Origin of the sequence: Selenomonas ruminantium subsp. ruminantium ATCC 12561, from assembly GCF_000424065.1 — a bacterium.
In the GTDB taxonomy this organism is placed as follows: Bacteria; Bacillota; Negativicutes; order Selenomonadales; family Selenomonadaceae; genus Selenomonas_A; species Selenomonas_A ruminantium.
Genome location: NZ_AUJE01000005.1, coordinates 1 through 57,671, shown reverse-complemented (window position 1 = coordinate 57,671; position 57,671 = coordinate 1). Strand labels below are relative to the sequence as shown.

The window sequence follows — 57,671 nt, the reverse complement described above, 5'->3', positions numbered from 1 at the left end:
TTTTCAGGTTTTAGTGTTTGCCCATATGCGAACGCTTCGTGGCATTGGATTTATTCCGGACTTTCGCGCGACGGCTGCGGTCATTGCGCCCCTTATGTGCCGCACCTTTGCGATTGGCATACTTCGAGAGCGGTTTGGCCTTGGCCTTTTTCTCCTGCCGTTCCTTCTTGATTTCGTCCATGATTTTGGCCTGCTTCTCCAGACGCTTGTGATGGCGTTCCGAGTGCTCCTTGCGGATACGGCTCTTGATGCCGGCTTCAATGCGGCGCAGCAAATCATACTGGCGGGCGTTGACAAAGGTCACGGCCTTGCCGTCCTGCCCGGCTCTGCCCGTACGGCCAATGCGGTGGATATAGCTTTCCGTATCATGGGGAATATCGTAGTTAAAGACATGGGTCACGCCTTCGATATCGAGCCCACGCGCCGCAATATCCGTCGCGCAGAGTATCTGCAGTTCTGCCTTGCGGAACCGCTTGAGTACCAATGCACGCTGTACCTGCGACAAATCACCATGCAGCTCGTCCACCAGATAGCCACGGGCGGCCAGTGCCATTGTGACCATATGGGCGCGCTGTTTGGTATGGCAGAAGACCATCGCCAGGTACGGATTGTCGCTGTTGATGCATTCGCAGAGGCGGTCAATCTTGTTTTCTTCCGTCGTATCGAGGATTACCTGCTCAATGGCATCGAGCGTGATATGCTCACTCTTGATTTGAATATTTTCCGGTGTTTTCATATACTGTGCGGCCAGAGCCTTTACCCTTGCCGGCATGGTCGCCGAAAAGAGCATAAACTGGCGGTCGCTGGCCGATGCCTTTAACAGCACTTCCACATCTTCAATAAAGCCCAATTTCATCATTTCATCGGCTTCATCGAGAACAACCTTGTTCACCTGACTCAGATTGATGGTCTGACGGCGCAGATGGTCCAAAAGACGCCCCGGCGTGCCGATGATAAGCTGGGGCTTACGGCGCAGTTTCTGTTTCTGCCGTTCAATATCCTGCCCGCCATAGATGACGAGAGAGGAAATGCCCGCAGCTTCCCCCACCACAGCAGCGACCCTTGCCACTTGAATGGCCAGTTCGCGAGTTGGTGTTACGACCAGTGCCTGTGCCACTTCGGCCTGCGGCTTGATTTTTTCTAAGATTGGCAACAAAAAGGCCAATGTCTTACCTGTGCCGGTCTGCGCCTGCACGATAATATCCCGTCCCGCCCGTGCCAGGGGAATCGCCTTCTCCTGCACCGGCGTAGCCTCGCGAATGCCGCGTTTGGCAAGTGTCTCACAAATATTTGGGGAGATTCCCAATTCCTTAAACATAGTCATTACGACGAAAGTACCTCCGCACCTGTTTCCGTAATCAAAATCGTCTTTTCCCACTGAGCCGACAGCGTCTTATCCTTCGTGCGCACCGTCCAGTTGTCCTTGGAATCCACGTACACATCTTTCCGGCCCTGATTGATCATCGGCTCAACCGTCAGCACCATGCCCGGCACCAAAAGCATCCCTGTGCCTGCATCGCCTTCATGGGCTACAAACGGCTCAAGATGGAAATCCTTGCCGACGCCATGACCGCCCAAATCCGTTACCACGGAATAACCGTTGGCATGCGCATAGTCACCGCAGGCCGCACTGATATCGCCCAGAAAATGCCAGGGGCGCGCTGCAGCAATGCCTCGTTCCATGCATTCTTTCGTCACCTTTACCAGACGCTCTGCTTCTGCCGAAACTTCGCCTACCATGAACATGCGGGAAGCATCGGCATAGTAGCCGTCCAAAGTCGTAGTGATATCCACATTGACGATATCCCCCTCTTTGAGAATGGTCTTTTTCGAGGGAATACCATGGCAGACCACATCATTGATGGAAATGCAGCAGCTCTTGGGGAAGCCTTCATAATGCAGGCAGGACGGATAACCGCCGTGGGATTCAATATAATCCTGAACGGCTTTATCAATCGTGGCCGTATCCATGCCGGGCTTAATCAGCGAAGCGGCCACATCGAGTGCGCCATCATTAATCACGCCTGCTGCCTTGATGCGGGCAATATCTTCCTTATTGTTGATGATTTTCTTCGGCGGGCGCACCTGTCCCTTAAACACATCAAACTTGATTTCCTTGATGCGTTCATCAAAATCTGCATGGCATTTTTTGTACTTTTTGCCGCTGCCACACCAGCAAAGTTCATTTCTCTGCATAAAATGCACAATCTCCTTTAATTCTTTTACCATTCTATTCACAATACGATCCTACTCATAAAATACACAATATCATATTATAACGCCATTATACATATTTTGCTACAGATATTTTTTTATGACCAATTTGACCTGTCAGCTGCTAATATGTTATACTAGCCCCAGTTGTGTTTTAAAGTTGTTGAGGGGGTTTTTTACTTTGCGACTATCTAAACCATGCAGTCTGTTGGCTGCAGCGGTACTTTTTCTAGGCACTGCAAGCGCAAACATTACAGAGGCAGCCAGCTTCCATCTTGGGGATACCGGAAGCGACATTGTTGAAATCCAGCAGGCTTTGGCCAGCCGTGGCTATGATGTCGTTGTGGACGGTGATTATGGTCCAGCGACCGAAGCTGCCGTATCTGAATTTCAGAAAGATAACCATTTGGATGTAGATGGCAAAATCGGCAATAATTCCTATCAGGCGCTTTTCCATCGCGCTATGCCTGCCATCACTCACCATCAATCCTACATTGCCGGTGCTAACGGCATCATTGACTTAGCCCAGCAGTTTTTGGGTGTTCCCTACGTTTGGGGTGGTTCTTCACCCAACGGTTTTGACTGCTCCGGTTTTGTCCAGTACGTCTTTGCCAAAAATGGCATTCAACTGCCCCGCACCGCGGACATTCAGGCTACTGCCGGCCGCCCGGTGAGCAAGTCCGAACTCATGCCCGGCGATTTGGTTTTCTTTGCCGGTGACTATGTAAACATCTCCCATGTCGGCATTTATGTAGGTAACGGCCAGATGATTCACGCCTCCAGTTCTCACGGCATCGCTTATGATTCGCTCTCCCGCGACTACCGCGTAGCACATTACGCCGGAGCCTGCCGGGTACTTTAATAAAAGACTTCGCCCTCCCGCATGGGAGGGCGTTTATATTGACAAGAACTTATCATTGTTATATAGTAGTCGGTATGCGACAAGCATAGAAAATCAAAGGATGTGTCCATTATGAATGTATGGATAAAGCGGCTGGCGCTAATCTTGCTGGCTGTGATACTTGCAGGCGCAGCAATTTGCACCTACATCATGTACAGTGCTAAAAATGCTGTACCGGTACTGAACTACCATCAGATAAACGACCGGGATGAAAACGCCCTCACCGTCCACACAGACCAATTTGAGGCGCAGATGAAGTATCTGGCAGACAACGACTATCATACCATCACCCCGGAAGATATGGTCGATGCCTGGGAAAACGGCAAGGAGCTCCCGGATAAACCGGTCATCATCACCTTTGATGATGGTTATGCCGATAACTACCGCAATGCTTATCCCATACTAAAAAAATACAACCTGCAGGGAACCATCTTCCTGATTTCCGACTACGTTGGCACCTATCCCAACTACCTGACCTGGACACAGGCCGAGGAAATGCAGGAAAGCGGGCTGATAAACTTTGAAAGCCATACCCTTTCCCATGAGCAGCTGGACAGCACCAGCCCCGAAGAAACCTGGAACCAGGTAGACGGCTCAAAAAAAGCTTTGGAATGGCGTCTGCGCAAGGAAATCAACTTCCTTGCCTACCCCTGCGCTCCTACGATGAAGAACTGCAGCGCATGGTCAAAGAGGCCGGTTACCAAGGCGCATTTACCGTAAATCATGGTCTGGCCGACAAACAGGATAACCGCTATCTGCTAGACCGCGTGCCCATCTTCGGCTGCACCAACCACACGCTCATGCGTTTCAAGATGCGCTTAAACTACACGCCCATCTTCGCGCCCTTGGCCCGTTTCCACAAGAACCTGCTGGAAAATGACCATACCTTTATTGCTAAATTCATTCCGACACCATAAAATCCATAAATACGAAAAAGACGGGACTGTTGCACCGAATCGTGCAGCAGTCCCGCTTTTTTTAACCGCAATCACCACACCCGCTTAAACTGCACAGATGCGGAAATATCCTTATCATGGGCGCCCTTTTGCAGCAAGGTTTCACCGCTTAGGAACCATCCCTTGGCAAATTCGGTTTCGCCCGATAGCGAGAAGATAAAATGCGTCTTATCCTGATTGTTCCGCAGGGTATAAGACTTGCCGCCATAACCCTCGTAACGGAAGGAAAGTTCCGGGTCGGCTCCGGCAAAAGCATGCTTTACGCCCAAGCGCATGCCGTAGCTGCCCTGCCCCAGGTAACGCTTGAATTCCATGCCAATCTGTCCCGCAAAGTAGGTATTGTGTTTCCCATCTACCTGCTGATTAAAAATCCCCGCGCCATTTTCCGTATAACCGTCCTGATTCAGCCAGGAAAGCTGGAAGCCTGCATAGGGGCTGACATGCCAGGTCTTGCCGTCAGTGGCATGAAGGTCGTATTTATACTCACCGCCAATTTCCATCAGATGGGAATTGTACTTCGCCTCTGCACCGAGTCCCAAAGTTCCGATACTGCGGCGCAATTTATTCTTTATCCAGCCATAGTCCGCATAGAGATAAGCGTCCGTCGCATTTTTATGATAACCAGCATAAACGCCAAATCGCGTATCATAAATATTGCCATTGCCGGACGATGCGCCAAAGCCTGTGGTCTGATAGCTCAGGAACAGACCGCCCCGCCAGTTTTCACTCAATTTGCGGTCATAGCCACCCGATATCGCGCTGCCATGATAATTTGCCCCGCCTTTGAGGTCGCCCCAATTCTTGGTAAACTTCACCCAGGCATTATTATCCTGGGCCACAGGGAGTTTCGTACTCAGTTTGAGTCCGTCCCCTTCTTCCCCATCGGACAAATGACTTACTGGAACATTCACATTCACCGGCTGCAGGGAAAATGCCGTACTCAACCGGTCGGAAATAACACGGCTTGCCAAAGTGCTCTGCTGCGTAAGTGCCACCGCCTGCGGGCCGGAGGACGCTCCAATTTCCGTAAGCGCATGTTTTGCACCGGAGGAATTCAAATTGTAGAGGGTGCGCATTTCTTCTCTGCGCGCATCCCCCACAAGATTTTTCTGCATGCCTTCCATGGCATCATAGACCTCTGCCTGTTCAGCTGTCATTTCGCCGAAATTGTTGGCCGTCTGTGTCGTAACCTTCAATGTTTTGCCGTCATTTGTGCCGGTTGTCGAAAGCAGCCCTGTGATGGCGTGGGGCTTTCCGTCCGGATTTGCCACCTTGCCGTTTATCGCGCCGGCGTTCAGTACGGTTAATGTCTCATCAGGCAGTGCATTTACAGCCGTCACGGTCGAGCCTTCTACATTGGCTGTACCGCTGACGGCAATATTGCCTTGAGAACCGCCGCCATAAGCCTGCAGAACACCATCTGACTCCAGATTCCCATTGATGGTCAGCACAGAATCCGGGCTGGCCGCGCCAATGGTACCATGATTGATGAATTTGTCTGTGGTGTCATCGGCATAACCATCGGCCAGTTTCGCCGTCATATCGTTGACGGTAAACGTGCCGCCAAACAAGGACGCGTCCTTAGCCACCTGGACATTGACCACATCAGCCGTACCACCAAAATTGAGCACACCGCGATTCACATTCATCTTCATGTTTTCCTTGCCGATAATATTGCCGTTATAGTCCATAGCAGCATTAAAATTCAGCTTGGTCACCAAATCCGGCACATATTTTTTATAGGGAATTAGCTTACCCTTGTACTGGAGCATCAGTCCCCCTGTATAAATCGTGTTTGTGTAAGCTGCATTTGGATGCGTACTTACCTCAGGCGTGCAGTTCTCAGTGTACGGCATATAGTCCGCAGTCTCAGAAAAATTTTTCCAGTCGTTTATGATATTGCCGTTAATTCTGGCACCTGCATTTAGATTGATATTATCCACAAAGGCATTCTTGGCCATATAGATAGCAGCCCTTTTGCCCGAAATCGTACCGCTCACGTTCAGCGTGCCCATTTTGCCGTTGAGGTCGCCGCCGACAGGGTCGGTGATGCTGAAATCGTCAAAAGAATCGTCAAAATCATTCAGACCTACATTGTACGATTTTGTGATTTGACCATTATCATCCGTGCTCCGCTTATAACGCATATAGGAACCACGATATTCAAATTTGGCACCGATGGCGTTAACGCCAAAGTCAAACCATACGCCGGAGCCGTTTTCCCCGTCACCCGTAACCGTGCCATCAATATTCACCACATGATTCTTGCCATAAGCTACCAGCACGCCGGCACCATTCATACCATCGCCATGAACCTCTGTACCTTTGGGAACGGTAATGGTATCATGCAGGCCATCCAGGCGAATACCCACGGCAGCATCACCTTTGGCAAAGATATTTCCCGCCTGGGTGATGTTGTTATTTGAGCCAAAAACGTGTAGTCCCACACCATAGGTGGCCGTGTTATAGCCATTTACATAAGACTTTCTATCGGCACTTCGCGCCGAAAATCCTTGTGTATTCGTGTAAGTCTGCCCATCTCTATACTCCGAGTGTCCAAAAAAATTCTTGCGGTCGATGTCATAGCCAATATCCTGCAAGACAGCCAGTTCCGCTTCGATAAAGCCATTATAACTGCGGTATTTCTGATGGCTCATATTGCTGCGCGGCAGGTCAATATGACCGAAATCAGCGGAATCACTGTTACTGCCCTCCCAGTTATTTACAGGAATACCAGAAACTTTTTTTCCACTGGCTATGGCAAAGGTCTTGCCATTCAATACCTCGGTGACATTTTCTCCCTGGAAGGTCATATTGGCTGCGCCGTTGCGTCCCGTCCAGGCGTTGTTATTGTTGACCACAAACACATCCGCTGTATCCAAAGCATCTTTGGTATAACCCGCCTTCTTCTTAAATTGGGCAAAAAGTGCGGCATCGTTTTGCAGCTGCCGAACCGTATTTGGGGTCATAACCAACATATTTCTGCCCGTAAGCGCCTTGTCGTATTGGTCATGAAAATGACGTGTAAAGGAACGGGGATTATCGGCGTAATTGTCAAACCTGAAAATTGTAGGGCTTATGCCCTCCACTTCAATGGTATCACTGGTATTGGCGGTAATCCCTATGCTATGCGCAATTTCGTGATACATGATGGCCGTAATATCGAGCTGTCCCATTTCCTGCGACACGGGGAAGGGAGCTCCTGCCGTCCAGCCATACTGACCGTCCCTTTTGTCTATGCCCATGTACTTACCGATAGAAATTCCGCCAAAGCCCCGCTTGCCATTTGGTTTGCTGTCATACGCTTCGACACCGGGCATCCATTCAATAGCAGTACCATTTTGCAGGGCATCGTGCAAATTGTTGGGGTTGTTGGCTAATTCTTCGCCCTGCCCTTCCGCGAAAGAAAATCCGGCGGCATTGGCATTGATAAGGTTGACTGTCCCGACGAAATATTGCACCGGCTTTTGGTTTTTGGCTCCCGGTCCCAATAGTTCAGCCCATTGTCTAAAGGCATTATCCAAACCTGTTTTGAGATTGTTGTTCAGTGTATAGCTTAGAGAACCCTTCCCCAAACCCAATTCATTGAAAAATTTTACAGCATCTGTATCCGCTTCTTCCTTACCGTAGTAGTACACATCAAATACAGGTTTACCGTTATAACCAATCTGACTGGTGGTCATGGCATCCACCTGACCGAAGCTGCCGCCGATAGCCAGCTGCAGCAGGATTGCCACTGCCAGTCTTTGCTTTTTTGATGGTTTTCTCATTCCGTTGCTCCTTCTAAATTTTTCTACCTCTTTACAGCTGAAAAATCATTTCCTTACCACACCCGCTTGAACTGCACAGATGCGGAAATATCCTTATCATGGGCGCCCTTCTGCAGCAAGGTTTCACCACTCAGGAACCATCCCTTGGCAAATTCGGTTTCACCCGATAGCGAGAAGATGAAATGCGTCTTATCCTGATTGTTCCGCAGGGTATAAGACTTGCCGCCATAACCCTCGTAACGGAAGGAAAGTTCCGGGTCGGCTCCGGCGAAAGCATGCTTTACGCCCAAGCGCATACCGTAGCTGCCCTGTCCCAGATAACGCTTGAATTCCATGCCAATCTGTCCGGCAAAGTAAGTATTGTGTTTTCCATCCACCTGCTGATTGAATATACCTGCACCATTTTCCGTATAACCGTCCTGATTCAGCCAGGAAAGCTGGAAGCCTGCATAGGGGCTGACATGCCAGGTCTTGCCGTCAGTGGCATGAAGGTCGTACTTATACTCGCCGCCAATTTCCATCAAATGAGAATTATATTTCGCTTCTGCGCCCAGACCCAATGTCCCGATGCTGCGGCGCAATTTGTTTTTTATCCAGCCATAGTCCGCATAGAGATAGGCGTCCGTCGCATTCTTATGGTAACCTGCATAAAAACCGAAACGCGTATCATAGATATTGCCATTGCCGGACGATGCGCCAAAGCCTGTGGTCTGGTAGCTCAGGAACAGACCGCCCCGCCAGTTTTCACTCAATTTGCGGTCATAGCCGCCCGATATCGCGCTGCCATGATAGTTTGCCCCGCCTTTAAGGTCGCCCCAGTTCTTGGTAAACTTCACCCAGGCATTATTATCCTGTTCCACAGGAAGTTGCGTGCTCAGCTTAAGGCCGTCCCCTTCTTCTCCATCTGCCAAACGACTTACCGGAACATTCACATTCACCGGCTGCAGGGAAAATGCCGTGCTCAAACGGTCGGAAATAACACGGCTTGCCAAAGTGCTCTGCTGCGTAAGTGCCACCGCCTGCGGGCCGGAGGACGCTCCAATTTCCGTAAGCGCATGTTTTGCACCGGAGGAATTCAAATTGTAGAGGGTGCGCATTTCTTCTCTGCGCGCATCACCCACAAGATTTTTCTGCATGCCTTCCATGGCATCATAGACCTCTGCCTGTTCAGCTGTCATTTCGCCGAGATTGTTGGCCGTCTGTGTCGTAACCTTCAATGTTTTGCCGTCATTTGTGCCGGTTGTCGAAAGCAGCCCTGTGATGGCGTGGGGCTTTCCGTCCGGATTTGCTACCTTGCCGTTTATCGCGCCGGCGTTCAGTACGGTTAATGTCTCATCAGGCAGTGCATTTACAGCCGTCACGGTCGAGCCTTCTACATTGGCTGTACCGCTGACGGCAATATTGCCTTGAGAACCGCCGCCATAGGCCTGCAGGACACCATCTGATTCCAGATTCCCGTTGACGGTCAGCACAGAATCCGGGCTGGCCGCGCCAATGGTACCATGATTGATGAATTTGCCTGTTGTGTCATCAGAAAAGCCCTTGCCCATACGTGCGGTCATATCGTTTACGGTATAAGTTCCGCCGTAAAGCCCAGCCCCTTTGGCCACGTTGATATTTACCACATCTGCCATTCCCGTATAGAGCAAATCACCGCTCTTCACGTTCATCTTCATATTGTCGGAGCCGCTGATATTGCCCTGATAGAGCATGGCTCCATCCTGCAGATTGAAGTTCAGGTTTGTCACCAGGTCGGGGATGTATTTGTTGTAAACATACTCGCCTCCGTTATATTGTATCTTCAAAGGCTTGATGATGCCGCTCTTTTTCTCGATTACATTGGTGTCATAATTTTTTTCCTCATAGGTGGTGCTCTTTTCCGTGGCGAAAATCCCCTGTTCCTCGGAAAAATGCTTCCAGTCGGATGTGATAGCGCCGCTTATTTCTGCCCCTTTGTTCACGTTGATATTTTTGACAAAGGCATTCCTGCCGATATAGATGGCGTTTTCGCCACCGGCAATTTTCCCGGACAAATTGCAGTCGGTAAGCAATTCCCCCTTCAATTCATCGGCAGAAGCGTTGTAAGTGTTACCGTCCATATCGTTCAAGACTTTATTTTCAGCCTTGGTGATTTCGCCGGTGTAAGCACTGACTCCACGACTGTAGCGAATGTAGGAGCCACGGTATTCATCAAGGGCTCCATTGGTGCTTGAGCCAAAGTTGAATTCCACCGCATTGCCGCCTGCCCCATTGGCCGTCACCTTTCCCGCCAGATTGAGATTTTGCTGGCGGCCATAGGCAAACAAGATGCCCTTGCCCCGATAGCCGTCTGCATGGATTTCGGTTGCTGCGGGAACGCTTATCGTATTTTTTTCGCCGTCCACCCGGATGCCAACTGCGCCCGTGCCTCGCGTCAAAATATCTGCTGACTGGGTGATATGGTTATTCGCTCCATAAACGTGCAGACCAAATCCCAGTGGAACTTGACTATAAATATTGGCAAGATACGCCGTGCCATCCTTATTTCTTGCAAAATATCCCTGTTTATTGTCGATGGTCAAACCATTTCCATAAACGGAATGCCCAAAATACGCCTTTCTGTCGATGTTATAGCCTAAATCCTGCAGAGCCGCCAGTTCCACCTCCATAAAGGAGGTATAGTTGCTGTAGGCACGATGGCTTTGCATGCCTGCTGTTTGGAAGTGGCTGCCTTCAAAGACGTCATTATAGCCACCGGCCCTTTTCCGTTCAAAAGCGTTGGTAGGTATGCCAGAAACGCCGTTAAAGGTTGCTCCTGCCAGGGCATCCGTTACATTGTCCCCTACAAAATAGGCAAAATTTCCCAGGTCGACAATAAAGCAATCCGATTTCTTCAGCGTGGGATTCTTTTCTTTTAAGCGGTTAAACCCTTCCGTAGTCACAATCATCATACCGGGCTTGCCGTGATTTCCATTCTGGTCTATCAGATGAAGATTCCAAAAATCCTTGTCTTCTGTATATGCAAATTTGGACAAGGTCAGCTTGTTTCCACCATCGAGATACGCAACTTTTTCTGTTACCGTATTTCCGTTCCAGTCACAATTCTCTATTATGGCAGACACCCCCAGAGCGTGTACCAGCTCATGGCGGAAGCAGCCGATAAAATCAGCAGCTTGCTCATTGGTGGGAAGCACGGTATCCGCATCCACCCACCACCCCTCAGGGGCACCGTCACGATTCGCACCGAAATGCTGTCCGATTTCGATTCTGGAAAAAGAATAAGTGCCCTCGTCAGCAACAAAGCCTGTTTTTAGTTTTTCAATATCCAGGTAATCCAGAGTTAATTTTCCCTGCAACATTTGGGCAACGTAGTTTTCATGGACCATTTTTCCATCTTTTACGGATAATGTGCTGCCATAGGCATTCTGGTGGTTGTCCTGTGTGACAATCACCATCTGCCATGGGGAGGTGAATTTGGACCTGGGGCCCAGCATCTCCGACCAGTAGGTAGCGGCAGATTTGATTGCCGCCCTGAGGACTGTCGGCAGTATGTACCCTGACTCTTTGCCTTGCAGTGTTTCACCTGTATTGAAGAAAGATAAGTCAATAAATTTTCGGCCATTGAAATCCACTCTATCGGCATCATGGGCTTCAACATGGCTGCCCAACTGGACCCCCATTGCAACTGCTGCCAAAATCGCCAGTTTTTTTGATCGTCGCATCCCTTTCGCTCCTTCTGAAAAAATCATAGGCATCTGCCGTGCCAGCATCCTCATAACCGCAGTAATACACCGCGAACAAGTTCTTGCATCCTGGTCAATCTGGCTGGTGGTCACGGCGTTTGCGACTTTACCAGATGGCTACCCTATCCTTGGGAGCCAGATACATGCCATCGCCTTCGGTGATGCCATAGAAATTCAGGAACTCATCAAACTGCTGCAAGGTGCAGTTGATGCGCAGGTAGTGCATGGGATGAACATCGTTTATCCGCCCATAAGCAGACTGGAGCGTGTCCTTTGTAAGAAAGCCGGCAGCATAGGCGCGATAGAATTTGTCATAGTCAAAGTCTTTTTTCGTCGCCGCAACGCGCAGGATGGCTTTCATTCCTGCCATATCCGCACCGGCTTCGCCGGTCATGATGCTGCCGTAGAAGTCCTGCCCAGCCCATGGGTGCATATTGTTGTAATAGGCGACCAGCTTATCGTTTCGCTTCTGGAAGGCGGCGTAGTCTTCTTTCGTCCACCAGTTTTTCATGTTTCCTTCTTTATCAAACTGCGCCCCCGTTGAGTCAAAAGCATGGGAAATCTCGTGACCGATGACGCGGCCTATCTTGCCCAGCATTTCTTCATCGCTCATATTGCTGTTATACATGGCTCCTTGGGCGTACCCCCCGGCGATGTGAATGGCATTGGTCATCGGGCTATAGGCGCAGTTCACCTCTTGAGGCGTCATGACCCATATCGTCTTGTCAATCGGCCGGACGGCTTTTCTGACATTCTTGGCCACTTCATATTCCTTGATAGCCACCAACGCTTGCCACAGGGTTCCGCCATTGTCCGGGGATGCGAAGTTCAGCTCCGGGCAGGCGACATTTTCCCAATTGTCCGGGTACAGCACTCTTTTGTCGATGGCCGCAAGTTTATCGAGTGCATTGGTGCGCGTGGCAGCAGACAGGAAATCGGCCTCATTTATTACGCCGCGATAGGCGTCCAAAATTTGGTCAACCAAAGCCGTTAGCCGCTCCTTGTCTGATTTTTTCAGATAGGTCGCACTGTAGAGCTGCGCCACCGGCCACTCCAAGGTATCCGCTGCCTGGGCGGCAGAAACATCCGCATCAGGCGGCATTCCCTTGGAGCCGGAGATGGCATTTTTGCGGTCAAAATTCCACTCATAGCACTCCCGGTCAAGAAACCCCGCAGTCTCAACTGCTTCATGGACAATCAGGTAATCTTTGAGCAGGGACAGATTTTCCTCGGTATACAGCTCGTTCAGCTTTTGTAAAAAGGCCGGCATCGTCACTAGGTATTCATCCGCATCCGGGTAACCGTTCTTCTTTAATTTTTCCAAGATAGGCAGCTTGCCCTGAGCCTCCTTTAATTTATCCCGAGAAAAACGATTATTCATACGGGCGATAGCGTCCGGGCTGTTTTGCTCCTCCTTGGTCAAAATAGTAGGGGCAAGCTGCGCTTCCAAAGCAAAGCAGTTCTCTATCTTCTGCCGTGCCACATCCTTGGTGCAGCCTAACTTTACGAGCATCTTCTCGGCTAGTTCAGAGTTGGCCTTTTTCTTTATGGCACCATAGTCGGTGAGATGGCTGTACTCGGCGGAATCATCAAGAAGCAGCGGAAAGCTGCTTGCCAGCAGTACCGGACGGGAGGAATTCAAAGGATCCGTTTCGGCTCCGCTCTCCCATAACCCGACCCAATTTTCCCCGGCGGGAACATCCACCAAATAACGGCTCAGCTCAGCAGTGGAATGAATCGCCTCCACCTTATCCGTTATCTTTTTCAGCGGGGCTATGCCTTGGGCATTGCGGTTATTCCAATCCATCATAAGATGATAGAAGTCATAGGCCAGTTTGGCATCGTGCCCTTCAGGCGCGGAACCTTGGAACATTTTTTTGAGATCTTCATTTGTTTTCAGTACCAAATCCATATCAATGCCGCCAAAGGGATACCCTTGAGGGATTTGCAGCTTGAGTATTTTGTCCTTGTTGACGGCGAGAGCAAAATTATCCTTGAGCGAGGCATTCATGTCTTCGGTGACAACGCCCTCAAGGTCGATGTACGGCCAAGGCGTGCCGCTCTTGTAGTTCGGTTCGGCTGCCCAAGCCGTTCCCCAGAGGGAAACAGCCATAGACAACCCTAATAATATCGCCAATCGCTTTTTCATCAGAAAATCCTCCCTTCGAAAATAACGTCTCCTTACCAGACGCGCTTAAACCTCTGCCATCCTTACCCATTTGAAGGCGTATTCATTCCGATTATAGAAATATTCGCCAAAACCCGCCATTTTCCTGCCGCAAGACCGAAACTGGGAGACGCAATAAAGCCCGTGTGGGCCGGTGATGTTTTCCGCAGCTTTTGACAAGTCTGTCTATTGCGAAGGAAAATATTACCGGCCCACACGGGCGTCTTATTGGTTCAGTTTAGTATCATAATTTGCTAAGTCATCCAAACAAATCACTATGTGTGCCTGTCCGCATAAGCTTCAATACCAGACGCTCATTGATAATTTGATATACCAGCAGCCAGTCAGGTTCAATATGGCACTCACGAACATTTTTAAAGTTCCGCGAATCTGTAAGGGCATGGTCACGATACTTTTCAGGCAGCAATTTTTGATTTTGAAGCATTAGGACAACCTTTTCAAAATTTTTTGGGTTACAGCCGCGTTTTATGGCGCGCTTATAATCTCTTTTGAAAATAGAAGGATATTCAATCGTCAGCATTAAGGTCCTCCATCAATGCCTGCACTGTTTGAAACGGCCCATGAATATCAGGGTCATTGTCTGCCTCCAACAATCTCTGCATCAGAACCGAATCTGCCCCTTCTGCAGTAACTTCAAACGGAAGACCTTTCCGTATCAACGCCTGTCTTAGAAAGATATTGATAGCTGTCGTCATATCCATACCTAAACTCTTAAAAAGCTGTTGAGCCTGCTCTTTTACCACACGATCCATCCTAATACTCATGCTTGTCGTTGCACCAGCCATAATATCGCCTCCTCATATTTATTTTATAGCTAATAGATATTTATTGTCAATACAACAGCTACAATCATTAGACAATATTGCGCAGAGGAAAATATTATCAGCCACCGGGCGTCTTTACAATACTGATAAAGCATCAACATTTGTTGCCTAAGGGCTTATTTACTTGGCGAGAATCGACACGATTTTCTGGTAGTCATACTGCTGGGCTGCTTTCACCAGCTGCTGCCAAAGTTCTTCCTGCTCTTGGGGAATCTGATACTCTTCCATTTCATCAAAGATGCTCTCCAGCTGGTCTATGTCCATGCTTTCGGCAGCCAGCCGGATTTCCTCCAGAATAGCATCCATCATCTCTGCATCGGCTTCCGGTTTTTCTACTGCGGAGACTATGAATACTTCAGCTAAAGGAGCCTTGAAACTGCGGTATTCGGTCATGAAGGCTTCATGGTGCTTGCGAATATAGGCAATATCCCCGGCTTTGCCTGCATTTTCCAGCAGCTGGGCTTTTTCACCGAATTCCAGTGCTCCGATAAAACGCGCCGAACTTTTCAGGGCATGGACTTTAATGGTGTAGTTATGCCAATCTTCATTGGCATAAAAGCCTTCAATTTCAGCGGCCTTATCATCCAGTGATTCATAGAAGATTTTTAATATCGGCAGATAGTCATCCACTGAACCGAGGTTATCTATCCCGTTTTTTAGGTCAACCCAGGGCTGCTCCTGCAGGGGCAGCAAAATTTTCGGCAAATCACCAGCAGCGTCTTGTGGCTTGTCTTCGGCTTCTGGTGCGCTGCCCTCCATGCTCATTACCACCTTGTCATCCGGCAGGTATTCAATGAGGTTTTCTTCCAATTTGTCCGTATCAATGGGCTTGGTCAGATAGTCATTAAAGCCTGCCTCGATATATTGTTCCCGGGCGCCGGAGATGGCATTGGCCGTAAGGCAGAGCGCAGGGGTTTTGCTATTGGGACATTCTGGATGCTGCCGCAATTCATGAAGGGCCTGTATGCCATCTTTATGGGGCATCATGTGGTCCAGGAAAATGATGTCATACTGCCTGGCCATGGCTGCTTCCACCGCTTTCGTGCCGTCAATGACGGTATCAATCTGTATCTTGGTCTTCTTCAGCAGGTTCTTGAAGACCAACAGATTCATCTCATTATCATCCGCCACCAATATATGCGCTTCCGGGGCAGTAAATTTTTCGCGGTATTTCTTTTTTTTCTTGAGCATCTGTGCATAGGACGCTGCATAATCGCCCAGAGGTTCCCAATTGGTTACTTTTTGCTCAACCCGGAAGGAGAATGTGGAGCCTTCGCCGTATACGCTGTCCACCTCCAGATGGGAATCCATCATGTCCAGCAGCATCTTGATGATGGACATACCAAGGCCTGTGCCCTCAATATTGCGGTTACGCTTTTCCTCGATGCGTTCAAATTTGGAAAACAGCTTGCTCAAATCTTCAGGTTTAATGCCAATGCCCGTGTCCTTGATGGCTATGACCAGCATAACTTTGTCATCCGCGCCCTCGATGCGCTCAAAGCCCAGGGAGAACGTTACACCGCCTTTTTCCGTATACTTCACGGCATTGGTCAGGATATTGGTGATAATCTGCTTGATGCGGACTTCATCACCATAGAGCAATTTGGGCGTATCCTGGTCAAAATCCAGAGTCAGGCTCAAATCTTTTTTATCCGCGCGAACCTTGGCCATCATGACCAGGTCATTGAGCAACACGGACAGGTCATACTCCACGGGGATAATATCAATTTTGCCGGCTTCAATCTTGGAAAAATCCAAAATATCGTTAATCAGGCTCAGCAAGGTGGTACCTGCTGTCTTAATATTCTCCGAGTAGCCCAGAAGCGTCGTGTCTTCGCATTCCCGCAAAATCATTTCGTTCATGCCCAGGACAGCGTTAATCGGCGTACGTATTTCATGAGACATATTGGACAGGAAGTCACTCTTGGCCTTGGAGGCGCTTTCAGCCATTTCCTTAGCGGCCCGCAATTCGTCGCTCTCTTGAATTACCACACGCACGCGAACTAAATATATAGCGCCGATAACCACCATCAGCATCAAAAGACCAAATACCCAGATTACTAACAGGGAAATGCTGTCAATCCCCTCGCTGGCTTTATCTTTCGGCACGAACCCTGCCAAAAGGAAATCCGTATGGGGAATTTCTGCCTCAAAGAGCAACATTTCCCCGCGCTCGGTCGGAAAGATATGCGCAGCAGCCACAGAAACTTCCATCTCCTGATGCATGGAGTTAAAGCTGTCTTTTACCTCCTGGCTATTCATATAGGCCACATCTTCCGGAGTACTCTCGTCAAAGGGAATGATGACATCTCCCTCACGGGAAACCACCATCATCTTGCCAATACCGTCATAACAGCTGATGGAAAAGCGGTCCGCAATCGCCGTCAGAGGATACTGCCGGTATAGGACATATTTTATGTTCTTACCATTAAACACCGGATAAGTGAATAGCAGCCCCTGCCCTGTCTCAAAGGTGATATCGCTTTTGCCGCGAAAAGCTGTCTGGATGCCGCTATAGATACGCGGTGAAATCGCATCTCCATAAATAGCCGTGCCTTCAATATCCAGCAGTCCCTGCCTGACCCCGGCTTCATCATAAATCAAAGGCATAATCTGCCCTACCGCTTCCGGGTTGGCTTCGATTTTATTGGCTACATAGGCCAGAGTTTCCAGCTCCGTGCCAAGTTTTTCTGCGGCCTGCGTTGCCAATGTTTCAGCCTGCCGCCTTGTCTGGCTCTCCGTGTAAGCGGATAACAAATCCTCCATGCGGTTATGAAATAAACCACCCACCAGCAGCAAAACCAGGCCAAATCCCACCAAGGCAATAAAGGTCCCTTTTTTCACCCCTGTCATCTGCTTACTCATAAATCCTTACTCCCTTGACATACCAATCCATACCGGAAAAGAGCTCTGCATCGCTGATTCTTTCCCCTTCGCCACAGCGAAGTCTTCCCTGATTGTCATAAATGACACCGGAAAACACGCTCTGTCCCAACATCAGCTGCTGTTCTTTTTCCGCTTCCACCTGCGCGGCCTCATCCGAAACTACCGGCGATAAGGGGTGAAGTTTTACAGCACCTTCCTTGAATCCCATCCAGTAACTGCTGTTAAAATTGACTCTTCCGCTGAGATAGTCCCCCAGCACTTTTTCATAGACCACTTGCCAATCGTAAACCACGGCCGTCAAAAAACGGTCCGAATACTGTTCGGCAACAGCATTGCAGCCAATGCTCAACAGACCTCGCTTCTCCGCTTCTTTTATCGCATGGGGTTTATCCGCATGATAGGTAATTACATCTGCCCCGGCCTGCTGCAGGAGGGCAACGCTTTTCCGCTCCTCGGCCTCATCATCCCAGCTGCCGGTGAAGCGGACGATGATCTGCGCCTCAGGATTCACCGCTAATATACCCAAAGCATAGGCATTAATGCCCCGGTTGGTCTGGGAATTGGGCATGGCGGAAACATAGCCCAAAATTCCCGTCTTGCTGGCCTTTCCGGCGATGATGCCAGCCAAGTACCGCGCCTGATACAAACGGGCAAAATATGAGGTACAGTTTTTCGCCTCACCTTTATCGGAAATGCAGAAAAAAGCCACATTCGGATATTTCCGGGCAATCGCATCCACATATTGCCCATAGCCAAAGCTGGTCAGATAGATGACATTTGCCCCTTTGTCTATCAGTTCTTCTACTGCAGCATAAGTGGCGCTCTCGTTCTCAGCCACATTATCTACCGAATGAATTGCAACATCATGGGCGCGGCAGGCTGCGGAAAGCCCCTGGTAGTGACTGTAATTCCAGCCATTATCCGTCATGTCACCAACCAGAACACACCCTACCACGGTTTGGCGCTTCGTCTCCGGCAGTTGAAAGCTCTGAATGACCACCACCAGAATGATGAATAGCATGCCAATCAGCAGCAGCGGAAAATTCATCCGCATCCAGTCTTTAGTCTTCAACGGTCACGCCCTCCACATACCAGTCAAAACCATTTAACATCTCATCATCTGACATGGATTCGCCTGCATTGATGCGCAGTTGTCCCTGATTATCCTTGATGGGGCCGTAAAATACATCAAATCCCCGGCTGTTGAATTTTTCACTGGCTTCCCGCACCAGTATGGCGGTGTCCATATCCAAATGAGGGCTGGGCGACAGGCTGACCATCCCCTTCTCCTTGTCAATCCAGTCCTGACGGCCATGGAATTTACCCTGCAGGCAGTTCAATATCTGCTCGCGGTAATAAATCTGCCAATCCCATACACAGGCAAGCAGGTAGGTATTGGGAAACAAATCCCGATTGTCCCTATGGTAGCCAACAGACCATACCCCCCTGCTATCGGCCTCCTGATGGGGCGCCATGGAATTGGTATGGACGGTCACGACATCAATAGGAAAGTTATCCAATAATTTCCGGCATGAATTCAAGGCTGGTGCATCATCCGTCCAGGACTTGCAATAGCTCACATGTACCACAGCATCCGGGCGTACGCTCTTGACGCCCAACGTGAACGCATTGATGCCGCGAATCACCTGTGAATTGGGGAAAGCTGCAATAAAGCCCAATTCCCCGGTCTTCGTCTTTTTACCCGCCACAATTCCTGACAAATATCGTGCCTGATACATACGGCCAAAGAACGAGGAATAATTTTCCTGATGATAAACGCCCCCTGCGTGCAGGAAATACGTATGGGGATATTCAGCCGCTGCCTTTTGCATAGCCTTGCCATAATCAAAGCTGCAACCGATGATAATCCGGCAGCCCTTTTTTTCAATCAATTCCTTAATGTCGGCGTAGCAATCGCCAGGCGCATGTTCCTTGTAGATAATCTCTAAATTCAGCTCTTCCTTCAGGGACTCCAGCGCTTCATAATGGGTTTGGCCCCAGCTCCTATCCATGAACTCCCCGTTGGTAAATATGCCGACTTTAGTCGTCTGAGCCGTCACATCCGTATCCACCTGAGTTCTTTGAATAATTAAAATTCCCCCCATGGCAAACAATAAGATGATTAAGGCAATTAAAAATAATCTTTTCACGGTCTATTCCTTTCCTAAATCATCAGAAAATGCCCCGCAGCGAACTTGTTTTAGAGTATACTCTTTATGTACTCCAACAGTTTTTCCTTCTTGTTGGATTTAAGGATATAGCCCCGGGGTTTCAGCGCCACCACCCGTGCCACCTGTTCCTTGCCCGACACCCCGGTCAAAAAGACCACGGGGATATTCTTCAAGACTTCCTCCCCCTTGAGCATCTGGAAAACCTGCGGTCCGTCCATAACCGGCATCTCATAATCCAAAAGAATCAAATCAACCGGGGTCTGACGCAGGGCTTTGATGACCTGCGAACCGTCCGTAAGGACAAACGTGCTGTACTCATCCTTCAGGCACGCCCGCAGCATTTTGGCATAGACCGGATCATCATCCACGATCAGAATCCGCTTGGATTTGTTGCGGGTATGTTTCATCACGGACAGGGTAAATTCATCCATTTTCAGGGGACGGCTAATCCATTCGTAATCGCTGGCCAAAGGCACCTGCATCATAACGTCAGCATAATCGCTGCCTTCCCCCAGCAGTATCATTTCCGCACCTTTTTTGCTTATGATATCCAGGATAAGGTTCAGCGACGATATATTCCGGATATCGGAGGCAAAATTTTTCGGCAGATACACCAAAAACAAGGGCTTGAGCATGGCTTTTTCCGCAATCTTGTCAAACTCCCCCGCCAGTATCTCCACCTCATACCTTAACTCCTGCAGCTTGCGCTCAATAGTCTTCACAATGACGCTATATTGGTACATGACAATGACCACATTCCTTTTGCTTCCATTCTGCTCGCTCATCTTATATTCTCCTATCCAGTAAGTATTAATCAATAGAAAATAGTGTATATTCTTAATATTCACATAAGTTTTTTGAAAAAATCTCCCTCTGCCCAAAGCAGGGCATTTCACAGTGTCTTAGGGAACATTTTCAGCGCATGCTTCCGCTTGTACATCGCTTCGTCTGCCCGGTCAAAAATCCGCTTGCAGCTGTTGTCCTGCTCTGGGACATACTCCGCTATCCCCGCTGCCACGACCACAGCACCATGCTGACGGTTTTCCTCAACCACCGCATTGAATGCTGCCAGCAGTTTTTCCCGATTTTCATAGTCTTCCTGTTCCAGAAAGACCACAAACTCATCGCCGCCTACTCGATAAACAGGACTTTTCTTAAAGCTGTCACAAATCAAACGGCAGGCTTCTTTTATGTACGCATCCCCTACATCATGGCCTAAGGTGTCGTTGATGCGCTTCAAATTATTGACATCCAGCACGACCAAAGCAAGTTCCTGCCTTATCCCTTTGGCAATCTCCCGGTCAATCTGCTCGATTTTCTCCGCATAGGCCAGTTTGCTCTTCACACCGGTAAGGGCATCTTTATAGGCCAAAGTCCAGGCTTTGTTCAATTCATTAAACTGCTCCCGCTCACGTTCTAAGGCAAGTTCCAAATTTCTGTGATATTCCTCCCGCTCATTTTCAATGACAAAAGTCCGCAACAGACAGCCGCCGAGCATATAGCTGATGGCATAGAGCGGATACGTGGGAAAAAATATCTGCCCCACTACAAAAAACATAATCAGCAGACCGGAAAAGCCAATGGTCCAATACCGCTGCCGCTTTTTTTCATTGCTGACCGGAGCGAAGAAAAACGCATAGATGGAGGTCAGCAGCAAAAGGATTATCTGATGGATGAACATGCCGTCCCGGGCTATTCCCGCATGATAAACGCCACTGCTATCGAAGTAGAACATCAGCGGCCAAAAGCGGTTAAGCGGTGTAGCCATCACGACACCGAAAAAGAGCCCTCCCCCCATATACTTCAGGAAACGGCTGAAACTGTTATTGATGTCCAAATAAGACACCACATAACGGGTCCAGAGCCAAACACTTACCGCCATAACGATAAAATACACTTCCGTGTCCAGATACAGCCAATCAAGCTCTTGTATTTCATACAGCCAGGCCCATAAAAAATCGACAAAATAGTAAGTAATCAACACATACAAAAAATAGCGATAATTCTTCTTGGAGGACTCCTCATCACTGGCTGCTTTTTTCAGCACCACATCATGATTGAGAATTAGGAGCACCAGCAGAGCCAGGCAATCTATTAAGCAGTAGTACATACTCCGCCCCACCTCCTTTGCGCATAACCACAATATCCTTTACCTTCCCCATAAGGGTAACCAGTCCTGAAAAGGAATGCTTATGCATTCACGATTAACTTGTTGATAAATATTCACTCATTAAGGACATTTGCCCCCTACAAGAACAATATCAAGCAAAAAAAAATCAGTACCAACAAAATTTCCCATCTCTTCTCACTCCCTCTGCGTCAGCAAATACGTCTCCAATATATTCATTATATTCATTCGCCTCCCACGTAACAAATCCCTGCCGCATAAATCATGTTTTTCGGTTCAATTATACTATCGGTCAAAAAAGCAGAAAATAAAATGCAGCCACTAAGCCAGCGGGAGCCGGTGATGTTTTCTGCAGCTTTTGACAAGCTTGTCTATGGCGAAGGAAAATATTATCGGCTCCCGCTGGCGCCTTATCACTTCATTGTAATGTACGCATAAAGCCCGGTGGCTGACCATGCTTTTCCGCCGCGTTTGGCAAGCCTGCCTAAGCAGAGGAAAAGTATGGTCAGCCACCGGGCGTCTTATTACCTCATTGTAATGTACACACTAAGCGCGGTGACTGGTGATGCCTTTCCGCAGCTTTTGACAAGCCTGTCTATGGCGAAGGAAAGGTATTACCGGTCACCGCGCGTCTTATCACTACGATGTAAGCCTAATTTTACTTATGCAGTTTGAAACGTAAACTCCCCATCAGCAAACCCAATGTTCACGGTATCGCCTTCCTGCACCTCCCCGCGGATAATGGCTTTGGACAGCGCCGTTTCCACCGTATGCACCAACAGGCGGCGCAAAGGTCTTGCCCCAAAGTTGGGGTCAAAGCCCTGGTCAGCCAGTGCCGTAAGGGCATCTTCATTCCAGCCCAGGGTGATTTTGACCTGGCGTTCCAGCCGTTCACCCAGAGCCTTCAGCAGAATACCGGCGATATTCTTCACCTGTTCCTTGGCCAGTGCCTTGAACACGATGATATCATCGACACGGTTCAGGAATTCCGGACGGAAATAATCCTTGAGGATATCCTTGACTGCCGTCTGCGCTTCTTCATAATCCTTGTTAAGGATTTCATGAGAACCCAAGTTGCTGGTCATAATGATGACCGTATTCTTGAAGTTCACCACACGGCCCTTGCCATCGGTCAGGCGGCCATCATCGAGAATCTGCAGCAGCACATTGAATACGTCACGGTGTGCCTTTTCGATTTCATCGAGCAGGATAACGCTATATGGACGGCGGCGCACTGCCTCAGTGAGCTGGCCGCCTTCATCATAGCCCACATATCCCGGAGGCGCACCGATAAGACGGGCCACGCTGTGTTTTTCCATGTATTCGCTCATATCAATGCGAATCATGCTGCGCTCATCATCAAAGAGCGCTTCGGCCAAGGTCTTAGCCAGTTCTGTCTTGCCTACGCCCGTCGGGCCAAGGAAGATAAAGGAACCAATCGGACGGTTGGGGTCTTTGATGCCCGCGCGGGCACGCAGGATAGCTTCGCTGACGGCCTTGACCGCTTCATCCTGTCCGACCACCCGCTCATGAAGCACATCTTCGAGATGAATGAGCTTTTCCCGTTCACCCGTGAGCATCTTGCTGACCGGAATACCCGTCCAGCGGCTGATGACCTTGGCGATATCTTCCTCGCCCACTTCTTCTTTGAGCAGGGTTTCGCCCTGGGCGCGGGCGGCAATCTTTTCTTCTTCCTCTTTTAACTGCTGCTGCAGCTGCGGAAGTTTGCCATATTTGAGTTCCGACAGGCGGTTGAGGTCATAGGCGCGTTCAGCGCTTTCCATCTGACTGTTGACCTCGTCGATTTCCTTTTTAATGGCGCGCACGCGCAAAATGGCCTGCTTCTCGCTGTCCCATTTGCCTTTGAGCGTGTTTTCCTGCGCCTGCAAATCGGCTTTTTCCGCCGTGATTTCGGCGAGTTTTTCCTGTGATGCCGCGTCCGTTTCCTTTTTCAATGCCTGTTCTTCGATTTCAAGCTGCATGATTTTGCGGCGGATTTCGTCAATCGGTGCCGGCATGGATTCAATTTCCGTACGCAGCTTGGCGGCTGCTTCATCGACAAGGTCAATGGCCTTATCCGGCAGGAAGCGGTCGGAAATATAGCGATCAGAGAGCACCGCTGCCGAAACCAGCGCCGCATCGCGGATGCGCACACCATGATGTACTTCATAGCGTTCTTTGAGGCCACGCAGAATGGAAATCGTATCTTCCACACTGGGCTGGCCGACCATTACCGGCTGGAAGCGGCGCTCCAAAGCCGTATCCTTTTCGATATACTTGCGGTATTCGTTGAGAGTTGTCGCACCGATGCAGCGCAGTTCCCCACGGGCCATCATTGGCTTCAAGAGGTTGCCCGCGTCCATAGCGCCTTCGGCGGCACCGGCACCGACAACCGTATGTACTTCGTCGATAAAGAGCAGAATCTGCCCATCGGATTTGACGATTTCATTGAGTACCGCCTTCAAACGTTCCTCGAATTCGCCGCGGAATTTCGCACCGGCAATCAAAGAACCCATATCGAGCGAATAGAGCGTCTTGTTTTTCAGCGATTCCGGCACATCACCGGCCACAATACGGCGGGCAAGGCCTTCGACAATCGCCGTCTTACCTACGCCCGGCTCACCAATCAGCACCGGGTTGTTCTTCGTACGGCGGGAGAGAATTTCAATCGTGCGGCGGATTTCCTCGTCACGACCAATTACCGGGTCAAGCTTGCCCTGACGTGCGGCTGCCGTCAAATCACGGCCGAATTTTTCCAGCGACTTATAGCCTTCTTCGGGATTCTCGCTCGTGACATTCTGTTTGCGGTACTTTTTGATGGCGCCCTGAATATTGCTCTTGGTCAGCTTGAACTCCTTGCAGATGGACTGCACATCGCTACTGCCGTCTTCGGCCAGACCTAAGAGCAGATGTTCCGTGGAAAGGTAATCGTCCTTCATGGATTTGGCAAATTCCTCGGCCCGTGCCAGTACGCGCACCATATCCATGCCCATGGAAAGGCGGTCGGTCCCCCGGACGCTCGGAATCTTGCCCAGTTCCTGTTCCAGACGGGCTTTGAGCATCGGCAAGTCCGTCTTGCATTCATTAAAAATATCCGTCAGGAGTCCTTCCGGCTCCTTGGCCAGTGCCAGCAGCACATGCAGGGAAGTGATTTCCTGATGGTAGCGCATCGCCGCCATCTGTTGGGCAGCCTGCAAAGCCGCCATGGTTTTTGCGGTGTATTTTTCCTGTCCCATAATATTTCCTCCGTAAAGTCGCGGTTATTACCAACATCATCTTTACCCTTATTATACAGGATAAAGTCAAAAAGTCAAATACTATTTCTGACTTTTTGACTTTATTTCTAGTTTTACTCTCCTCATAATAATAAATAACAAAAGACCCCAAAGATTACTTTTCAAGGTCTTTTGTTGGTTATTTTAGTTATGCTATACTAGACACGTTGCCCAAACCTCCGTTTGGAAGTCCCGTAACGGGAAGGGGGTGTAAGGTGAATATCCATACGTAAATTCGTGGTAGCCGTCATGGTCAGTGTAACCGCTCATTACCTGATAAAATGCCTAGACGCGCTTATCACGTTAATCTTCGGGTGACATAGGCTCGACCTTGCATGAGTCGATAATCATGCAAGAACCCCACGATTGAGAAATGCCCTTCTCTCTCGTGGGGTTCCCTTTTGTATACCGACTTTGTAAGGTTCGGTGTCCATACGTTTGCTCACTTAGAGTATAGCATAGCCCAAAAATTACTTCAAGAGATATAACAAACTTTCACCTAACAACTGGAAACAATTCAAAGCCAAAATAAGTTGGCATCAACCTCATCATACTGTATAATAGACAAATCAGCAAACATTAATCTTAAAGCCCTTTATTATAGGAGGTTCCCATGACTCAAAATGAATTTCATAAACTAGTACATCTCGTAATGGACTCCAAAGCCAATCCGCCCGAAAATCTCTTTGCCGGCGGCATGGACAGCTGGCGGGCGCGGGCCAGACTTGCCCACTTCCTCGCCATGGACGAAATCGACAAAAAGGACGAGGCCAACGAACTTTTCCACAGCGTGGTCGAAGCCGATTATAATGAAGAAATCAGCGAAGAAGTCGAAGAATACGCCTTTGCCCTGCAGAAATTAAGCGCACTCGAAAAAGAACAGGGGAAGTTTGACGAAGCGCTCTCCCATATCAATACGGCGATTGAAGCTGCCGAAGGCACTGATTTTCTCTACAAGTATATCCTGCGCGGCGAACTCTGGGCTGACCGCTGGAATCTGCTGCACAAGATGAACCTCACTGCCGATGCCGAAAAGGAAGTCGATGAACGTATCGAAGCCTACAAGGACATTCCCATCGAGCACAACAGCTATCTTTACTACGGCTACCGTTTCAAGGCCCAGTTGGCCGCCGCCCGCGGTGTAACGCTTGTGGCCAAGGACTATATGCACATGGCCATTCACGCTATGGAGATTCCCGAAAATTATCAGGCAGGCCTCGAAAAAGCCTTTGCCGCTGACCATGATAATGCTTCCTGGATTCTCACCGAAGTCGATAAGGCTACGCCGAATCCGGATATGCTACACTGGGATATTTAATAAACATACAGGAAAGTGCCCCTTTTTTGGCGAAGTAGTCCATATTGTTATCCTATGCCGATAAGCGTTTTAGACAGATTTATCCGAGGTGAAACAAATGGACAAACGAAAACTTTGGCTAACGGGGGCACTTTTCCTTTTAACCGGCCTGGTTATGACTTTTTTTACAACGGCAAGGTGCCTGGCGGCAGATAATGACGTTTTAGCCCAGCGTATTGAGGCGCTATCCAACGCGGACAGCACCCGTTATTCCGTGTATGCGGCTTTTCCTGAGGAAAATTCTACGCCCTACCTCTATCAATCCGAGCCGATGCGCTCGGCCAGCATGATTAAGGTATTTTTGCTCGCCGATGCTATGGAAAAAGTCCGTGACGGCAAGTTATCCCTCGACAGCACCATTACTCTCCACGCCAGTGACAAAGTAGGCGGAGCGGGTATCCTGTGCGGCTATGCCAATGGTTCGGTATTATCCCTGGACACGGTATTGCGCCTGATGATTACCGAAAGCGATAATACGGCTACCAATCTAGTGATTGACCTCTTGGGCATGGACGATATCAATGCCTATATACAGCGTAATGGCTATTATGATACGAAACTAGCCCGCAAAATGATGGATTTTGCCGCCGTAAATGCGGGGTTGGACAACTACACCTCCGTACAGGATTTGGGCAGCTTCTTCCTCAAACTCTATCAGCATGACTGCGTAGGGTTTGAACAGGACGAAATCATGCTTTCCTATCTCAAAGGACAGACTGATAAGGAATGTTTTCCCGCCGCCCTGCCCGGTGCAGTTATCGCCCATAAGACCGGGGAATTAGGCGGACTCTATGACGATGGCGGCATTATCTATGTGGACAATCGGACGATGATTCTTGTCATTATGACCGAACATTATTCCAGCCGTTACCGCGCCATTGAAACCATGAAGGCTATGGCGCAAGCCGCAGCCTGGCATTAAACCATAAGTAACAGCATTCACAAAGGCGGCTCCCGCAATGAGAGCCGCCTTTGCTTTTTTGCTTAATAATGGTTTACCACATATTGGTAAATCTGGGCTGCTACTGGCGATTTGCCGCCAAAAACATAAGCTTCATACCCTTCCGAATTCCGGTAATAGGGACTGCCATTTACCGGATAGAAGGAGTAGTACAGATAAACCCCGGAATATACAACGGTGCAATCAAAGGTGTAGGGACTGTAGCTTTTGATTTGGACACTTTCGGTAAGCAGATAAGCATCCGTACCATCACTATAGGTGCCTACATAAACCGGGCTGGCCTCTACTGTGCTATCCGCCGCACCAGTAAAGAGCAATGCCGCGGCCACAGCAAAAGCCAAAAAGATTCTCTTGAACATGATAACCCCTCCTTTCGTATTTTTTGTATATATACTACGAAAGAAGGGGTGTTTCCTGCTTCATGTCCAACAATATTTTACGCCAACGCTGTATGGGGATTTAGCTATTCCCCAGTTTTTGCGCAAATTTGGCCGTAATCAGCTGCGGCCTTGTAATCGCCGAGCCCACAATCGGCGCATAGGCACCTGCTGCCATCACCCGGCTGATATCCTCCGGCACATTGATACGCCCTTCCGCAAATACGGGAATGGCGAGCTCTTTACTGAGTCTTGCGACTAAGTCCACATCCGGCCCGGTAAGCTGCGGCGAATAAGGCGTATAGCCGGAAAGGGTCGTCGATATGGCATCAGCGCCCAGTTTTGCCGCCATCAGGCCTTCCTCATAGGTGGAAATATCGGCCAGTACCAGCCGGCCTGCCTCGTGAATGCGCGCGAGCAGCATCTCTATCTTTTCCCCGGCAGGACGTGGGCGGTCAGTCATATCCAGGGCAATCATTTCACATTCGGTACTGAGCAGCTCCTCTACTTCTGCTATAGTGGGCGTGATGTAAATAGGGGAATCCGCATAATTGCGTTTGACCAGCCCGATAACGGGCAAGTTCGTCACCTTTTTTATTTCCTGAATATCCACACTGCTCTGTGCGCGTATGGCCTTGGCGCCCCCTTCTTTGGCCGCCAGGGCCATACGTCCCATGATGAACGAGCTGTGCAGCGGCTCATCTGGCAGCGCCTGACAGGACACAATGAGTTTCCCTTTTACAGTGGAGAAAAAATTCATACAAACATCCTCTTTTCATTTATGCGTTATACTTATCCCCTGAATAACAGACGGCAAAAGCGCTGCCGCCTCCCTGTCCACGATAACGGCCACATCACGGTGCAACTGTAAGATGGATGCCGGTGCCTCCGGTGTCACATCGCCGCAAACCGCTTTATATACCGCTTCTGCCTTATTTTTCCCGTTGGCCAGCAGAATAACATGTTCAGCCATCATAATGGTCTTTATCCCCATGCTGATGGCATAGCGGGGCACTTCCGCAGCACTGGCAAAGAAACGGGAATTGGCCTGAATGGTTTCCTCATCTAATTCCACCTTGTGTGTGGTTGCCGCAAACTTTACATCCGGCTCATTAAAGCCGATATGGGCATTCTGCCCAATGCCCAGCACCTGCAAATCAATACCGCCTTTGGATTCAATCAGCTTTTCATAACGCTGGCCCTCTGCCGCCATATCTTCAGTCATACCATTGGGCAGGAAGACATTTTCCGGGCGGATATTGATATGACGAAAGAAATTTTCCTGCATAAAATAATGGTAGCTCTGTGGATTGTCCGGACACATGCCGATATATTCATCAAGGTTAAAGGTTGTCACTTCGGAAAAATCCAGCCCCACACTCTTATGTACGGCCACCAATCGCTCATACATGGAAACAGGCGTGCTGCCAGTAGCCAGCCCCAAAACGCTATTGGGTTTCAGATAAACCTGTCCGGCTACGATATTCGCAGCTTCCATTCCCATCTTTTCATACGAGTCCGTAATGATTATGCGCATAAAACTCGCCCTCCCTGCTCATCTGCTTATTTTCACCATTATCATAACACGCTTAACAAATTTTAGCTACTACTAAAGGAGTAGATTGTTTTATACTTTATACTTTGGTGGTATTGTGTAAAGCATTATTCAATCGTATAATATTTTTTGTCACTTGGGGAAGTGATGACACATGCCTTTAAGAAACAAAATGGGGAAGCTTTGCAGTTAAAGGATTATATACGAAAAAACGCAGGTTCTGAATCAACCTGCGTTTTTTCGTATATAAATTTATGCGTCAGGACTGCTTTGATTGCCGCTTCTTTTCCCGCCGTTCCTTGAAAAACCGCTTCATGATGCCGGAGCATTCTTCCTGCAGGACACCTGCAGTAATTTCCGGGCGATGATTCAAATGCTCGTTGCCGGGAATATTGAAGACTGACTCGCAGGCACCTGCCCGGTTGTCGGTACTGCCATAGACGACCCGATCCACGCGGCTCATCACAATAGCCCCGGCACACATTGGGCAGGGTTCAATCGTAACATAAAGCGTCAGCCCCGACAGGCGCCAGCGCCCTAAATCCTTGCAGGCCTGCTGTATGGCGATAAGTTCTGCATGCGCCGTGGCATCATGCCAGATTTCCCGCATATTGTGCCCACGCGTGACAATCTCGCCCGTAGCGTTATCCACCAGCACCGCACCAATAGGCACTTCTTCCAAATCATAGGCAACCTGTGCTTCCTTTAGTGCCTCCCGCATATAATAGGCATCATCTTTTACAGTTTGTTCGTTCGTCATGAAATATTTCGCTCTTCCCTTCTCAGATATTCATAGCGTAATCTTACCCTAACCGCAGCTTTTCCGTCAATAAAAAATGCCGCAGCCATCCCCAATCCCGCGGGCATGGCTACGACAATCCAACCACTGTCTTTTGTATAAATACCATATTGTGTTATCTCCCATTATCCGTTAACATCTATCTTCCCTTCTACGCTGCTCAGGTCAACCAATTCCCGATAAAACAGGGATTGTGTCGGCAGTGTAGACAATTCCAACCGATAAGCATTCGGCATACCCAGGCCTGCCTCATTTGCCGGACGAACTTCTTTTTCCTTTTCCTGGTTCAGCGTATGGGCAAATGACTGCTTATCTTTTTTTGCATCATGATAACCTTCTTTTCGTTCAAAGGAACGATTCACACTGGAATCTATACCTTTAACACGGGCGACGCGCTCAATACGGTTCAACATGACAACCACCTCCCCTGCCATAGGCCGCCCTTCCTATAAAGATATATCGTCATGTTTTAAGGGAAACTTAATAGTTTTTGAAAATAAAAATAAGACCCACTGACTTTTACCAGTCAATGGGTCTTAGCTTTATTTTCGCTGATTATTTCAGTGCATCACCGAGTTTTTCGTTGGTGCTGCGGGCAGCAGCTACGCTTTCATCAAACTTAGCTTTTTCGTCGCCTTCGAGCTTGTACTCAACGATTTTTTCCATGCCGTTCTTGCCGAGGATAACGGGTACGCCGATGCAGAGGTCTTTTTCGCCGTATTCGCCATCGAGATATACGCAGCAGGGCATGAGCTTCTTGGCATCGAGAGCAATTGCTTCAACCATAGCAGCTGCAGCAGCGCCCGGAGCATACCAAGCGGAGGTACCCAGAAGACCGGTCAGCGTAGCACCGCCAACCTTCGTCTGTGCTACAGCATCATCAAGCTGTTCTTTGCTGAGAAGCTGCGTTACAGGAATACCGCGGTAAGTAGCCAGGCTCGTCAGAGGAACCATGGTCTTGTCGCTGTGGCCGCCGATAACCGTGCCGTCGATGTCCGTCGGGGTTGCCGGATAGCCAGCTTCCTGCAGAGCCCTGGACAGGAAATAACGGAAACGGCTGCTGTCGAGCATACCGCCCTGACCGAGAACGCGGTTGCGCGGCAGTTTGGAATCTTTGAGCGTCAGGAACGTCATAGCGTCCATCGGGTTGGAGATGATGATGAAGATAGCGTTCGGAGAATACTTCAGCGCCTGGTCAACAACACCTTTGACGATTTTTGCATTTACGCCGATGAGTTCTTCACGCGTCATGCCCGGTTTACGCGGCATACCGGAAGTAACAACGACAACATCGGAACCTTCCGTCGGTGCATAGCCGTTTTCGTCACCGATTTCAGCCGTAACGCCCGTTACCGTGGTGTCAAAGTTCAGCAGATGTGCCGTCTGCATGATATCCATAGCCTTGCCTTCAGCAAAACCTTTCTTAATATCCACGAGCATAACTTCGCTGCAGAAATTCTTTACTGCCAGTACATTTGCTACGGTAGCGCCTACGTTACCTGCACCAACAACTGTTACCTTCATAATCAAATGCCTCCTTAGAATTAGAAAGCGATTGCCAAAAATCTGTAAATTCCATCAATCCATAAAGGAAACCGCTTTCGGTATGGCTCTTATGATGAATCACACTTATGATTCATTACGTGATAATTATAACAAAGTAGGATGAAAAAAGCAATAAAAAGCGGTAAATAATTTTATTATTTTTTATCTTATCATAAATTTGTTTAATAGTCTTATGACCTGCTAACAAGAAAATCGCGCAATCAAAAAGCGCTGTGGATAAAATGCTTTCGCATTTCATCACAGCGCCTGTTTGGTTTGTCTCAACTCGCAAACAATAACATCAGAACGTATAGGCCACGCTTACGTTGCCGCCAAAGCCGCGATGCTTGCCCGCGTGGGCCGTCAGGCATCTTTTGTTACGACAGCCCGCGCTCGCCCCTGGTGAAGTAGCCTTCGGCGGCGATGCCGGCGACGAAGATCACGTCTTCGTCCTCCTCCTCGCCAATCAGGACGTCGTACACCGTCTCGTATTTGCCGGTGTATTTCACGCTTGTTATGGCGATGCTTTCACCGCCGCGCACAAGTGCCGGTCTGCCTACGGCATCATCCTTGATTTCGTAGTTTTGTTCATGCCCTAACCAGATGGTCTGACTCTCCGTGGTATGCTATACTGTGCCCGTTGGAGAAGGTAACTTCGACGATCTCCTCTTGTGCCTGTTGGACGACGACGCGCTCAGGATTCCGATAATTGATTCACCACAAATCAATTATATCATCAGTGTCGATTGGATTAATTGCTGGTTTTACAGGTTCTACATCATTTACTGGTTGTACAAGGTCTTCATCATCAGTAGGGTAGTTTGGATCTAATTTTTTAAAGATTGAAATTGCTGGTTTTACAGGTTCTACATCATCAGTAGGTGCGTCTTCATTGTGAGTGCCGGCAGCGATAGCCTCGAGCCGCGTCTTCGCAAGGGCGTCAAGCTGCGCATTCAGCTCTGCTTTCTCCGCCTCGGCGGTCTAGGAGGCGTCTATCTGGGGAACAACGTTGTTTTTATCAGCATACGGGTTCATCTGGGGAACAACGTTGTTTTTATCAGCATACGGGTTCTTCCCATTCCTCTGCTCCATTAATTTCGTTAAATTGTTGTGTATCTCAGCAAGAGGATTCTTCTCAACGATTTCCTTGATTGTTAGGGAGCCGCCCACATTCACGAGGCTCACCTTGCCCTGGGGCGCTTTTGCGTTCACCCAGGCGCCATTGGCGAGGATACGGATGCCTTCAATATCGCCCTGCTTGGCATAAAGATCCACGGTGCGCCCCGCGTTGATATAGCCCATGTCCATGCCATAGCCGTTGTACATGCGGATGCCGTTGTCGGCGCGGAGATAAGCATCCATGCCTGCCGCTGCCGAGAGCAGGGTGAGTGGCATATTGCCGTTCTGATGAACATAGATGGAGTTGCCGCTGTTGGCCATAAGCCAGCCGTTCACCATCATTTCCAGGAATTTATTGCTGGCCCCGATATCGCCCGCCCCGCTCATCAGCGTAAGGTTACGCCCGCGGATCATGGTGCCGTCCGCAATGGAGATGCCCTTGCCCGCGCTAAACCGGATGTCCCCGTCAGTATCGATGCCGCCCTTTATGTTCAGGGCAGAATCCGCCGTGGCGCTTGCATAGACGTTGGTCTTGCCGTTAAGCTGCACGGTCCCGCCTTCGGCCACGTCGAGGGTGACGGGCACCTGCCGCCGCACGGTGACGCCATCCTTGTCCCAGGTAAGGTCGCCGGCTTTGGCGCTGGCGAGGAGCTTCATGTTCTCCTCTTTCGTGATGTCTTCATTTTTAATATACTTCTCCGCCTCATTGTAGCCGATGCCGCCGTTAGGGGCAAGCAACCTGATGTTTTTGCCGGAAACGTTGGGCGTGTTCACGATGTCGATAAGGCCGGGCTTGCTATTCACGATGCCGTTCTGCACCGCATAAAGCAGCTCGTTCCTGCTCCAACCGTAGTTCTCGCTGACGGAAAGATCGCCGTAGTCAACAATAGCTTTCTGCTCATCGGCTGAGAAACCCTTGCCTTTGAAGTAGGCATCCTTGACCGCCTGGAGCCTCGCCCTGGCTGCATCTCTGGCTGCATCAGTGGTGGCCGCCTGCATGGCAGATATATATTCCTGCTTGGCCTTGACAATGCCCGCCTCCTTGGCATAAGCAGCAGCAGCGGATTTGTAAGCCTCAACCCGTGAAGCGTTCAACGTGAGAACACCATTATTTTCGGTGGCGGCCAGTTGTTTGAAGCGGCCTTCGATGGCCGACAGTTTCCTTTCCTTGGAAGCTTTGGCTGCCGCCGTACGGCTGTCATCGCCGTCGGCATCGGAAATCATGCCCAGTTCTTTCCAGCGGGCTATCCTTTCTTCTGCCGAGGAGTCGATGGTATCTACGCCGCCATTGGCGTCCACGATGCTGCCGTTTTTCGCTTCAAGTGTTACATCACCTTCCTTGCTTTCGATTCTGGCCACACGCATATCCCCGGCCTGCTGCTGGATGTTGATATCCTTTTGAGCCGTGGCGGTAAGGCTGGAGTTCAGACGATTCGAGGAAGTAACAGACGTTCCTGCCTGTACTCTCAGAGGATTATCCTTGGTGCCGATACCGCCATTTACACTGGTAAGCGTTATGGCTGGAGCTTCGATAAGCGTCGCCAAATCTTCGCCGATAACTTCTCCCTTTGCATTATAAACAAGACTCTTCTCGTTTGGGTAAACTTCAATATTGCCATCAGCGGTAATGTTGATTTTCCCGTTATCCGGCGCATTCGTAATCTTTACCTGACGAATTTTCAGATTCCCTTTATCCGAATCAAAGTTAATGTTGCCGCCTCTGGCCGTAAGGTTTATCACTGCATCCGCCCCTACTGCCCCATGCTGGACATCAATGGACTTGCCTGTGGCTTCCAGTTCGTCCGTAATGAGCCTTGCTCCTTCCATCGTCTTGATAATACCGTCGGCAGTGACAGCGATGGAGCCCACTCCTTTCTTGACATAGTTTGGCACTAACGGATGTGTCTTATTCGTCGCCGTCTCAACATTTTCGCGGAAGTAAACGCCAGCCCCGGAACGGATGTTTATATCACCATCCGGTATAGGGAGAGAAACGCTAAATCTATTCGAACCATTAAGCGTGTAAGTAGTGCTGACATAATTCCCCTGCGTTTCCGTCCAGTTATAGGTAACATAACCTTCCGTATGCGTCCAGTCCGTATAAGACATCTCCGAAGCGTTGACCTTGCCCTTTACCGTATTGCCAACATTATGCACAATACTATAGATGCTGATGCCATCGTACTCCACGTCCCGCGGTCCAACCATGCCCAGGTGTTCATCATTCCATAACTTGATGAAATCTCCCGTTGGCAGCATGTCGTTCCCGGTGCTGGCACTACGGGTTGTAACACGGACATTCTGGATATCCGAGCCGATATTTTTTATCAGCTCATCCGTGGTACCATAGCTCCATAGCTTGAAGAGGCCGAAAAATGAGGCATAATATTTTTTGTAATACTTGTCCACCACGGTCTGCCCCGTAGTACCGCCCGTCCATTGATAAAACATCGACTTAGGCTTGAAGTAGAAGATGGGGTAAGGATCTCCATAGTACGCCCAACTGTTTACCTCCCAGCCTTCTTTGTCATCTGGTATCTCATTTTCACCTTCCAATTTCAAATCGTATTTGCGATATAAGTCGTTTTGGAATTCAGTTACCCTGCCAAGGAGCGTACGTTCGTAACTATCGTAATCATAGTCATTCGTATCTGTGATACGCACAAACCCCTCCCGGTCATTATTCGTGATTTTTCCAATGTAAAGGTCGGCTTTTGCCTGGCTGGTATCAATGGAAATATCTGCTGGCCCGTTTGCCGCCACGATGCGGCCATTCCCGGTGCTGGCTATAGCCCCCTTCAAATCAATTCGTCCACCACGCACATCTATATCTTCTGTCAACAAGTGCCCTGTAGTGGGATTGTAGTAAACCGGCACGGCATAATCGTAAAACTTCGTGTCGCTGTTATAGATCTGCCCGCTCTTTCCGACCTGATATCGCTTATTCCCGATTACATCATCATCTGCAAGTTTAGAACCAGATGATGCTTGCGTAATCTTCGTCAGGTCGTTTTGGGTAATGGTGTTCTTGTAGCTCATATAGCCACTCTGGATAAGGCCATTCACATTTATGGTCTTTGCATTGATCGAGATATTTCCTCCTGCAATGTAGCCCGCGCTCTCATCCAATGTGTACTTTATCTCAGCATCCGTGAGTCCCACGGTGTCTTTGAGCCATTTCCTGTAATCATTGTAAGTTTCGAACCTTATGTATCCGGAGTTCTTGGCGCCAGTCATAGCAATCTCAGAGATCTTTTTCTGGATTTTCTTGGCCGTGACCTCATCAAACTGGAACTTAGGCATCGGATCGCCACCGATATTCAAGCGGCTGTCAGGATTTGAGAGATTGATTGCTCCATGGTCGGCGAACATCTTCACGGAACGTCCGTTCACTGCCCCAGTTACGCCAATGTCATAACGGTCATTTACGATGTTCACGCTGCCCGGCAGATTCTCTACAGTGCCCTCAATCAGTATATCAGGCGTCGATACTGCGTCTGCTTTGCCTGTCGATTTTATGGAAATGACGGATTCTCCGTTTTCATCTTTTATGATTTTGTCATTAAGATAGAGCCTTCCGCCACCATCGTCGATTTTTACATTGTTCAGCACAAGCAGTGAGTTCCCACTATTCGTTATGTTGATATGCGGTGCGCCGTTGGCAGAGATATTACTCTGTCCCGTGAGCGTCCCTGTATCGGCGAATACATTTCCACCGGACACATTGATATCGGGTAACTTAATCGCTGGAATAGGATACTCCGTGATAATCGCAAAGTTTCCGTCCGAATCCTTGTAGATGAAGCCTGCATCGTCCATCAGTTGAATGAGTGCGTCAACCTCGCTTTTCAGAGCCATGTACTCCATACTGTCTGCGCTGTAACTCTTCGCCACCTCTGCGAGTTGCCTGTAGCGGTCAAGGTAGTTATTCTCGCGTGTTATCTGCATCAATGCATTGGCCGGGTTGAACCACGCCTGCTTGGACGTGACTTTGACTTTGCTGGTATCGATGGCGGCATCTGCTGCGGTCGATCCCTTCAGGGCGAGATTACCCGTAATATCTATGTCCAGCTTATTATGGATGCCGGCGGTAACTTTGCCCTGCACATCCACCTTGGCAGTCTTATTCTGAGAAACCTCACTGTCGCCTAAAGCCGTGCTGGTAAGCCGCCGGGTGCCGGTTTCGCCACTGCCATAAATCTTGAACTGACGGGCCGATTCTTCAATATAAGAACTTCCCTCGTCTGCTTTGAGATAGGTATGGCGCACAGAGGTGGTATTGGCACCACTGCCCACCGTCACGCCCCTGTCAAGGGTCAAAGTCTCATTGATCGTAGGCGAAGTCTCAGCGGGAATAAAGGTGGCATTATGGGCATTGGCATAAGTCAAAAGACGCAGGTTGGAGGGAGTCTTGTTTTCATCGGCCCCTGCGAGCAGCATCAGGTCATGGCCGCTGGCCAGCTTCGCGCTGCCGGTAATGTCAACCTTATCCCGGCGGGTGAGCTTGTTCGTGTTCTTTACCGTGGTAACGCCGGAAGCGCCGCCTTCGTCCACGGATTCTGCTTCCAGGTCATGGTCAATATCACTGGTGGCAGCCAGAGAAATATCTCCTTTTTCCGTGGAGAGATTGGCATTGTTCACCGTAACCCGGTCGGTAAAGGACGTATCGCTGTCACTGCTGCCCACCAGAATCTGGACAACGCCTGCCCCTTCCACATTATTCTTGCTCACAATTTTACTATCAGTCTTGGCCTGGGCTCGCAGGGAAGATTCATCCAGCCCTTTGAGAGTACTGCCGGTGATGTTCACATCGGCAGCAGCATTGATAGTGTTCTTCACAGCCGAGTCGCTGCCCGTGACGCCGCCGTAGCTGCCGGCCTTCTGGGTATCTTTGTAGTCAATATTGTTGTTAGCATTGTAGCCCTGGGTGAAATTCGTCCTGATATTGGCATTATTCACGTTGATGGCCGTGGTGTGGGTAGCCGTATTGGTGATGCCTACACCGCTGCCGCCGGCAATGGCTGCCCTTGTTGCATCGGTGGTAAAGTCATGCTTATCCGTAAGTTCAGCTCCTGCCGCAAAGAGGGAAGTATTCCAGTTCCCACTGACATTGGTCCTGGTATTGGTGGTCAGGCTGTTTTCCAGCTTGGCGGCATAAGGGGAGATATCCACTGCGGCACCGCCGTCCCCGTCAGCTCTGGCCGTATTGTCCTCGGAGGCCGTGCTCAGAAGCAGGGCGATTTGCAGCTGCTTGTCATTGGTGCCACTAGCATTAATGGCAGAGTTCAGCACGCTGTCGCTCTTAGCCACATTGGTGCCGGAAGCCACCAGACCTGCGGCGCTGACACCAGCCGCCTTGATATCCTTGGTCACATTGGTATTGCTCATGGCCATCAGAATGCCACGTTCCTGAACATTCACCTTGCCAAGGTTAATCTGAGAATTGCCATAGGCATCTGCCCGGCCGGTATTGACCTGTGCCGCCACATAGCCGGAGATGCCCAGTCCCTTCATGTCGGTGGTAAGACCGATTTCATTCTGGGCGAGGATTTCCGTCTCATCGGCCAAGAGACCGGTGCCATCGCCGATATCCACGGTGCTCTTCACCGGGGCAGACTTCGTCCCGGCAGAGGAATCTGCCACCGTTACCGCACCGCTGACCAACAGGGAAGCGGCGGCAGACTTGGTCTCCGTCTTTACATTGGGAGAATTCAGGGCCGTAATGCCGATGGTGCCTGCACTCAGGCTGTTGGCGTTCTTATTCTTGGCCGTATTTAACGTTACGGCGGTCTCGCTGGCATCATGGGCCGTGGCAGAGATACCCGTACCGGCTACACCAATGGCAGCGGAAACAGCCTGGGTGGTTACTTCAGCGGTTTTCTGATCATCCTTTTCCGGCCCGCGGGATGCGACCACCAGCAGTTTATCCGAGGTTTTCAGGGTGTTGCCGCCCTGCAGGGCCACGGATACCTTGCCCTTGTTTTCCACCTCGCCAATCAGGACATTCACGGAACCGGCGATGGCCCCGGATGCGCCCAAGGCGTCAATTTTGGCCCGGCTTTCATCACTGGCACCAATGGAAAGATTTTTAGCATTCATGGTATTGCCGGAAAGCTGCAGATCCGTAAGGCCGCTCTTGCTGACCTTGCCATAGGCGCCCGAGAGGGACAATGTGCCGCTGAGGGCTCCCTGCTTGACTTCCAGAGTGGAAAGGCCGCCCTGATGAGTGTCAATGGTGATATCACCGGCATTAGCCGTTATGGTGGAATTGCGGACTTCTCCTACGGAGTTGCCTGCCACATCCAGCATAGCCACCGTGCCGCTGACGGCCGCACTTCCCCCTGCCGTGGCAGCTACGCTCTTCATCTCGGCATTGGTCTTGGCATCTGCCTCAAGGGCCACATTCCCCGCCGAATCCAGGGTACTGCCCGTCACATTAATACCCGAAGCGGAGCTTTGCGCCTTCGCGGCGCGGGTGACGGCACTCCTCGTATTCGTGAGCGCGTTGCCGCCGTTTCCCGCCACGCCGTGGCTTTCCTGTTCAGAAAGGTTCCCCGCCTTCATGGCGCCGTTCACGTCGGAGAAGACGTCCTCCAGGTTCATCGTATTGCCTTGACCCGCGTCGTAGCTTGCCAGGATGTCCTTGCCCACGTTGGTGACCATCACGTTCAGGCCGATGGCCGCGCCCCCGACCCCGGCGTTGGCCGCCATCTGGTCCACATCCTTGCTGTCACTCGCCGTCGCGGCGATCCCGTTCGCGTAGACCTTGCTGTTCTCGATGTTTACGTTCGTGGCGCTGTCCAGCTTGTTCACCGAGACGCCCACGCCGACGCCCGCAGCCCCGGCGGAGCCCACGCCCGCCCTTTGGGTGAGGGTCATCTCGTTTTCAGCGGCGACGCTTGCGCTCTTCGCACGGGCCGACGTAGCGCCCACCGTGCTGTTCACAAGATTCGCTTCCGTCGTGCTGTTCGACTCCGAGACGCCGATGGAGCCAGCGACGCCCGCGCCAAGCCCCGCGCCGCCGATGCCGGTTTCCGTGTAGGCGAGTTTCAGTTTATTCTTCGCCTTAACGTCAAAGTTGTATTTCTTGTTCCCGTCGAAGCTCACGCCGATGTTCCCGGCGGTCGCCTCGGTGACGCTCCTGTCATCGACGTAGCCGACGGCGATGCCGACGCCCGCGCCGATGCCCGCGCCCCCGAACACCACACCAAAGACGTGGGCCCGCGAGAGATGGTCCGCCGACACGATAATATCGTGGGCGTTCCGGATGTTCACGTTTTTAAGGAACGCATTCGTCGCGCCGTCAAGCAGCGTCACGCCGGTGGCGGCGGAGACGCCCGCCCCCTCTGCCGCGATGGAGCCGCCCGCCGCAAGCGACGAGATGCCCTGCCGGGATTTTGCCTCGATGGTCACATTGTTTGCATACATATCGTATTTTGACGATGGGCCGACGATGGCGGCCTCCGTTGTACGCGTGACCTTGTTCGTATCGGAACCCAGGCCCACTGCTGCGCCTTCAATGGCCAGATTGGCCGTGCCTACCAGCCCTGCACTGTTGGCATAGTCATGGGCGATGACATTCACATTGCTCTTATTGGCAGAAGCATTGTTCACCTTGGCATCCGTGATGCGAGCCTTGGTGGAGCCGCCAATCGTGTTCACGTTCACCGTACCGTTAACTGCCGCGCCGGTACCCGTGCCGCCTGCGTTCACCAGGAACGACTTCATCGTATGCGTCCCCGAGGCGTCCACAAGCAGCCCGTCATATTTCGCCGCCGTTCTGGCATCCTTCAGGCTCTTTGCGGAGGCAAAGGCATCCTTGTCCACGAAATCATTCAGGATATCGCTGTCCTTTACGGTATCGTTTACTTCATGGGTAGCGGAACCGGTGGAGCTGACCTTCGTCGCCGCACCCTCAACAGCGGCTTCCGTTTCGCTGTCGATCTCATTGACACTGACAGAAGCCCCGATGGCTGCGCCCTGAGACGATATGGAAAGTGCGCCTACATAATTGGCAATCTTCTCATCGCTGATGGCAGTAATTGCCGGGGATTTGGCGCTGATATTGGCGCCGTTCTGCACGAGAGCCTTCGTCTCCGTGTCGATAAGGTTTATGGTTGCCGAACCAGCCATGCCCAGACCGCTGCCGTAATTTACGCCGCCACCAACGCCCACGGTGGTGATGTCCGCATGGCTGACAGAACCCAGGTCAAAACCATTGCCGGTGAAGCTGCCGCCGGAGAATCTGGCCGTAGTATGGGTTTCGTCACGGGTGACGCCCACGCCCACACCAATAGCGGCGGACTCGCCCACGGCGGCCACGGCGGCATTGGTGCTGAAATCGTCAGTGGTGCTGGCTTTCACATTGAGATTGCCGGTGGAGTTCTTGATATTCGTGCCGGCCACTTCAGCGGTCACATCGGCAGACTTCAGCCCTACCGCTGCCGCACCGTTCACAGCCGGCGAACCATTAGCCAGACCCACGCCAAAACCAATGGTGGTCAGGCCGGATGTATCGGCAGCCGTGACATTTATCTTGGAGGTATTATGGTCAATGGTGGTGCCATTGATTATAGCGCTGTTTATCTGACGATCAGTATCGCCAATGGCATTATAAGCCACAGCACCGCCAATGGCCGTCCCCTGGGACAGGGTAAAGCCGCCGGCTACCGCCAGTTTCTTCGTATCATCTTCGGAGGCTACGGAAATACTGGTGGCATTCTTCACCGTACCGTTGGAAAGTTCGGCCTTGATATTATCCGCACCGCTGTTCACGGCTACGGCACCATTAGCCGCCAGTTTTTCCCGGGAAGCGGCCACACCTGCAGTCACGGCATAAACCCGGCCTTCATTCCGGGCACCGATGGCAATGGTCTTGGCGGTATCATCTGCAAACTGGGAATTCTTTACATAGGCGCCGGTAGTGTTTTCCAAACGGTTGTAGGCACCCGCCAGGCCCACCGCTACATTGCCCACGGCCACCTGGCCCGCCACATTGATATCCTTGGCGGCGGTATTGGCATTGACAATGCTGCCGCTCACGCCCTTGACCTCAGAGCCGCTGATTTCTGCCGTCACATCATTGTTGTCTGTCTGCCAGCTGAAGGAACCGGCGCCGCCGAAACCATCAGAAGTGCCGCCACCCCCGGCAGCTGCGCCGATGGCCAGCGTCTTGCTGTCCGCCTTGACATTTAAGAGACCACTGCCCGTGATTTTACTGCCATTTTTGATAGCGGCCGTGAAATCATTATCCACCTCGCTGATGGAAAGAGCCGCATCCACTGCAGCCGAGCCGCTTTCGCCCAGAGATGCAGCCGCAGACAGGGCTGCCCCCACGATGATGTTGCCACCTTCTGAGGAGATATTGGCCTTGCCTTCATCGTCGAGAGCATCTTCGATGGCTTCCGCATAGGTTTTGCCCGTGGCATCGAGGCCACGCTCATTGATGTAGGTATCATATTGCTTGGAAAGGTCCTTGGTATCCCGGGCATCCACGGTCACATTTCTGGCCGTGATGGCAGCACCATCCAAGATAGCATTGGCTGTATTGGTAAGACCATTATAGGCCACAGCCCCTTCAAAGCCATAGGACTTCCCCCCGCTGCCGGAGGAGGTGGCAAGAGCCAGGCCCACGGCTCCCCCGACTTCGGTAATGCCGGTACTTATTTTGTTGGTAAGATCCCCCGTCAGGGCATAGCTGCCCCCGGTGATCAGGGCATCCATTTGATTATCTATGCGGTTATATACCACGCTGCCCCCTACGGCGGCACTCTTGGACTTGCCGGCAGCAATGGAAGCGTTTACGCCACCAGTTACCAACGTATCAGAATCCGTCACCGTGTTCGTGACACTGCCACTATTCGTAACCGTGTTATTGGCAAGCTCTGCCTTCAGGATGTTGTCGATATCGGCCACAGAGACAGAGGCCGCCCCTGTATAGCTGGAGCCGCCCTTGGCATCCCCGGAGGTGGCCAGAGCCATGCCCAGGCCTGCCGAAACCATAGCCCCGCTGCGCTCTGCCTCATTGGTGATGGCAGAGGCACCGATGATCTTGCTGTTGCGGATGGCGGAAACGGTATCCGTGTCCAGCGCCGTCCAGCCAACGGAACCTGCGACACCTACGTTCGTGCTGTTCTCGTTGTCGCCGCCCAGCTTTCGCGTGTTGAATGTAATTCCCGCCGCACCGGCCCAGGCCCCGGTAAAGCCAGAATCCTTGGCCGACAAGGCAGCTTTCCTGTCACTTCCGTTCAGGCTGATATTTGCCCCATCAATAATGGTATGGGTGGTTCTGTCCAAAAGGTTCAGGGCCACGCTGCCTGCCCCGGCGATGCTGATCTCGGGCAGTTTCTTGTTAGCCGTGGGGTTCTTGGCCACGTTATCGGTCTTGAGTTTCTTGTTCTCTTTGATGTCAGCAGCCTTTCTTACGGTTTCCGGCACAATCTTATTGATTTTGTCATTGGCGCTGCGCCAGACGTTGGCCACTTTGTTTTTCGTGTTCATCAGTTTGGCCGTGAGCTTGGCGATGCCACCGGCCTCATCATCGTCCGAGGCTGCGGCGATGCCACCGGCTACAGCCACGGAATTGATGGTGCCATCCAGCTGGGAGTCGGCCTTCAGACTGCCTGCATTTATGGTGGCCTTGCCCACCTTTACAATGCTGTCCACTTCCATATCGTTCACGGCCACAGAGGCCCCTACCCCGGTGGCAGCTCCAAAGCCGAAGGAACCGGCGATATTGGTGAGGGCAGCCGTGTTGTCGGCGGTGACAGACATGGCTCCGGCAGAGGCGAGCTTCGTATTGTCCGCGATATCCACTTTTGCCGTATTGTCCCCTGCCACATAGGTCACCATGCCCTTGACGCCGGTATCGCCGCCTATGCTGGCGCCCGTTGCCAGATCCACATGATTGGTATTGCTGATGGCATTCAGGGACAGAGTGCTCCCCTCAAGGTCTGCCCCTTCTGCCACGGTGATTTCCCCATGGCGTTCAGCGTTAAAGACAGATACTACGCCGCCGATGGCATTCTGATCCCCCGTCTGCAGGCCCAGATTGCCATTTAGGGAAGAATCGGGATGGTCAAGATTGGCAGTGATAGACGCAGCTCCCGTGCTCCTGATGGCGGCATATTTGCCCAAAGCCACCTTGGCGCTGTCAGCGGTGACAGCCACATCCACTGCACCTGCGATAGCCAGCTTAGCGTTGTCCTTGGACAGATCGCGGCTGGGATTATAGGAAGGATTTTTGTCGCTGCCGCCCTCTGTAGCGGAGGAAACAGCGAAATTGGCATAGTTTTCCACCTTCAAAAAGGCCGTAAGCTTGGGGCCGATGGAAGTGAAGGCAGCCGGGTACTTCTTCAGCGTCGTCAGCACCTTCATGGCGGCAGGTGCAATATCACCTACAGTTCCCACATCCGTACGGTAATTGTTCACCGCCATGGCCAGTGCTGCCCAGTCCTCGGAAAGACCCGTGTCTTGCAGATCCTTGATTCCTTTCTCAATGGTATCGAAATCGTCCAGCAGATTATCCAGGGCATGGGTGAAGTCGCTAGTTGAGGCAAGGGTCACATTGCCGCCGCTGATCCTGGCATGGTTTGCCTCCGTGCCGTCCTCAATCTCCACCTGCGCCTCGCTGTCAATATCTGCCACCAGCACCGAGGCCTGAATCTTCACCTTCTGTACGCTTTCCTTGTTGTTCTCATCAATTTTCTTCTGGAGAGCGTTGCCCGTGGAGCCGGAGGCATACATATGGGTGTTTTCTGCTTTCAGGCCGCTGGTGACCTTCACATCGCCTGTCGCTTCTATATTGGCATTTTTCGTCAGGATGGTTCTGGCCGTATTGGTCTGGCTGGCCACCGCCACACTGGCTCCGGCGTTAAAGAGTTGGGAAGCTTCCTCGAAGAGAGGGCTGGCAGTCTCGGTTTTGCCGCCTCCCAGCTTGCTGAAGATGCCGTCCACCAAGGAGTTTTTGAGGTTGCCGATGTACTTGCTGCTGCTGGTAAGGAGACTCTGCTCCACGTTCTCGCCGCTTACCGTGGATGCGCCGATGGAATTGGACGCCGTGAGCTTGTTGGCCGTGATGGTGTTGTCTGAGGAAAGTTTCACTGCACCTGCCTTGATCCCCGTATCTACGGAAAGCCTGGCCGAGGAATCATTGTCCATCACCGCCACAGCCGTCCCGGCCATGGCGTTGTCATTAGAGGATTTGACGCCCGCTTTCAGGGATATTTTTTCCGTGGCATTAGCCGATGCCGCAAATTCCCCTTTGATATTTCGCAGTTTGGCACTGTTTTTCAGATTCGTCTCGCTGGTGTTCGTGCCTGTGAGTACACCGACTCCGAGCATAAGGGCAGAATTTTCTGTCTTAGTCAGCGAGTCTACTGCGCTGATGGTGGGAGAGGCATTGGCGGTGGCAGCTGCCTTTACGCCGCCCTGAGTGGTTTCCAGCGTTCCTTCCACGTTCACGATAGCCGCATTATCCAGCTTGCCCACCGCCACAGAAGTGCTCTGGGCACCTGTGCGCAGCTTGCTATGTATCTTGCGGTCGTTGACAATATTCAGGATGTCCCCCACGATCCCGTCGGGGCTGGTAGCCATCCCGGCGGTAAGGGTGCTGTCCGCCGTGATGGAGAGGGCCTTTCCGTCCGTGGGATCGGCACCTGTGGCCTTGATAACCGCATTTTTGCCGATATTGGTCTCAGCCTTTACATCATGGACAGCTGCCACCGTGTCCACGCTGAGGGTTCTGAGCACATCAGCGGCGGCACCTAACAGGTCGTAACTGCCGCTGCCGGTAAACATATTCTGCAGGGAAGCAATATGATCGCCGCCATTGGTCACAAAGACATCTTCTGCCTTGGAGGCGATTTTGACGTTGTTGCCGGTAATCGCGCCGTTGGCGTTCACCGTGGCCTTAACCGTCCCAATCACGAATGCTTCTTCATTCTTGGCCTCAGCAGTAATAGACACATCCCCCGCTGCACTGACCGCCGCCCCCTCTGCCACGGTGACAGCAGGCGTGAGTTTTATATTTGTCCAGTCGCTGGTGGTACCGCTGTCAGCCTTTGCGGCCAGCACAATTTTGCCGCTTTTATTTGCTTTTTGCAATTTGAGATTCCCGTCCAGACCGGCACTTGCCCCGGAAACATTAACCAGATTGGCAAAGTCCAACGCATCACTACTCGTAAGCGCAGCCCCCGTCTTGATATTGACGCTGCCGGCATGGATGCCGATGCCGTCCACGGCGCTTATTTTGCCGCTGACGGCAATGGTGGCATCGGCATTAAGGGGGATGCTGCCGTCCTGAATCTTGCTCCAGCGCTGGGAGAAGCCCGTGTCATTAACACCGGAGCTGCCCACCATGGCATTGTATTCTGACTGGGAGGGAGCCAGCAGGTGAACGCTGCCTGCGTTGATGATACCAGAAGAACTCACAACCACACCATTGGGAGAGAGAAAATAAAGATTGCCACCAATGCTGCCATTCTTCACCGCATTGACCGTGCCGCTGATACTGGCCTGATTATTGACAAAGTTCACCAGACTCCCGGCCGCATTGGGGTTTGCTGCGGTGCCCATATGCATATTCGCAATCCGGCCAGCATCCAGCTCAAAGTTTTTGAAGGCATTGACGGCAGTTGAATTCACCAGCTTATCGGCATAGATTTGGTTTACCTGATTATTGAACTTCTCCCCATTGACTTTTTCAATATTCTGCGCCGCAGCCCATGACGGCATGGCAGTTGATGCTAGCAACGTCCCCCCGAAGAGGATCGGCGTTACTCGTGCAAGGACACTTTTTGTATTGTTTTTACCGTGGCTCTTGGCATATTCGGAAACCACCACATAGCATTTCCGCACGTGGCTCCAGATAATCTTATATGTCTTATTCACGATATTTCGCTCCTTTCAATCCAGCTCCAATCCGTTAAAATTGCGCATTCATGCCAAAGTGAACCCTTGTCTTGGATACCTGGCTGCCATTCAAATCCTTTTCCAGCGGGAATCCGATGGAAAGATCCATATAAACCGTCTGCTTGATATTGGCCCTAAGGCCTAAACCCATACTTTTCAAAACATGGTCTTCGTAGGCGGTGTCGCCAAGGATGGTTCCATAATCAAAAAAGCCATAGACAGAGACCGTCCGTTTGCGGTTCAGCGGGATGGCGTATTCTGCGCTGAAGGTCATACCATTGTCGCCGCTGACCATATCCCGTTTATAACCCCGCACACTGTTCAGACCTCCCAGAAAAAACTGTTCCGCCGAGGGCAGGCCGTCCACCCCGCTCCATTGCAGATTAAGGCGTCCGGTAAACATATGGCCATTCTGCCAGCCTTTCTGGTACAGGCTGTTCAACCGATAGAGAGAATAATCATTCGTGGCATAAGTTCCAGTATTCGCCTGGTAGGCATTTGCATGGCCTATGCCAAAATAATGCTGATGGTAGAAGGCACTGCTCTTCCCATAGCTGGTCATAGCAAAGGACAGGTAGAGATTGTTGGCCTGGCTGTCCTGCCAAGGAATGGCACCATCCTGCATATCCGTCTGGGAATTTTGCCGGTAAATGCCAATCTTCGCTTCCGTACGGGTGGTTTGATTCAAGATTAGTGGCTGTAGATAGGCAGCACCTAAATACCAGCCATGACCATTACTTTTCAACTGACGCATAGAGCTTTCAATTAATTCGTTAGTGGAAGTGCTGTAATCGAAAAGCAGTTTTGCCCCCTGCCTGCCAACGGGAGTCGCATAATTAAAACCTACTGAATTCAGTCCCTTGGCACGGGTATAGCTGGCGGACAGGCTGTCCCGTCTGCCTGACAGGCTGCGATTCGTATAGTAAAATCCCTCACGCCATTCCCCATTGTTGCTGCCGCCACTGTTATCCACTGACAGGGTGAAGACATCATTCTTCGGTTCCTGCAGCACGATTTCATAATCCGTTGTACCGGGCACCTTCCCCGCCTTCACCGTAATCCCCAGCCGGGCATCGTTGGTGGCATTGAAACGGAAGAGCTTTTTGTTCAGCTCATTGAAGTTCTGTACCGTGTCATTACGCAGAGGCAGGCGGTTCCGGATATAGCTCTCCTTCGTATGCTTGTTACCGGAAATGGAGACTTCACCAGTCTTGCCCTCAATCAGGGCGATATGCACATGACCATTTTCAATGGTCTGCTGGGGCAGGTATGCCTTACAGGTGGCATAGCCCTCAGCTGCGTAGATGGCATTGATCTTCTCTACGATATTGGAGAGGTCAGCCAGGGATACTTCCTTGCCCAGATAAGGTTCCGTAATCTCGTTGAAGCTGTCGGTCTTGATGATTGCCGATTCATCTATGGTGACTTTATTCAGGACAAACTTTACTTCAGCTTCCCCTGTACTGGCAGGCATTTCTGTATTGCCCTGAACCTTCTCGTCCTGCTTCTTCCGGTCTTCCTCCATCTGCTGACGCAAACGCTCACGCTCAGCCTCCTCACGCTGACGGCGCATCTCCAGCCCTGCATCATCATGAATTGGCGGAGGTGCTGCCATAGCAGCGCTGCCACCACTAATACACAATACTGCCAGCAACATAGCTGTCAATTTTCTTTCCCTGATAGCGAACATATTCCTGCCTCCCGGAATCTATAGTATGAACCAAAATGATGAGTTCCAAAAAATGAGTTATATTTATTTTTTCTTCGACAAATTATAAAGAATTCCTACTTTATTCAGTAAAATATAGTGCATCTCGATATACTTTACATCCTCGAATCAGCACGCGGTTCTGCCATTTGGTTGAACCATGTGCAGAGTTCAGCGAAAAAAGTGATAGCTGATTTTCATAAAGTCCACAATACTCCGGTCATGCTTATGGATTAACCGCTTTTGTGCTTTTCTAAGCCAGTCTCTGCGTTTCAGCATGAATAAAACCTCCTTTGCGAAAAAATTCTTTTTCTTAATTTTAACGCATAGGAGGTTTCGTGGACTATTTAGTGCAGAATTATTTTATTCCGCAGGACCGGGTAAATATTTTTATTATTTTTTATCATATCATAAATTTGTTTAATAGTCTTATGACCTGCTAACAAGAAAAGCAGCCGCCTGCATTTCCTTATTTGCCATAAAATCTTAACAGGGACAGCATATTGTCATTCCACTTTTTATCGCCCGGCAGCTGATAGACAAAATTGCCCTGTTTATCTTTGGTAAAGCAAATCTTTCCCGCTTTATCCAAGGATACAAAGCCTGTCCTGGAATAGGAAAACAGCTCCGGATTTACAGCATTTGCCACACAGAGGAAATCCCACATCTTTTGCCCTGTATTGCAGTTCTTGTTGAGATAAACCTGCAGGGTAGGATGCACAGGCACGTTTTCTAAATCCTTCATGACCAGCTCCGCAGGATATTCGATTGCTCCGCCCACAGGACTCGGGGAAAGATATACTTTTACCTCCCGGGGCCACTCGGTCAGGAAACGTCTAGCCAGGGGAATATCATAACGCAGGTTGTAGCCAGGGTCATTATTTTCCCCCAGCTTCGTAGCCATAAAATAAAGGGAATCCACCTTACGTCTTACCAGCTCTCTGCCCGGCAAATCCGAGTACTCATCCGGCCCGGATTCCAATAGCTGCACCAGACTGGATACGAAGCCAATGGCAATGACTTTAACCGAATGGTCTTTAGCCTCTGCCAGCAATTTGCGATAAAGCTTATAGCCATCCAGATTATCCTGCATATTCTTGTCCGTGCGGGCAAACATCTTACTGCCATCGGCATTTTTCAAATCGTCCAGCATACGGTAATCGATATGGATGGTGCTGTTTGCCACGCCCTGCCGTTCCACACCAATGGGAATATCCGGGAAACCATAATAGGTGTTCAGTATATCCACCAGGTCAGCAAAGCCATCCCCCTGACGGTCCACCACAATGCCCTTTATATCGACCTCACCACGACGGGCCATCTTATAGAGCAAATCCATGGCATACAGATCATCGGTCGAGTTGCCAATATCCGTGTCCATAATAACCGGCTGCCTGTACACAGACCGGGCATCACCATAGCTTGCCCCACTCAGCAGCAAACACACAATGAAACAGCATGTTTGCAAGCAAACGTAAACATTGCGCATAGACTTCATCACCATTGCCTCCTTTTGCACTAAGCTTCACCAAAAACTATCGGCTCAGGGCATTAGCTCATCAAAACAGATTTCCCCTTCTGCCAATGTTGATACTTATGATTACTTTTTCGCCACCCAAAAAACATTTCCTTCCCAAAGTTATACACATCAACACGGATTTATCAACACGGATTTATAAAAAAATAGAGACTGCACTTCACAGCCCCTATTTTTGACTAGTCAACCTGACCGATAATCAAGTTAAATTTCCAGCTATCCTATTGTTCTTCAAACATATCCTTACCTACGCCGCACAGCGGGCAGACAAAATCCTCCGGCAAATCCGCAAAAGCCACGCCCGGAGCTAAATCGTACTCGCTGTCGCCCTTCGCCTCATCATAAATCCAGCCGCAAACCGTACAAACCCAAGTCTTCATCGAAAGCCCTCCTAACACCTAACACCACGAACCCATAAATGTATATCGTCGCCCGGCGCTCAAGGACGAGCGCCGATTGCTTAGTTAGGAATTTCTATCCGGTTTAGGCTAAATCCTGCCAATAGCGAAAATTATTTACCGAGCCGTTCCTTAACCCCATTAAAAAACGCATACGGCACTTCCATATTGTCGTTCATTCCACTCCCCATCTCAATTCCCGGCCGGTTCGTCCCATGGAAATCCGTCCCGCCTGTGGGCAGCAAATCGTATTTCGCTATCATCTGTGCCGCAAACTCTGCATCCTCTGCCGAATAATTCGGATAGAACCGTTCCATGCCATCGAGCCCTAAGCGATGCAGTTCCACAATGGCCTGTTCCTGCTGCTGACGGCTCTCCAACTTGCCCAAGCCGATATTCTTATGGAAATGTGCCAGTGACGTCACGCCCCCCGCCTCGTGAATGATGGGCAGCGCTTCTTCAGCCGTAATGTTATAATTGAGCCCCAATTCCACCACGGCAGGGTCAAGATAATTATCCCATAAAGGCTGCGCCCGATCGTAAAGATGCAACGAAACCAAATAACGCATCACCGCATAACGGTCTAAAATCCCCATGTAGGTAAATTCCTGCACTTTTTCCAGACTGATATCTACACCCTTGCGGCGCACAAATTCGATGATATCCTCAATCCGCCCTTCCTTGATGGCGCGGATTTTCTTGTACATGGTTTGAAAGGCGGAATGATTGGCATCAAAGCCCAAACATACCACATGAATCTTGAGCCCCTGAAAATCCGCCGTCAGCTCCATACCGTTGATGAATTCCACACCGGCTGCGCTGGCTGCTTCCGCCGCTTCCGCACAGCCGGCCATTACATCATGGTCCGTCAGGGCAAAAGCCGAAAGTCCCTGCTTTTTGGCGTGAACAGCCAATTCGCCCGGCGTAAAACTGCCGTCCGATACCAACGAATGAACGTGTAAATCAATCTTCTTCATTATATTCCTATTCCTCACTATCTATAAATTATTTTCCTCTCAATTCCGCCTGCGCCGCAAAGAAATTATAAACAGCTTCAGCGGCCGGCTTGTTCATGCCCGGCGCTAACGTCAATTCCTCCACCGTAGCAGCCTTTATTTTATTGATGCTGCCAAAGTGGCTCCATAGTGCCTGCCGTCTTTTCGGCCCAATGCCTACAATATGGTCGAGCACCGACACCAGATTGCGCTTGCCCCGTAGTTTTCGATGATAGGTAATCGCAAACCGATGCGCCTCATCACGAATCCGCTGAATAAGATAGAGCGCCTGACTATGCCGCGGCAGTACCACAGGTTCAGGATTTCCCTCCGTGAACACCAATTCAAACTGCTTGGCAAGGCCCACCACAGGCACATGCTTATGCCCTGCCACATTGCGGATGATTTCCAGCGCCGAAGATAACTGCCCCTTGCCGCCATCAATGATGATTAAATCCGGCAGTTCTTCCTCCGGCAAATCGACATAACGGCGGGTTGTAACCTCCCGCATGGAAAGGAAATCGTCTGGCTTGCCCTCGGTGCTCTGTATCTTAAACCGTCGATAATCGCTTTTCTTCGGCAGGCCGCCTTCAAAGACGACCATAGAAGCCACCGTTTCACTCCCCTGATTATGCGATATATCAAAACACTCCATGCGGTCGGGAGGTTTCGGCAGTCCCAGATAACGTCCCAGTTCCTCCACAGCCCCCAAGGTCTGGTCATTGGCCTGCTTGATGCGGGCCGCTTCATCATGGAGATATTTTTCCGCATTGGAAGCGGCCATATCCACAATATCTTTTTTGGTCCCCCGCTGCGGCAGGATAAGCTGGACTTTGGCCTTCTGTTTTTTATCCGACAGCCATCTTTCCAGCAAGTCCTGTTCGGACTGCGGAATTTCCAAAGGCAGCAGAATTTCTCGGGGAATAAAGGTCGCCCGATGATAATACTGCTGCAAAAAGGCCGCCAAAAGCTGCCCGTCACTTTCATCCTCGCTGCCCTGCAACAGAAAATGCTCCCGGCCAACCATCTTGCCACCGCGAATCATAAAGACCTGCACGACCACGCCGATTTCCGAACGCGCCAGCCCCACGGCATCCTGGTCGCCGGAACCCGTGACAATATTCTGCTTTTCTGCAACCTTGCGCACAGCCAGCAACTGGTCACGCAAACGCGCTGCAATTTCAAAATTAAAGCTCTCTGCCGCCTGCTCCATGCGCAGCTGCAATTCTCGCTCCACATCCTCCGTGCGCCCCTCCAGAAACAGCAAAACTGCCCGAATCATGGCATCGTAATCGCCCTTTTCGACCTTGCCTGCGCAGGGTGCCAGGCACCTCTTGATATGATACTCCAAACAGGGCCGTTCCTGCAAATGCTTGCAGGTACGCAACGGGAAAAGCCGCCGCAAAAGCTTTAAGCTCTCATGTACCGCTGTGGCATTTGTATAGGGGCCAAAATACCGCGCTCCGTCCTTTAGGATTCGTCGTGTGATGAACACGCGGGGAAAATCCTCCTGCACCGTCACTTTGACATAGGGATAACTTTTATCGTCTTTAAGACTGATATTATAACGAGGGCGATGTTTCTTAATCAGATTGCATTCTAAAATCAGCGCTTCGACTTCCGAAGCTGTCATGATGATTTCAAAGTCGGCAATATGCGACACCATAGCCCGCACCTTGGGGCTGTGGTTCTTGCCCGACTGAAAATACTGCCGCACCCGGTTCTTCAGCACAATAGCCTTGCCTACATAGATTATCCGCCCCTCGGCGTTCTTCATGATATAAACGCCCGGTTTATCCGGCAATAATTTCAGTTTTTCCGCTACAATATCCGTCATAATCTCACTTCCCCACTGCATCTTTTCTTATATAATAGCACACTATACACTAAAAATATGAAAATTTCTTGTATACATCATTCATTATTCTTTTTACGCATAATTCCGATACCCTAACTTTATTATTGACCCTTTCCGAAAATTGTGCTACAATTCAAACCATAGTTGTTTTGGTAATAGGTCTTAATACCTGTTGATGTACAACTATATACAATAATCAACAATAATATAAATTGAGTTGTAAAGTTTAGGAGGAAATCCTATGTTTAAACGTATCTTAATTGCTAACCGTGGCGAAATCGCCGTACGCATTATCCGTGCCTGTCAGGAACTCGACATCGAAACCGTAGCGGTTTATTCCGATGCCGATGCCAATGCCCTGCATGTACGCCTTGCGGATATGGCCGTTAATGTCGGTCCCGAAGACGCTTTGGAAAGCTATCTGAATAAAGACGCCATCTTAAAGGCTGCCCGCGAAACCCATGCCGATGCTATTCATCCCGGCTATGGTTTCCTTTCCGAGGACGCAGACTTTGCTGAACAGGTAACGGAAGCCGGCATCACCTGGATTGGCCCCATGCCGGAAACCATCCGCCTTGTCGGCGACAAGGATATCGCCCGCGCTTCCATCGCTCCCTCCGGCATTCCGATGGCCAAGGGCAGTGACCCGCTGACCAGCAATGAAGAAGCCATCAAGGTTGCGGCCGAAGTTGGCTATCCCGTAATCCTGAAGCCGGTTTCCGGCGGCGGCGGCAAGGGTATGTGCGTTGCCCATGACGAAAACGACCTCAAGAACATCTTGAATCTGCTGGTGGACATCACCAAGACCAAGTATTATTTCGAACATTATATTGAACGTTCCCGCCATATCGAAGTGCAGATTGTGGCCGATAACTACGGTGAAGTGCTCCACTTAGGCGAGCGTGAATGCTCCCTGCAGCGCCGCAACCAGAAACTTCTGGAAGAATCGCCGTCCATCGCCCTCACGCAGGATATGCGCAACCGTGTAGGCCGTCTTGCGGTAAAGGCTGCCAAGAGCGTACATTATTCCAATATCGGTACGGTAGAATTCCTGCTTGACCTGTCCAACAACGAATTCTACTTCATGGAAATCAACCCGCGCATTCAGGTTGAGCACGGTATCACGGAAGCCGTTACGGGCATTGACCTCGTACGCACCCAGATTCGCATTGCCGCTGGTGAAGCCCTGGAAATCACCCAGGAAGATGTGAACTTTGCCGGCCATGCCATCGAGTGCCGCATCAACGCCGAAGACCCGGACAATAACTTCATGCCCTGCCCGGGACAGATTACCTTCCTGCACGAACCCAGCGGCCCCCGCGTCCGCTTTGACTCCGGCGTAACGGCAGGTCTTTCCATCGAGCCGTACTACGATTCCATGATTGCCAAAATCATCGTTCATGGCCGCACCCGTGGTGACGCCATCAAAATCATGGAACGTGCCCTCAAGGAATTCCGCATTGACGGCGTAAAGACCACCGTTTCCCTGCACAAGAAAATCCTCAAGGATACCTACTTCCGTACGGGCAATATCGACACCCAGTTCATCAAGAAACGCATGGATGCCTATGAAGCAGCCCCGAAAGATACCAAGGATATGAACGAAGAAGAACTCGCCAACACCATCAGCGAAAGCATGTACTTGGCTTAATAACAGAAAAAGCGTCCGCAAGGGCGCTTTTTTTGTTATTAGTATTTTTTATAACACATTAATATTTTATATGGATTTTTTTATCAAAACCTCTTGCAATTTTTTTAGTACCTGCTATAATATATTTCTGTTAGCAGGTACTAAGATGTACCATTAATTTTTCGGAGGTGAAAACAACCATGCGTGATTGCGAAAAGATTCTTGACCAGAAACTGGGCAGCCGTGAATTTACTGAAGCTTTTGAAGCTACTTCCATGGAATATGATTTTATCGACCGTATTGCTGCTGCTTGCGCAAAACTTTCCAAGGCTGAAAAAGGCGAAAACTAATTCCCTGCATATATAGCAATAAAAGTAAGGCCCTTGTACAACATCATCGTACAAGGGCCTTACTTTATTTATTCTTCTTCCACATCAGCTAAAAATTCATTGACTGCCCGATAGATGGCCGAACTCTGATAGCCGCGCCGAAAGAGGGCCGCCATCAGTTTCTGCTTGTCCTGGCTGCGCTTATACTTGCTCGTGAGTACCCGGAGCGCTTTTTCGTACTCACGTTCGCCCACCATTTCTCGGTCATCGGGAATGCAGGACTTGACGAGTGCAGACGGATAGCCCTTCTGCTTGAGTTTTTCGCAAATCTGCCGCACGGAGTAACTGCTGTCCGTGTAGAGGTAGTTAAACCGCCGCGGGCAGGATTCTGCATCATTTAGATAATGCTTTTCCTGCAAGCGGGCAATGGCCGCAGATGCCTCATCTTCCTCATAACCTTTAGTCACAAGCTTTTCAAACAGGCGGTTTTCACTGTATTCCTGGCGGGCCAGCATATCCACGGCAGTCACCAGCGCAGGCTTTACCGGCTTGCGCTTGACCTGCCCATAGTTCGGATTTCCCCACATGGATTAATCCTCGTCGATATCATCACTGGCATCTGTGGGAGCAGCCTTTTCCAATGCATCGGCATCGTTAACCAGCTTTTCACGCACTTTGCGCTCGATTTCTTCCACCATAGCGGGATTTTCTTCCAGAGCAGCTTTGGCTTTTTCCTTGCCCTGTCCCAAGCGATTGCCTTCATAAGAGTACCAGGCACCGCTCTTGTCCACGATATCCAGTTCCACGCCCATGTCGATAAGCGTACCCAAACGGGAAACACCCTCGCCATACACGATATCAAATTCGGCCGTCTTGAACGGCGGCGCAATCTTATTCTTGACAATCTTTACTTTCGTGCGGTTACCGACTACATCAGCACCCTGCGTAATCTTTTCGCCCTTGCGCACTTCCATGCGTACGGAGGAATAGAATTTCAGTGCACGGCCGCCAGTGGTCACTTCCGGATTGCCATACGTCACACCGACTTTTTCACGAATCTGGTTAATGAAAATCGCCACGGTCTGTGACTTATTGATAACGCCCGTCAGCTTACGCATGGCCTGGCTCATCAGGCGGGCATGCAGGCCGACATGGCTGTCCCCCATTTCGCCGTCGATTTCCGCTTTCGGCACCAATGCGGCAACGGAGTCCACAACGATAATATCAATGGCGCCGCTGCGTACCAAGGCATCTACGATATCCAAAGCCTGTTCACCGGTATCCGGCTGGGAAATCAAAAGTTCATCAATATCTACGCCCAATTTCTGCGCATATACAGGGTCTAAAGCATGTTCGGCATCAATAAAGGCCGCAATGCCGCCATTTTTCTGGGCTTCGGCAATCATATGCAGGGTTACCGTAGTCTTACCGGAAGATTCCGGGCCATAAATCTCAATGATACGGCCACGCGGAATGCCGCCTGTCCCCAAAGCAATATCAATAGGCAGGATTCCCGTGGGGATAACCTCCACATTCATCTGCGCACGAGCATCGCCCAAACGCATAATAGAGCCCTTGCCAAAATCCTTTTCAATCTTTTTCAAGGCATTGGCCAGGGCCGTTTTTTTACTGTCTTCCTCTGTAATGCGTCCTACTTTATCTTTATCTTTGTCTGCTGCCATCTTATCTGCATCCTTTCTGTCAAACAAAACTACATTAATTATATAAAAGATACCTTCTTTTGGCAATCTTTACATAAAAACAAGGCCATCAACTGTCATGGCAGTTGATGACCTCTTCTTAGGCAATTATTTCTGATGACGAACCACTTCAACCTCTACACAATCCAGCGGCCCTGAAATAGGCACAGATGGCTTACGAATTCGCGCCATAGCCGTTTTGAAATGCGGATACTTCTCCAGCAGCTTATCGCCAATAGCTGCGGATAGAGTGCCCAGCATGGTGTAGCGTTTATTTTCCGTAATATCCCTGACGATATCATAGACAGCTGCCGTATCAACGCCGTCTTTCAGTTCATCCGTCTCCACCAGTTTGTCATCCTGGGTTTCGATTTCTACATCAATGAAAAATTTCTGCCCCTGCTCACGTTCATACTCATAAACACCGTGGAAACCATAGAACATCATGTTGAGAATTCTCACTTTTGCCATTGTGGTCACTCCTATCATTATAAATCAGCTTACCTGTATGATGGATTACAGGATTCTTTCTAAAGGAGTATTTCGCTAACTCAAGGCAAAATCCTGCTAACTTTACAAAATATTCTTCTTAATCTCCAAACATTTCTTCCCATTCGGCATAGCCATAAACAAAAAAGACAAGTAAAATGACGAACAAGTCACCCATTTTCCGTCACCGTTACTGAAAACTTATAAAAAGCCATAGACCTTCCGTAGAAAGTTAACTTTTATGTTCCATTCCTCATTCACCGCGTCCGCTTTTGCCGTCCCGAAGAACAGACTACTCACGTTTGATATAACGCTCCAGAGGCTTAAATTCCCGACTAACGAATCGGTACATATCTGCATTGACTTGT

General features: G+C 50.3%; 37 protein-coding genes. 8 read left to right on the top strand and 29 right to left on the bottom strand.

Annotated elements, in window-relative coordinates:
- Positions 1-10 precede the first annotated feature (10 nt).
- Positions 11-1,324, bottom strand: coding sequence for a DEAD/DEAH box helicase (locus G598_RS0103735; protein ID WP_026765806.1), 1,314 nt, complete (start codon positions 1,322-1,324; stop codon positions 11-13).
- Positions 1,324-2,196, bottom strand: a complete 873-nt coding sequence (gene map / locus G598_RS0103730; protein WP_026765805.1) for a type I methionyl aminopeptidase — start codon at positions 2,194-2,196, stop codon at positions 1,324-1,326. The genes G598_RS0103735 and map overlap by 1 nt, the downstream gene beginning before the upstream one ends.
- 199 nt (positions 2,197-2,395) lie before the next feature.
- Here map and G598_RS0103725 point away from each other — a divergent pair, with 199 nt between their 5' ends.
- The 3 genes from G598_RS0103725 to G598_RS20230 all read left to right on the top strand — a co-directional run bounded on the left by G598_RS0103725 (position 2,396) and on the right by G598_RS20230 (position 4,032).
- Positions 2,396-3,076, top strand: coding sequence for a C40 family peptidase (locus G598_RS0103725; protein ID WP_026765804.1), 681 nt, complete (start codon positions 2,396-2,398; stop codon positions 3,074-3,076).
- Positions 3,077-3,187: 111 nt separating this feature from the next.
- Positions 3,188-3,835 carry a polysaccharide deacetylase family protein gene (locus tag G598_RS16975; RefSeq protein ID WP_245582745.1) on the top strand — a complete coding sequence of 216 codons (648 nt, stop codon included), beginning with the start codon at positions 3,188-3,190 and terminating at the stop codon, positions 3,833-3,835.
- A complete protein-coding gene (locus tag G598_RS20230) occupies positions 3,796-4,032 on the top strand; it encodes a polysaccharide deacetylase family protein (protein WP_245582744.1) in 237 nt (78 codons plus the stop codon). Before G598_RS16975 ends, G598_RS20230 begins: the two co-directional genes overlap by 40 nt.
- A gap of 71 nt (positions 4,033-4,103) precedes the next feature.
- Here the strand turns inward: G598_RS20230 and G598_RS0103715 are convergent, their stop codons facing one another.
- The 10 genes from G598_RS0103715 to G598_RS18465 form a co-directional block, all read right to left on the bottom strand.
- Entirely contained in the window at positions 4,104-7,841 is a 3,738-nt protein-coding gene (locus G598_RS0103715; RefSeq protein WP_026765803.1) for an autotransporter outer membrane beta-barrel domain-containing protein, read from the bottom strand.
- 53 nt (positions 7,842-7,894) lie between these two features.
- Positions 7,895-11,542: an autotransporter outer membrane beta-barrel domain-containing protein gene (locus tag G598_RS0103710; RefSeq protein WP_026765802.1), complete on the bottom strand. Its 3,648-nt coding sequence runs from the start codon at positions 11,540-11,542 to the stop codon at positions 7,895-7,897.
- A gap of 127 nt (positions 11,543-11,669) precedes the next feature.
- Positions 11,670-13,712, bottom strand: a complete 2,043-nt coding sequence (locus G598_RS0103705; RefSeq protein WP_026765801.1) for a M13-type metalloendopeptidase — start codon at positions 13,710-13,712, stop codon at positions 11,670-11,672.
- 277 nt (positions 13,713-13,989) lie between these two features.
- Positions 13,990-14,271 carry a type II toxin-antitoxin system YafQ family toxin gene (locus tag G598_RS0103700; protein WP_026765800.1) on the bottom strand — a complete coding sequence of 94 codons (282 nt, stop codon included), beginning with the start codon at positions 14,269-14,271 and terminating at the stop codon, positions 13,990-13,992.
- On the bottom strand, positions 14,258-14,536 hold the full coding sequence (locus G598_RS0103695; protein WP_026765799.1) for a type II toxin-antitoxin system RelB/DinJ family antitoxin: 279 nt from the start codon (positions 14,534-14,536) through the stop codon (positions 14,258-14,260). The genes G598_RS0103700 and G598_RS0103695 overlap by 14 nt, the downstream gene beginning before the upstream one ends.
- Positions 14,537-14,695: 159 nt before the next feature.
- On the bottom strand, positions 14,696-17,440 hold the full coding sequence (locus tag G598_RS16970) for an ATP-binding protein (RefSeq protein ID WP_051179906.1): 2,745 nt from the start codon (positions 17,438-17,440) through the stop codon (positions 14,696-14,698).
- Positions 17,433-18,533 carry a BMP family ABC transporter substrate-binding protein gene (locus tag G598_RS16965; protein ID WP_051179904.1) on the bottom strand — a complete coding sequence of 367 codons (1,101 nt, stop codon included), beginning with the start codon at positions 18,531-18,533 and terminating at the stop codon, positions 17,433-17,435. The genes G598_RS16970 and G598_RS16965 overlap by 8 nt, the downstream gene beginning before the upstream one ends.
- A complete protein-coding gene (locus G598_RS16960; protein WP_157833266.1) occupies positions 18,523-19,566 on the bottom strand; it encodes a BMP family ABC transporter substrate-binding protein in 1,044 nt (347 codons plus the stop codon). The genes G598_RS16965 and G598_RS16960 overlap by 11 nt, the downstream gene beginning before the upstream one ends.
- Positions 19,567-19,661: 95 nt before the next feature.
- Complete coding sequence (locus G598_RS18470; RefSeq protein ID WP_051179899.1) at positions 19,662-20,417, bottom strand: response regulator; 756 nt, start codon at positions 20,415-20,417, stop codon at positions 19,662-19,664.
- Positions 20,418-20,524: 107 nt separating this feature from the next.
- Positions 20,525-21,742, bottom strand: a complete 1,218-nt coding sequence (locus tag G598_RS18465; RefSeq protein ID WP_026765798.1) for a GGDEF domain-containing protein — start codon at positions 21,740-21,742, stop codon at positions 20,525-20,527.
- A gap of 330 nt (positions 21,743-22,072) precedes the next feature.
- Here G598_RS18465 and G598_RS20335 point away from each other — a divergent pair, with 330 nt between their 5' ends.
- The gene (locus tag G598_RS20335; protein ID WP_272867093.1) at positions 22,073-22,198 is read left to right on the top strand and encodes a hypothetical protein; all 126 of its coding nucleotides are present in this window, start codon (positions 22,073-22,075) and stop codon (positions 22,196-22,198) included.
- 224 nt (positions 22,199-22,422) lie between these two features.
- Here the strand turns inward: G598_RS20335 and clpB are convergent, their stop codons facing one another.
- Positions 22,423-24,996, bottom strand: a complete 2,574-nt coding sequence (clpB, locus tag G598_RS0103660) for an ATP-dependent chaperone ClpB (RefSeq protein WP_026765797.1) — start codon at positions 24,994-24,996, stop codon at positions 22,423-22,425.
- Positions 24,997-25,648: 652 nt separating this feature from the next.
- On the opposite strand from clpB, the gene G598_RS0103655 reads away from it, so the two are divergent.
- Both G598_RS0103655 and G598_RS16945 read left to right on the top strand, forming a co-directional pair.
- Positions 25,649-26,353 carry a hypothetical protein gene (locus tag G598_RS0103655; protein ID WP_026765796.1) on the top strand — a complete coding sequence of 235 codons (705 nt, stop codon included), beginning with the start codon at positions 25,649-25,651 and terminating at the stop codon, positions 26,351-26,353.
- A gap of 97 nt (positions 26,354-26,450) precedes the next feature.
- Positions 26,451-27,314, top strand: coding sequence for a serine hydrolase (locus G598_RS16945; RefSeq protein ID WP_080656931.1), 864 nt, complete (start codon positions 26,451-26,453; stop codon positions 27,312-27,314).
- A 62-nt stretch (positions 27,315-27,376) separates the two neighbouring features.
- Here G598_RS16945 and G598_RS0103645 read toward each other — a convergent pair whose 3' ends face one another.
- The 13 genes from G598_RS0103645 to uvrC all read right to left on the bottom strand — a co-directional run bounded on the left by G598_RS0103645 (position 27,377) and on the right by uvrC (position 53,134).
- Complete coding sequence (locus tag G598_RS0103645) at positions 27,377-27,712, bottom strand: hypothetical protein (protein ID WP_026765795.1); 336 nt, start codon at positions 27,710-27,712, stop codon at positions 27,377-27,379.
- Positions 27,713-27,812: 100 nt separating this feature from the next.
- On the bottom strand, positions 27,813-28,490 hold the full coding sequence (locus G598_RS0103640; protein WP_026765794.1) for an N-acetylmannosamine-6-phosphate 2-epimerase: 678 nt from the start codon (positions 28,488-28,490) through the stop codon (positions 27,813-27,815).
- A gap of 15 nt (positions 28,491-28,505) precedes the next feature.
- On the bottom strand, positions 28,506-29,267 hold the full coding sequence (gene nagB / locus G598_RS0103635; RefSeq protein WP_026765793.1) for a glucosamine-6-phosphate deaminase: 762 nt from the start codon (positions 29,265-29,267) through the stop codon (positions 28,506-28,508).
- 277 nt (positions 29,268-29,544) lie between these two features.
- The gene (tadA, locus tag G598_RS0103630) at positions 29,545-30,045 is read right to left on the bottom strand and encodes a tRNA adenosine(34) deaminase TadA (RefSeq protein WP_037363145.1); all 501 of its coding nucleotides are present in this window, start codon (positions 30,043-30,045) and stop codon (positions 29,545-29,547) included.
- Positions 30,046-30,209: 164 nt separating this feature from the next.
- The gene (locus G598_RS0103625; protein WP_157833264.1) at positions 30,210-30,497 is read right to left on the bottom strand and encodes a hypothetical protein; all 288 of its coding nucleotides are present in this window, start codon (positions 30,495-30,497) and stop codon (positions 30,210-30,212) included.
- 142 nt (positions 30,498-30,639) lie between these two features.
- Positions 30,640-31,608 (bottom strand): malate dehydrogenase, encoded by a 969-nt coding sequence (locus G598_RS0103620; protein WP_026765790.1) that lies wholly within the window; start codon positions 31,606-31,608, stop codon positions 30,640-30,642.
- Positions 31,609-32,006: 398 nt separating this feature from the next.
- Positions 32,007-32,171: a hypothetical protein gene (locus G598_RS19690; protein WP_157833263.1), complete on the bottom strand. Its 165-nt coding sequence runs from the start codon at positions 32,169-32,171 to the stop codon at positions 32,007-32,009.
- Positions 32,172-32,610: 439 nt separating this feature from the next.
- Positions 32,611-46,638 carry a leukotoxin LktA family filamentous adhesin gene (locus G598_RS0103605; RefSeq protein ID WP_026765789.1) on the bottom strand — a complete coding sequence of 4,676 codons (14,028 nt, stop codon included), beginning with the start codon at positions 46,636-46,638 and terminating at the stop codon, positions 32,611-32,613.
- 34 nt (positions 46,639-46,672) lie between these two features.
- Positions 46,673-48,349: a ShlB/FhaC/HecB family hemolysin secretion/activation protein gene (locus G598_RS0103600; protein ID WP_026765788.1), complete on the bottom strand. Its 1,677-nt coding sequence runs from the start codon at positions 48,347-48,349 to the stop codon at positions 46,673-46,675.
- A gap of 487 nt (positions 48,350-48,836) precedes the next feature.
- Positions 48,837-49,865, bottom strand: a complete 1,029-nt coding sequence (locus G598_RS18460) for a nucleoside hydrolase (protein ID WP_051179897.1) — start codon at positions 49,863-49,865, stop codon at positions 48,837-48,839.
- A 260-nt stretch (positions 49,866-50,125) separates the two neighbouring features.
- On the bottom strand, positions 50,126-50,284 hold the full coding sequence (locus G598_RS0103580; RefSeq protein ID WP_026765787.1) for a rubredoxin: 159 nt from the start codon (positions 50,282-50,284) through the stop codon (positions 50,126-50,128).
- A 131-nt stretch (positions 50,285-50,415) separates the two neighbouring features.
- Entirely contained in the window at positions 50,416-51,279 is an 864-nt protein-coding gene (locus G598_RS0103575; RefSeq protein WP_037363144.1) for a PHP domain-containing protein, read from the bottom strand.
- A gap of 28 nt (positions 51,280-51,307) precedes the next feature.
- Entirely contained in the window at positions 51,308-53,134 is a 1,827-nt protein-coding gene (gene uvrC, locus G598_RS0103570) for an excinuclease ABC subunit UvrC (RefSeq protein ID WP_026765785.1), read from the bottom strand.
- Positions 53,135-53,396: 262 nt separating this feature from the next.
- Between uvrC and G598_RS0103565 the strand changes: the two genes are divergently transcribed.
- Both G598_RS0103565 and G598_RS19685 read left to right on the top strand, forming a co-directional pair.
- Entirely contained in the window at positions 53,397-54,806 is a 1,410-nt protein-coding gene (locus G598_RS0103565; RefSeq protein ID WP_026765784.1) for an acetyl-CoA carboxylase biotin carboxylase subunit, read from the top strand.
- A gap of 179 nt (positions 54,807-54,985) precedes the next feature.
- The gene (locus tag G598_RS19685) at positions 54,986-55,135 is read left to right on the top strand and encodes a hypothetical protein (protein WP_157833262.1); all 150 of its coding nucleotides are present in this window, start codon (positions 54,986-54,988) and stop codon (positions 55,133-55,135) included.
- 68 nt (positions 55,136-55,203) lie between these two features.
- Here G598_RS19685 and G598_RS0103555 read toward each other — a convergent pair whose 3' ends face one another.
- From G598_RS0103555 to folB, 3 genes are all read right to left on the bottom strand, one after another.
- Entirely contained in the window at positions 55,204-55,701 is a 498-nt protein-coding gene (locus G598_RS0103555; protein ID WP_026765783.1) for a regulatory protein RecX, read from the bottom strand.
- Positions 55,702-55,704: 3 nt separating this feature from the next.
- Positions 55,705-56,796, bottom strand: coding sequence for a recombinase RecA (gene recA / locus G598_RS0103550; RefSeq protein ID WP_051179895.1), 1,092 nt, complete (start codon positions 56,794-56,796; stop codon positions 55,705-55,707).
- 126 nt (positions 56,797-56,922) lie between these two features.
- Positions 56,923-57,285, bottom strand: a complete 363-nt coding sequence (folB, locus tag G598_RS0103545; RefSeq protein WP_026765781.1) for a dihydroneopterin aldolase — start codon at positions 57,283-57,285, stop codon at positions 56,923-56,925.
- Between the last annotated feature and the right edge of the window lie 386 nt (positions 57,286-57,671).

Bases quoted from the DNA above. Each gene is read 5' to 3' on its own strand.
- G598_RS0103735 (WP_026765806.1), bottom strand. From the start codon at position 1,324: ATGACTATGTTTAAGGAATTGGGAATCTCCCCAAATATTTGTGAGACA.
- map (WP_026765805.1), bottom strand. From the start codon at position 2,196: ATGCAGAGAAATGAACTTTGCTGGTGTGGCAGCGGCAAAAAGTACAAA.
- G598_RS16975 (WP_245582745.1), top strand. From the start codon at position 3,188: ATGAATGTATGGATAAAGCGGCTGGCGCTAATCTTGCTGGCTGTGATA.
- G598_RS20230 (WP_245582744.1), top strand. From the start codon at position 3,796: ATGGTCAAAGAGGCCGGTTACCAAGGCGCATTTACCGTAAATCATGGT.
- G598_RS0103715 (WP_026765803.1), bottom strand. From the start codon at position 7,841: ATGAGAAAACCATCAAAAAAGCAAAGACTGGCAGTGGCAATCCTGCTG.
- G598_RS0103710 (WP_026765802.1), bottom strand. From the start codon at position 11,542: ATGCGACGATCAAAAAAACTGGCGATTTTGGCAGCAGTTGCAATGGGG.
- G598_RS0103705 (WP_026765801.1), bottom strand. From the start codon at position 13,712: ATGAAAAAGCGATTGGCGATATTATTAGGGTTGTCTATGGCTGTTTCC.
- G598_RS0103700 (WP_026765800.1), bottom strand. From the start codon at position 14,271: ATGCTGACGATTGAATATCCTTCTATTTTCAAAAGAGATTATAAGCGC.
- G598_RS0103695 (WP_026765799.1), bottom strand. From the start codon at position 14,536: ATGGCTGGTGCAACGACAAGCATGAGTATTAGGATGGATCGTGTGGTA.
- G598_RS16970 (WP_051179906.1), bottom strand. From the start codon at position 17,440: ATGAGTAAGCAGATGACAGGGGTGAAAAAAGGGACCTTTATTGCCTTG.
- G598_RS16960 (WP_157833266.1), bottom strand. From the start codon at position 19,566: ATGGGGGGAATTTTAATTATTCAAAGAACTCAGGTGGATACGGATGTG.
- G598_RS18470 (WP_051179899.1), bottom strand. From the start codon at position 20,417: ATGAGCGAGCAGAATGGAAGCAAAAGGAATGTGGTCATTGTCATGTAC.
- G598_RS18465 (WP_026765798.1), bottom strand. From the start codon at position 21,742: ATGTACTACTGCTTAATAGATTGCCTGGCTCTGCTGGTGCTCCTAATT.
- G598_RS20335 (WP_272867093.1), top strand. From the start codon at position 22,073: ATGCAGCCACTAAGCCAGCGGGAGCCGGTGATGTTTTCTGCAGCTTTT.
- clpB (WP_026765797.1), bottom strand. From the start codon at position 24,996: ATGGGACAGGAAAAATACACCGCAAAAACCATGGCGGCTTTGCAGGCT.
- G598_RS0103655 (WP_026765796.1), top strand. From the start codon at position 25,649: ATGACTCAAAATGAATTTCATAAACTAGTACATCTCGTAATGGACTCC.
- G598_RS16945 (WP_080656931.1), top strand. From the start codon at position 26,451: ATGGACAAACGAAAACTTTGGCTAACGGGGGCACTTTTCCTTTTAACC.
- G598_RS0103645 (WP_026765795.1), bottom strand. From the start codon at position 27,712: ATGTTCAAGAGAATCTTTTTGGCTTTTGCTGTGGCCGCGGCATTGCTC.
- G598_RS0103640 (WP_026765794.1), bottom strand. From the start codon at position 28,490: ATGAATTTTTTCTCCACTGTAAAAGGGAAACTCATTGTGTCCTGTCAG.
- nagB (WP_026765793.1), bottom strand. From the start codon at position 29,267: ATGCGCATAATCATTACGGACTCGTATGAAAAGATGGGAATGGAAGCT.
- tadA (WP_037363145.1), bottom strand. From the start codon at position 30,045: ATGACGAACGAACAAACTGTAAAAGATGATGCCTATTATATGCGGGAG.
- G598_RS0103625 (WP_157833264.1), bottom strand. From the start codon at position 30,497: ATGTTGAACCGTATTGAGCGCGTCGCCCGTGTTAAAGGTATAGATTCC.
- G598_RS0103620 (WP_026765790.1), bottom strand. From the start codon at position 31,608: ATGAAGGTAACAGTTGTTGGTGCAGGTAACGTAGGCGCTACCGTAGCA.
- G598_RS0103600 (WP_026765788.1), bottom strand. From the start codon at position 48,349: ATGTTCGCTATCAGGGAAAGAAAATTGACAGCTATGTTGCTGGCAGTA.
- G598_RS18460 (WP_051179897.1), bottom strand. From the start codon at position 49,865: ATGAAGTCTATGCGCAATGTTTACGTTTGCTTGCAAACATGCTGTTTC.
- G598_RS0103580 (WP_026765787.1), bottom strand. From the start codon at position 50,284: ATGAAGACTTGGGTTTGTACGGTTTGCGGCTGGATTTATGATGAGGCG.
- G598_RS0103575 (WP_037363144.1), bottom strand. From the start codon at position 51,279: ATGAAGAAGATTGATTTACACGTTCATTCGTTGGTATCGGACGGCAGT.
- uvrC (WP_026765785.1), bottom strand. From the start codon at position 53,134: ATGACGGATATTGTAGCGGAAAAACTGAAATTATTGCCGGATAAACCG.
- G598_RS0103565 (WP_026765784.1), top strand. From the start codon at position 53,397: ATGTTTAAACGTATCTTAATTGCTAACCGTGGCGAAATCGCCGTACGC.
- G598_RS19685 (WP_157833262.1), top strand. From the start codon at position 54,986: ATGCGTGATTGCGAAAAGATTCTTGACCAGAAACTGGGCAGCCGTGAA.
- G598_RS0103555 (WP_026765783.1), bottom strand. From the start codon at position 55,701: ATGTGGGGAAATCCGAACTATGGGCAGGTCAAGCGCAAGCCGGTAAAG.
- recA (WP_051179895.1), bottom strand. From the start codon at position 56,796: ATGGCAGCAGACAAAGATAAAGATAAAGTAGGACGCATTACAGAGGAA.
- folB (WP_026765781.1), bottom strand. From the start codon at position 57,285: ATGGCAAAAGTGAGAATTCTCAACATGATGTTCTATGGTTTCCACGGT.